The organism is Polyangium fumosum (assembly GCF_005144585.1).
Classification (GTDB): domain Bacteria; phylum Myxococcota_A; class Polyangia; order Polyangiales; family Polyangiaceae; genus Polyangium; species Polyangium fumosum.
Genome location: NZ_SSMQ01000088.1, coordinates 1 through 48,711, shown reverse-complemented (window position 1 = coordinate 48,711; position 48,711 = coordinate 1). Strand labels below are relative to the sequence as shown.

Below are 48,711 nucleotides of genomic sequence, written 5' to 3'. Positions count from 1 at the left end.
CCCTGGCTGTTCGATGAACTGCGCATTGCGCAGTTCATCGAGCTTGGGTCCAGCCCCTGGCTGGTCCGGGTGCAGGGGCGGACAGCCCCTGCTGGGGCCTGGGGCAACGCCCCAGCTCCGCGCCCGCACTGTGCATTCACGGGTCGGCCTCGTGCCTTCGTGACGGCAACGTCTGCCGCGGCGGAGGGACTGTGTGCATTTACACGTCGGCGCGCTGCATTCCTGCGGTCGGTGTTTGCATCCATGGGGTCGACGTGTGCCGCCACACGTCGAGGGTCTGCCTTGGGGGGGAGCGGGCGTGCCTTCGCGGGGGGAGGGGGTGCCTTCGCGGGTGGAGGGCGTGCCTTGGCGGGGGTTGGGGATGCATTCGTGGGGGAGGGGGTTGCCGCGCGGGGGCGGTGGCGTGCAATCGAGTGCTTCGTACATTGTGCGTCTGAGCTTGGGGAAAGCCCCTGGCTGGTCCGGGTCCCGGGGCGGACAGCCCCGGGTGGGGCTTGGGGCAAGGCCCCAGCGAAGCGATGGCGTGAACGCCTCCGCGCGCGTGCCAGCACACTCCTTCTGCCTTGACAGGCGTGGTTGGCTCTTCGCTGGTCCTTCGGTTATCCGATAGGCATGAAGTCGAAACCTTTCTTCCGCGCGGTGCTCCTCGCCGCGGCGGGGGCTTTGTCCTCGTGTTTCCCGGGCGACGATCCCTCCCTGGGGCGATTCTGCGCGTCGCCGAGCGAAGGGGGCGAGTATTGCGTGAGCACGGAACGCAGTCCGAGCAGCGCGTGGGCGGAAGCGAAGGTCCATGGAACATTGCCTATCCAGATGTGGGCCGAATGGCCGGAGGACGTGACGCTCGACGAGCTCGTCCGCAGCAGGGGCAAGCTCGACGCGTGGTTCGCGGATATCGACGAGGTGCTCTTCTCCTTGCGCGTCAACGCGCAGAGCGCGGAGTCCTACCGAGCGAGCATGGACGGCCGGATGGGAGAGCTCCTCCGGCAAGCAAAGCGTAAGCAGCGGCAAATCCTGTCGGAGGAGCCCGTCGACGCGATCGGGAACTTCAAGGCGGCGCTCGTGGAGAAAGCGAACGCCGAGAAAGACCCGCTCGTTGCCGCGATCGCGAGCGACAAGCAAGCCATGGGCGCGGCGCGGTCCATCATCGACGGCGCGAAGGAGGACGCTTCGCTGCTCGGCGCCGCATACAAAAACCTCGTCGCGGAATATTCGAGCTATCGCGCGACCGAGGCGGCCGAGACAGAGGCGTACGAGAAGCTCGCGGACGAGGCGTCAACGACGACGCTCGATACGATCGACGGCGTCGAGCAGGCGATCCTGAGCGCCGCGAAGGCTGCGAGCGCGAAGCCGAACGACCTCGTGCTTCATGCGTTCGAGCTGTCCGCGGAGATCCTGCAATTCGATCTTACCTCGGAGGAGGCGATCGCGCCGCACACGGAATTCATGGCCGCGCATGGCGCGGCCATGCCGGACATGACGTCGGGCGCGCAGCGGTCGATCCACGCGATGCTCGGATACGTGGAGCAGCGGGTCAAGCGCAGCGACAAGACGGCGACGTCGCTCGTGACGGGGCTCGTTTTGCGACGGCACGCGCTCGCCTTGCTCGGCGCTGGCCCGGTCGCGGGTGAGGACGCGATGGCGTCGCGCAGCGTGAAGGCCTCCGCCGCATTTCAGGCCGACACCGGCGCGCTTCTCGCGCAGCTCGACGAGGCCGGCGCGACGGGGAGCGCGCTCGCGTCGCCTGACGCGGCGAAGCGACGTCGAACGTTGAAGAGGCTGCTCCAGTTGAAGCCGCTTTGCGCGGAGGGATCGTCCTCGTTCCGAGAGGCGGCGTGCAAGCCGCTGCGGCAGCGGTTCGCGGCGATGGCGGCGGAGCTCGAGACGCTCGAGAGCACGGAGGGGTTATGAAGAGGTTTCTTTGCTTGGCGCTCCTGCTTCTTGCATGCGTCCTTCCGATGACGGCGCTCGCAGGGACGCCGTATACCGTGCATTGGGAGATGCTCCAGGAGAGCAACTCCTGCGAGGACGCCAGGCTCGGCATGAAAGGAGGCGCCTATTTTCACGGGAATGGGATGCCGCTGGCCACATTCGAGGTCCCCGCGGCCTACTTCGTGAGCCCCGACGGTTCGCGGGGGAATGTGGCGGAAGCCCCCTTCGATTCCGTGCTGCTGCGCATGGGCACGAACGAGTTCTCGTTCGGGGTCACGGCCTCCACCGGCAACAATACCTGCGTCCATTCGCAGAATTTCGTGACGCTCGTCGCGCCGACGCTCGGAATCCAGAAGCCGCTGTTCGACGTCCGCCGCGATGGGATAGCCTTCAGCGGCAGCACGCAGGTCGGCCTCGCGCTTGCAGAGATCAACCCTCCGCTCGCGCAGGCCATCACGAACCTGGAAGTGGCCATCGCGCACGAGCGAGAGGCGCTCCTGGCGAACGCGTCGGCGATCGCGGAGCTCGACGAGCGGCTGAGCTTCCTGCGGGAGCTCGAGCTGGAGCTTCACGATCTGGTGCAGAGGCCGCTCGATGAAATCGCGCAGGTGGATCTCGACGCGATCCTCGATCGATACACGGGCGTCGTCGACGAGGCGACGCGGGCGGCGCTGGTAGAGCTTTTCGACGATCTCCAGCAAAGCGTCGTCGACCTGCAAAACGAGCTCGCGAGCCTGGCCGCGGAGTTCGGCGCGCAGGCGGACGCGGTGGCGGACTTCCTGACGGCGGACGCGCGCGCGGGCGGGTTCCATCCGGAGGATCCGTTCAACTACGGGCTCGGCCCGAGCGGGACGCCCTCGGTCGACATCCCGGATCTTTCGGGTGTGCCGGGCGCGTTCGAGCCGGGGAAGGATCCTTATGCAGCGTATGCGGATGCGGTGATCGCGGCGCTCGAGGAGGACGTCTCGGGTGGCGAGGTCATCGATCGCGGCTCGTTCGTCGCGACGGTGCGCGCGTGGCGGGCGAACCAGGCGGCGATTGAAAAGGCGCTTTTGTCGGGCTCGGGCGTGACGCAGGCCGAGATGAGCGCGTTCTTGAATGCGCAGAACAAGGTGACGAGCCACCTGAAGCAATACATGGACGCCGCGGATTGGTTTTTGAATTCGCAGGTGCCGCCGGACGTGCGCGCGCAGGTGGACGGGGTCTTGAAGAACCTGTACGGCGCATACGCGGACGAGTTGAAGGACGCGCTCAATGCGATGGGGTTCGGCGATGGGGGCACCGTCGATCTGGAGAAGACGCACCTCTTCCAGATGATCCGGGCGTTTTCCGCGGGGGTGTCGGAGCTCGGCGACGTCACGATGCCCTACGTCGACGTGATGGTGACGATGACGCACGCGGCGACGCGGATCGGGATCGGGTTCGTGCCGTACGTGGGGGCGGCGCTCGATTTGTGCGAGGCGGTGACGGGGAAGGAGTTTTGTTTGCCCGTCGGGAGGGATCTGTCGCTCGGCGAGCGGATCTTCTCGGCGGTCGGGACGGGCGTGGGGGCGGGCGTCGCGTTCCACAAGGGAATGAAGAATGCGCCCATCGGCGCGGCCGCGAAGGCGACGGCGCAGGGCGTCGTGGAGTTCGGGCCGGAGCTCGTCGCGGCGCTCAGCAAGAGTCGGATCAGCGAGTGGAGAGGGATCAAACGCGGGGGCTACGAGCTCAGCAAGAAACTCGAGCACGTGTTCGAGCGAGACGTGGCGCTCTACTTGATCAAGAAGGAGGGACACAAGATGCTCGCGCTCGGGGACGGCGAAGTGCGCAGATTGCTGGGCATCGCCGAGAGCTCCCAGACGCGGCTCGTCTCCAGGGCTTGCGATTTCCTCTCGGTCACGCCGACGAACGGGCTCATCCTCAGCGACGCGAAGTTTGTCGGCCCGATGAGCGTCGTCAACGTGCCGAAGGCGCTCAGTCAGTTCGACAACGTCATGGCCAAGCTGGGCGAGAGAAACGTTGCCGGCTTCGTGGAGCGGGTGCAGATTGTCGTGCCGAAGGGGGCAAAGCTCAAGGCGGGGTTCAAGAGGGTTGGAGATGGGACGATGAAGAATGCTGACGGAGACCTCGTGAAGGTGACCGGAGCGAAGAACATCAACCTCGTCGTCCACCTGGTGGAGATATGAGAAGAAAATGGAACCGCAAGACAGACAGCGAGGGCCCGAGGCCTTGGCCAACGTTCTTCGCGTGGTGCCCAGAGGCCGGGCGCTTCGAGGCTTTCACCTCGGCCTTGGCGGCCCTGGTGGGCGCATCGGGACATTGCACGGTGTACGACTTCGACAAGGCGGGTGACGACGACTCGGAGTATTCCCTGACCCCAGCGAAAGCAACGGCCGTGGTTCGCCACAACTACGAGGGGAGATACGGGTGGCAGAGAGCAGACATCGACGACCTCGCGGCGCCCTCCGGCCGCGAGCTTCGGTTTTGTGTCAACGTGCACATGGATTGGAAGGCTGACAAATACTTCCTGGGCGGATGCGGAGGTAGCACGCTCGACATCGGTTTCTGGTACAAGGGGTTCGAGGAGGGCTTCCTCCTGCCGGCGGAGCTGCCGCGGCTGAAACGCGGAGGTCCTTCGTCCCTGGCCATGGAGGCCGGGGTCGCTTGGAAAATCGCGCTGATCGACAGCTACGACCTCCTCGTTCGGTTTTGCACGGCGAGCCCCGCCATCACGACGGGCGGCTGCGGCGAAGGGCCGGACTGGGGCGCTCCCATGACCATGGCAGGGACCTACCACGCGGATGGATATCCCGGCCGTGATCTCGCGCTGACGTGGATGCACCTCCACGACAAGGAGCGGATCGATCTCGCGGTGAGCTCTCCGATCGACGTGCTCCGGGCGCGCGTCGAAGCGTCGCCGCGCGGGAGCAGCGTTTGGATCATCGATGAAGAGCGATTGGCGCGCGAACAAGTGCTCGCAGCGCTCGACCTGCCTCCCAAGGTCTTGCTCGAGGCCCTCGAGGCAGCCCAGGAAAAGCTACATCCCACATGGGAAGCCATGCAATGGGAGCTCTCTCGCCTGATCGACGAAATCGGACGCTCCTCCGCCGACGAGCGGGACATGATCCCCGTGACCGAGGAGCACATCCGTTTCATCGAGGAGCACACGCCGGCGTACGTCAGGCGCCTCGACAATGGCGCGCTCGTGTTGATGGCCCACCCCGACCGCACGCTCTGGCCTCTCTGGTCGGATGCGCTCTCGCTGCTCGGGATTCGGCCGTAGGGAACTCTGCCTACCGTCTCGATGGGCCGAAGCGTCGCCGCTTTTGCCCTGGCCTGTTCGATGAGCTGCGCATCGCGCAGGTCATCGACTGCGGGTCCAGCCCCTGGCTGGTCCGGGGTGAAGGGGGCGGAGAGCCCCCTTCTGGGGCCTGGGGCAACGCCCCAGCGCTCACCTCGAAGGCCGTCGTTGGAGGGCTCGTGGCTCCTCCTTGCCCTGTCCCTTCGGGGCCTCGTCCTTCTCCAGGGTGACCTTGAACGAGCCGCCCGAGGCTGAGTGGATGATGACCACGCCCTCGGGCTGCATGAAGCCGGGTGCGGCGCGTGAACCCTCCTTGCGGAGGAGGGCCAGCGCCTTCTCGGTGACGGCGCGGATGTCCATCCCTTGCGCCAGCACCGGGACGACGTTGCAGCATGCCGGACGCTCCGCGTTGTCTCCCCAGCGTTGGGTGTCGAAGAGGCTGAAGCGCTTCTCCTGCAAGCCGTAGCGCCGCTGGATGCCTGCTCCCCACCACTCGCCGTAATGCAGGCCTGGCCCGAGGCCGGTGATGAGCTCTTCGCGATGTTCCTCGACCCAGCGCGCGAAGCCGTAGTTGTCGTCCTGCGGCGTGATCCACTTGGACCTGGACCCTGCGAGGAGGAGCGTTGGGTTTGGCGCACCGGCGTTTGGGGAGACGGGCTCGCCGACGTAGATGCACGCATTCGTCCCGTCGATCTTCTCCGTGGCGACGCACAGCCGGTTGAGGCGCGGGATCTTGGGGAACGGCTCGAACGTCGGCTTGACAATCTCGGTCATGAAGAAGTCTCCACGGTCCTTGTCCCTGGTCGCGGGCCAGTATAAAGCCTTCCTCCACGAAGCCCGTCACGGCCTGCTCGATGAGCTGCGCATCGCGCAGGTCATCGACCACGGGTCCAGCCCCTGGCTGGTCCGGGGTGGAGGGGGCGGACAGCCCCCTCCTGGGGCCTGGGGCGACGCCCCAGTGCGTCGTCGCCGCCACGCGCTTGACGCCGCTTCCCCTGCCGCGCGTGCGTGGGTATAACGGCGCCGCGCGCGTTTTGTGGGGACAACCGAGAGGAGCACGTCCGTGGGCGACGATCGGAACGACGAGGGAGCCTTCGCCCCGGGCATGCACCACGACGACGCGCTGCCTGACCTCGATCCTGAGCCGCGATCCATCGCGCCTCCGAGTAGCATCCCGCTCTCGCCGGGCACCGTTGTCGCTGACAAGTTCGCGCTCCAGCGGGTGATCGCCTCGGGTGGTATGGGCACGGTGTTCGAGGCGTGGGACACGCTCATCGAGCGCAAGGTTGCGCTCAAGCTCATGCACCCGCACTACACCACCGATCCCTCGATGGTGGCCCGCTTCCGCCGCGAGGCGCAGGCTGCGGCGCGCGTGCAGCACCCGAACATCGTGAACGTGCTCGAGGTTGGCCGCCGCCGTGACGGCGCGTTTTACCTCGTGCAGGAGCTGCTCGTCGGACAGACCTTGCGTGAGCACCTCGACGCGCGCGGGCCACTCGAGCCTGACGAGGCGCTTGCGATCCTCGTGCCTGTGATGAGCGGCATCGCCGCTGCGCACGCGTCCGGCATCATCCACCGGGATCTCAAGCCCGAGAACGTCATCCTCGCGCGCTCGCCTTCGGGCGAGATCATCCCGAAGATCATCGACTTTGGCCTCGCCAAGCTCCATGAGCCGGGCAAGCAGAGCCTCACGCGCCTCGGCATGCTCCTCGGCACGCCGCAGTACATGGCCCCTGAGCAGGTCCTCGCCGAGAAGATCGACACGCGCGCCGACGTGTGGGCGATGGGCGTCGTCACGTTCGAGATGCTCTCGGGCGTGCAGCCCTTCGGGGCGGATGGCCTCGCCAGGCTGCTCGCGAAGATCGTCTCGTCGGATCCGCCGCCCTCGCTCGACTTCGTCGCGCCCAAGGCGGCTTGGCCCTTCGCGCCTGCCGTCGCACGTGCGCTTGCGCGTGACCTCAAGGAGCGCTTCGCTACGATCCTCGATTTCCGCGACGCGCTCTGCGAGGCCCATGGCGGCACGCGCTTGCTCGTCGGGCATGCGGCGCCGAATCCGGGCCAGTTCGTGGGGCCGGGGCTCGCTGACGTCGTCCCGATCGAGGACCCGGTGCTCGACGCGCCGGTGCACGACCTGCCGGACGGCTTCGGCGCTCCTCTGCCCGAGGACGGCGGTGGGTACGTCCGGGTCAACCGCCCTCCGCCTCCGCTGCCGCCGCGCCCCGGCGCGCTTTTGCAGCGGCCGCGCGTGCCTGTCTTGACCCCGCTGCCGGCTTCGCGGACCGAGTGGGGCGGCTCCGAGAGCCACGGCCACACGGACGAGGAGGACCCCGTCAAGCTCGCCGAGGAGGCGCTCGACGTGAATGCCCTCGACGATGCGATCCGCTGGGCGCAGATCGCGCTTGAAATCCCCGGCGAGAGCGAGGACGTCCGCGGCAAGGCCTGGCTCGTGCTCACCATCGCGCAGCGCTGGCTCGGCCAGTACGGCGAGGCCGCGCGGGCGGCCCAGGAGGCGATGGCTCGCATGCCGCGCGGCTCGAACGGCTGGCATGCCGCGTTTGGACACCTCGTCATCGCGTACGGCTACCTCGGCCGCAAGGATCGGCTGCTCGCGCGCGTGGACGAGCTCGTCCAGCTCGAGGAGGAGGAGGGCGTCACGACCGAGGCGCACCTCGTGAGCGCGTGCCGGCTCGCGATCTTCGTCATTCGCGCGGGCGTCCCGCAGCTCGGCCGCAAGCTCGCGCGGGATGCCCACAGCCGCGTCGCGCGGGCGGGCGTCGTGGGCCCCTTCCTCCGGGCTTGGCTTGCTGCGGCCCGCGCCGAGATCGCCATCTTCGAGGGGGATCCGGCCGCGTACTTGCGCCGCGTCGAGGCTGCCGTGGATGGCTTCACCGAGGCGAGTGACATCCGCAACGCCTGCGTGCAGCGGACGAACGTCGGGCTCGCGTACATGCACCTCGGCGCCTACGATCGCGCTTGCTTCGGCCTGCGGCGGGCCGTCGCGGTGGCCGAGCCCATGCAGCTCGATTTCTTGCCGTTCGCCCAGGGCGCGCTCGGGTATTGCCTCGCGCACCTCGGACGGGACGCCGAGGGGCTGCCGATCATCGAGGCGGCCCTTCAGACGTCGCGCCAGCGAAACGATCGGCGCCGCGAGGCGGGGCTGCTCGTCTACGCGGCGCGGATCCGGGCGATGCAGGGCGATCACGGCGGCGCGGTGACGCTCGCGCGCACGGCGGCGGAGGAGGCCGAGGATCTGCCGCCCAAGCGGGCTTATGCGCTCGCGGTGCTGGCGGACGCGCTCCTCGCCGAGGGCCACGCGCTCGCCGCCCTGGCGCCCGCGAGCGAGGCGGCGAGCCACCTCGACCGGATCGGCGGCATCGAGGAAGGGGACGCTTTGACGCGCCTCGTGCAGGCGCTCGCCATGCACGCGACCGGCCAGGAGCCTGAGGCCAGGCGCCGCCTCGGCGAGGCGCGGCGGCGCCTCTTGGAGAAGGCCGACAAGATTGGCGATCGGCGCTTCCGGCGCAGCTTCCTCGAACAGGTGCCGGATCATCGGCGCCTGCTCGAAACCGCGTCGCAATGGCTTGGTCCGGCGTGAGGGGCACTTTGGCGTAGCGACCGCCACGGAGACACCCCCCTTGCCAGCTTGTCAGAGCGCGCTTCGGGCGGGTCGACATTTTGACCGGGAATAAAGCGTCTCCCCCTGCGAAACACGGGGAAATGGCGATGGTCTGCGCTGGCCCGGAGCTTGCGATGGACGTCTGGCATGAGCCGAGAAGCCCTTGCCAGAGAGGTCGAGAAGGATTCGCGTGGTGGTCGAACCGTGCTCGTGATCGGCGGCAGCGGGGGGATGTCGGACAGGTACCGTGACGTCGCCGAGAAGCACGGGTTTGCCCTTCGTCACTACGAGACGCGCGTGCCGAAAGGGGTGCGTCGCGACGTGGGGAAGGTCGCGCTCGTCATCATCATGGTGACGATGGTCTCGCATGCGCTCCGGGATCAGGTGCACAACCTCGGGATCAGCGACGCGCCGGTGGTGTACCTGCGGAGCGCGTCCGTCTCGGCGTTACGAGGCGCGCTCGAACAGTGGGAGGCGTGATAGGCTCCGCCCTCGAGCATGAGCACGAAACGGAACCCGTACGAAGAATTGCCCCGCACGAAGGCGAATTTCGCCCCGCTTTCGCCTGTCACGTTCCTGGAGCGCGCGGCGGCGGTGTACCCGGATCGCGTCGCCGTCGTGCACGGCCGCATCCGTTTGACCTGGTCCGAGGCGTACGAGCGCGCGCGGCGGCTCGCGTCGGCGCTCACGCGGCGCGGGATCGGCGTGGGGGACACGGTGGCCGTGCTCCTGCCGAACATCCCGGCCATGCTCGACGCCCATTTCGGCGTCCCGATGACGGGCGCGGTGCTGAACACCTTGAACACGCGCCTCGACGCGGCGACGATCGCGTTCATGTTCGATCACGCGGAGGCGAAGGTCCTCCTCGTCGATCGTGAGTTCTCGGGGACGGCGCGGCAGGCGCTCGCGCTCGCGCAATCGAAGCCGCTCCTCGTCGACGTGGACGATCCGATGTACGAGGGGCCGGGCGAGCGTCTCGGCGCGCTCGAATACGAGGCTTTCCTCGCGGAGGGGGATCCCGCGTTCACGGCACGCGTGCCGGAGGACGAGTGGGAGGCGATCTCGCTCAACTACACCTCGGGGACGACGGGGGATCCCAAGGGCGTCGTGTATCACCACCGCGGCGCGTACCTGAATGCCATCGGCAACATGGTCACGTGGAGCATGCCGAAGCACGCGACGTACCTCTGGACGCTCCCCATGTTCCACTGCAATGGCTGGTGTTTCACCTGGACCATGGCGGCGAACGCCGGGACGAACGTGTGCCTGCGCAAGGTCGACGCGCGCCACGTCTTCGAGGCGATCCGCGAGCACGGGGTGACGCATTATTGCGGCGCGCCGATCGTGCACGCCATGCTGGTGAACGCCGATCCCGCGCTCCGGGAGGGGATCCGGCACCGCGTGCACGCCATGGTGGCCGCGGCGGCGCCGCCGGCGGCGATGATCGAGGGCATGGAGCGGATGGGCTTCGATCTCACGCACGTCTATGGTTTGACCGAGACCTACGGGCCCGCGGCCGTCTGCGAGAAGCACGAGGCCTGGGCGGAGCTCGACATCAGCCATCGCACGGAACGCATGGGCCGCCAGGGCGTGCGGTACCTCGTCGAGGAGGGGCTCACCGTGATGGATTCCGAAACGATGGAGCCCGTGCCCGCCAATGCGGACGTGATGGGCGAGGTCGTGTTCCGCGGGAACATCGTCATGAAGGGGTACCTGAAGAACCCGCGCGCCACCGAGGAGGCGTTCCGGGGCGGCTGGTTCCATTCGGGGGATCTCGCCGTCCTCCAGCCGGACGGGTACGTGAAGATCAAGGATCGATCGAAGGACATCATCATCTCGGGCGGGGAAAACATCTCCTCGCTGGAGGTGGAGGACACGCTGTATCGCCACCCCGCCGTGCTCGCCGCGGCCGTCGTGGCCGCGCCGGATCCGAAATGGGGGGAGACCCCGCTCGCGTTTGTTGAGACGAAGGAAGGCGCCGCGATCACCGAGGCGGATCTCATCACGTTTTGCCGGACCCACCTCGCCCATTTCAAGGCGCCGCGCAAAATTGTCTTCGGCCCGCTCCCCAAGACCTCGACGGGCAAGATCCAGAAATTCTTGCTGCGCGAGCGCGCGCGTTCGACGGACGCGATCGAGTGAAAGATGGCACGACCATGCGTGCGACGCCCAACCTGCTCAAACCCTGTAGCAGCGCTCCCAATCCCTGAGGTGTTCCGCTACCGTCCACCCTGCCGCGCTCCACCTAGCAGCCGATACCCGCGCCTGTTTGCAAATCCTAACTTGACAATCTGGTCGACGAGATCCCGTCTTCCGACGTTGCGATCGACAGAGAGCCCCATTTGGCGCGCCACGGAATGGAGCATCGATACAGAGAACTCTCGCTCGTCGAGGAGCCGCTGTTGAATTTCATCCGTGCTCAGATCCTGCAGGTTGGCCACAACGGTTTGGATGTCCTCGCGCTTCCGTGGAAGGGAAGGTGCCTTCGTCTGGGGGAGTCCTAGCGAAGCTGCGACATCTGGCCGAGCCTTCATTGAATCAAGAAATTGCTCCAGGGCATCCGCGGCATTGCCGACGCGCCGGCGTTCCTCCTCGCTCGGAAGCGCACGGAGCCTGTTGCGGATGTTTTGAAGGGCCTCGATCATTGCGTCCAGTGCAGCTAACGCCTGTTCGCGATCTGCATCGGAAAATTGCGCTCCAGAGAAAGAACGAGCTATTGCGATGGTTTGCTCGATCCAGTGCTCCGGCTTCTTGACGGTCATGGGAACCTCGCGAGAAACTCATCGCCGATCTTGCGGTATTGATCAGCTACACGTTTGGCGTTGGCATCATCGATTAAGAACACCGGCAAAGCGCGCTCTGATGCCTCTCCGTACCCGATTCCCTCGGTTGTGTACTCCTCGAATACGTTCGGACCATAGTCGCCCTTGATCTCGGCCATCTTTCGGACGTGGGCTTTTGTGATCTTGGTTCCTCCGAGTCGAACTCTCACGAAGATAATGCCGCCGAGATCGGGTCCCTTGAGCTCGCCGCCTGAGATGGCGGAGGCATAAGTGAGTAGGTTGTTGAGTTTCTTGATGCGGTCGTAAAGAATCTCAAGTCCAATCGTCGAGAGGTGGTCCGGTAACGCGGTTACAATGTAGGCCTCGCTTACGGCGAGGGCGTTCTGCGTGACGAGATAAAGATTGGGCGGACAGTCAATAAGTATATAATCGTATTCATCAGCGACTTCTTGAAGCGCATTGCTCAGGATGGCTCGCTTGGTGATGTGTTGCGTCGCTGCGTCCTCCAAGCGAGTGAAACCGGTACTGCTGGCCTGGAGGTCTAGATCAATACTAAGTAGCTCAACGTCGGACGGCACGAGGTCAAGGCCGGGCACCACAGGTTTTCCCGCCTTCTCGATTGGCTTAGACCATACGATGTCTCGAATATTGAATGGCTTGTCGTCTAGATGGGCTCGGTACAATGAAGCGATGGTGCCGGTGTTGTCCCGAAAGTCTTGCCATCGTTCGGGTGTCGCACAGAGGAATGTCAGATTTGTCTGTGGATCGACATCCACAAGTAGAACCTTCTTCCCGTGGTTTAGCGCCAGCCAAGTACCAATATGATATGTGGTCGTCGTTTTGCCGACGCCACCTTTGTAGTTGATTATTGAGAAAATTCGCGCCATGCTTTTCACCTTCTACTCTCTGAACGCTACCGCGACGTCCTTCCGTTCGCAACCCACTCGCGCGGGCGAACTATACCGGATCGGGGCTCCTTCCGATCTTCTGTACCACGCTTGCGAGGGCTGGCCTAGCACGCATCGCCCCTGGCATCAGCCAACCCCATCCGGCGCTCGTGACCTCAAGGCCTTGGAGTGTGTTCGTGTGCCAAGCACAGGGGCGGGCCGATGTGCGCAGGCGTCGCAGGAGGCCCAAGTGTACCGGTCCGACGCGGAGGGAGGGTCCTGTGGCGGGAAACCGAGCCTCATGCGCCCGATTGCTCTTTCGCTACTGCAAGAATGCCCCGGAGCGTTGCTTCCGATACGTTGCGTCCGGTAACGACATTCACAACCTTCGGCCGCGCCACACCGGTCCGCGCGAGATCGATCTTCCCGGCGAGCAGCGCGGCCGCGCCCACGGCGGCCGATCCCTCGACGACGAGGCGCTCCTCGCGCAGGAAATGGCGCATCGCCTCGGCGACCTCGGCCTCCGTGACGAGGACCATGTCGTCGAGGAAGCGCTGGCAGAGGTCGAACGTGATCGAGCCGGCCTCGATATTGCCCGACAAACCGTCCGCGAGGCTCGGCAGCTCCGCGGCCTCGGTGATGCGGCCCGCGGCGAGGCTTTTGTGCATGGCGGGCGAGGCCTCGCTTTGTACGCCGATGACACGGGTGCGAGGCGCGATCGATTTCACGTAGAGCGCGATGCCCGCGGCGAGCCCGCCGCCGCCGACCGGGACGAGGACGAGATCCACGTCGGGGAGATCGGCGAGGATCTCGATCCCGACCGTGCCCGCGCCGGCGATGACGTCGGCGTCGTTGTAAGGCGAGACGAACGTGAGCCCCCGCTCGGCCTCGATGCGCCGGCCGTCGGCCTCCGCGACGTCGTAGTTGCCCACGGAGACGATGAGCTCGACGGGATACCGCCAGAGCGATTCGAGCTTGGCCGGAGAAACCGTGCGGGGCACGACGAGCGTCGCGCGCGCGGCGAGCGCGGCGGCGGCGTGCGCGACGCCGAGGCCGTGATTGCCTGCGGATGCGGCCACGAACCCGCGCCGAAAGACCTCCTGCTCCTCGTCGCGCAGTCGCAGGAGCTTGTTCGCCGCGCCGCGCACCTTGAACGATCCGGTGGGCTGGGAGAGCTCGAGCTTGTGGAAGACGTCGGCCGGGATCGTGGCCGAGAGCGGCAGGCTCGGATCGAGCGGCGTGGTTCGAATGAGGCCGCTCAGGGCGAGCCTCTTCGCCGCGGCGAGCACGTGCCGCGGCGAGACGGAGGGGAGGGGAGCGCTCATGGTAAAAATGGTTTGTCAGGGGGTGGTGACGCCGAAGGGGCCGGGGGCGGGGCCCATCTCGAAGCGGAGGGTGCCGCCCTGGGCGAGGTCGCCGTGGAGGATTTCGGGTTGGTCGAGGGCCTTTCCGTTCCAGGTGACGGCCTGCACGTAGATGTTCTCGGCCGAGACGGCGGGGGCCTCGATGACGATCGTGCCGGCCTTCACGGCGATCTCCATGCGGGGGAAGAAGGGCGCGCCGAGGATGTACCGATCGGTGCCGGGGATCGGGTAGAAGCCGGCGGCGGTGAAGAGGTACCAAGAGGAGAGGGTGCCGCCGTCGTCGTTGCCGGCGAGGCCGCCGGGTTGATCGGTGTAATGGGCGCGCGCCACCCAGCGGACGTATTTCTGCGTGAGGTCCGCGCGGCCGACCTGCGCGAAGCCGTAGGCCGCGTGGATGTCCGGCTCGTTTCCGTGCCAGTAGGCATTGCGCGGCGCCGCCGACGCGAAGTTGTCCTCGATGGGGCGCTCTTCGAGGTCGGCGACGGATTCTTCGAAGAAGCGCTGGAGCTTCTCCACGAACGGCGCTTGCCCGCCGAGCAGCTCGGCGATCCCGGGGATGTCGTGCTGCGCCCACAGGCTGTGCCAGCCGTTCGCCTCGGCGTAATGGTCCGAGATGGAGTACGGGTTGTACGGGCTCTCGACGAAGGTCCCGCCCTCGTCCTTGGCGCGGAGGAAGCCCGTCACGGGGTCGAAGAGGTTTCTGTGGTTGTTCGCGCGCTCGGCGAACATGGCCGCGTCGTCCGCCTTGCCGAGCGCCTTCGCGAGGAGGCCGAGCGCGAGGTCGTCGTGCGCGTATTCGAGCGTGTGCGAGACCGAGCGGCCGACGCTCGACGGCACGTAGCCGTACTCCATGTACGGCACGACGTCCCCGCGCCCGCCACGCCCGCCGGGCGGCTCGACCGAATCCACCGCGGCCCGCCGCGCGATGGTATAGGCGCCCTCGGCGTCGAAATCCGTGACGCCCTTGAGGTAGCTGTCGGCGAGCACCACGTCGGCGCTGGCCCCGATCATCGTGCCCGCCTCCCCGGTGGCGATGGGCCACTTCGGGAAGAAGCCGGAGATCTCGGCCATCGCGTGCAGCGATCGGACGGTGTCGCGCGCGGCCTCGGGCGCGACGAGCGAATACAAGGGGGTCACCGTGCGGTAGGTGTCCCACAGCGATTGGTCGGTCAGGAAGGAAAAACCTTCCGCGGTGCGCTCCTCGCCGCCGTAGAGGTACTTTCCGTCGACGTCGCTCGACGCGGTGGGCATGAGGAACGCGCGGTAGAGCGACGAATAAAAAATACGCCGCTCGGTCTCGGTGCCGCCCCAGAGCTTCATCCGGCCGAGGAGGTCTCCCCAGGCCGCGGCCGTCTTCGCCCGCGTGCCGTCGAAATCCCAGTCCGGGATCTCGGCTTCGAGGTTTTTCGTGGCGTTCTCCAGCGAGACGAACGAGAGCCCGACCTTCAATTCGACGGCCCCGTCCGCGCCGAGGTCGAACGAGAGCGCGAAGCCGACCTTCGTGCCGCTGCCCGACGTCCCCTCCGCGGGCGCGTCGCCGTTCGACCAGACCTCGGCCGCTTTCCACGGCGCGCGCGTCCGGGCGTCGAAGAAGACGTCATACCCCCCGAACCCGCCCGACATCCCGCCCACGTGGTGCAGTTTGCCCCGGATACGTCGCGCCTCGGGCTCGAGCGTGAACTCGGCCTGCGTGACCTCGCCCCCGCTCAGGTGATGGTCGAGATCAAAGACGACGTGCCCTTCCTTCGTGCCCGCGGGATAGCCGTGGCGGTGGTGCGCCGCGTGCCGCGTCGCCGTGAGCTCGCTGCGGATCGTGCCCCGATCGAGGGTGACCGCGTAATACCCGGGCGAGGCCGTCTCCGTCGCCTTGTCGAAGTGGGATTCGTAGCCGGGCGCCAAGAAGCGCGACGCCTCGAAGGCGTCGATCGGCATCACCCCGAGGACGCCGTAATCGGTCGCGCCCGTGCCGTGCAGGTGTAGGTGCGAAAACGCCCGGACCTGGTCGTCGCCGGCCCAGTAACCGGAATAATGCAAAAAATTGATGGTATCGTAGGGGCCTCGGGTATCGGGGCCGACCTTCGCGAGCCCGAACGGCGCCGCCGCGCCCGGGAAGGCGCTCCCATTCGCGAAGCCGAACCCGCCGCTGCCGACGCGCGGATCGGCGTAGATCAGCGGATCCTCGACGCGCGTGGGCTGCGCCGTGGGGACCTCCTGTGGATCGAGGGTGCACGCCGTTCCGCCGAGGACGTGCGTCACGCCGAGCAAGAGGAGGGGCGCGAGGGGGCGATCGAGGCGAGGGCGCATACGCGATGCGAACACGAAGGAGCCGGGGGCGTCAACCCGAGCCTTGCGACGACGCGCGAGATCCCTTAGCGTGGATTCCGCGCTCGGCATGAAGGACCTCATCGGCGGCCGATATCGGATCGAACGCAGGCTCGGCGCTGGCGGAATGGGCGCCGTCTACGAGGCCACCGATTCGCAAGGCGGCGCGCGGGTCGCGGTGAAGGTCGTGACCGCGGAGGTCGCGCGGAACGAGCTCTTGCTCTCGCGCTTCGAACGCGAGGTGCGCGCGGCGCGGGCCCTCGACACGCCCCACGTGGTGCGCGCGATCGACGCCGGGCGCGACGGCGACGAGGGCCTGCCCTTCCTCGTGATGGAGGTGCTCGAAGGCGAGGACGTGCGGGCCGTCTTCAAGCGCCTCGGGCCGGTCCACCCCGATCTCGCGGTGCGGATCGTGGCCCAGGCCTGTCGCGGGCTCGAGGTCGCGCACGCGCAGGGCATCGTGCACCGCGACGTGAAGCCGGCGAACCTGTTCCTCACCCGCGGCCCGCAGCCCGGCGAGCGCACGGTCAAGATCCTGGATTTCGGCATCGCGAAGCTCGCCCCCGATCCGGAGAGCATGGCGCAGGCCGGTGAACTGACGAGCTTGACGCAGACCGGCAGCATGCTCGGCTCGCCGCTTTACATGGCGCCGGAGCAGGCGCGCGGGCACAAGCACATCGACGGCCGCGCGGATCTGTGGTCGCTCGGCGTGGTGCTCTACCAGGCCCTCACGGGCGTGACGCCGCACCGGGACAGCGGCGCGCTCGGCGATCTGATCATCGCGATCTGCACGGAGCCGGCCGAGCGCGTGGAGCGGCTCGCGCCGTGGGTGCCGCCCGCGGTGGCGGCGGTCGTGCATCGCGCCCTCGATCTAGATCCGAGCGCGCGTTTCCAGAGCGCCGCCGAGATGCACGCGGCGCTCGTCGCGCTGCTGCCGCCGGGCGAGGCGAACGCCGGGATCCACGAGCGAATGCTGGTGCCGCTGCCCGAGCCCGAGCGCGCGCGCCTCTCGGCCCTGCCGCGCCCGCCGAGCGGGCCGCAGACGTTCTCCGAGACGCCTTCCCGTGGGGGAGCTCCGCCCGGACCCACCGAGCTTCGCTCCCAAGCGCCCGGGGCCCCGGCTGCAAGCGGCCCGTACGCGATGGTGGATCCCCCGACGACGCGCTGGTCGGGCGCGGCGCTCGGCATCTCGGCCGAGACGCCCGCGGCCATGCAGATCGGCGCGCCTTCGTCGGCGTTCGCGGCGGTCACGCAAGCGACGCCGCCGAAGCGCCGCTCGGGCGCGCTGCCCTTCGTCGTCATGGCGGCGCTCGCGCTCGTCGTGGGCGGGAGCGTCGCGTTCGTGGGGCTGCGGGCGCCGGAGGGGGCCGGACAGACCCCCGCCGGACAAACCAATCCGGGACAAACGGCGCCCGGGATGACGCCCACGAATACGCCGGTCGTGGAGCCTCCGGCGACGACGGCGCCGGCGCGCGCGTCGGCCGAGGCCGAGGTGCCGGCCGCGCCGAGCGCCGCGCCGGTCGCCGCGAGCGCGAGTGGCTCCGCCCGAGGCCTCGCGCCCTGGCCCCGCGCCTCGTCGCGCGGATCCGCCGCGCCGAAGCCCACGGGCAAGAGCGACATTTACCTGGGTCGGTGACGTGTGTCCCTGATGAGGTCTTCTCGTGTCCTCGGCCCCGTTCTCGCCGCCGCGCTCGTGTTCCTTGGCGCGCCGCGCGCCTCGGCCGACGGGCTCGCGGACGAGGCCGAGCTCCATTTCCAGCTCGGCGCCGCCGATTACCAGAAGGGCGAGTACACGAGCGCGCTCGAGCATTTTTTGCTGTCGAACCGGCTCGTCCCGAACCGGCGCGTGGTATTCAACATCGCGCGTTCGTTCGAGCAGCTCCGGCAATGGCCCGACGCGCACCGTTATTACGTCGACGCCCTCGCCGGGGAGACGGAGCCTGCGGCGATCGAGGCCTCGAAATCGGCCATCACGCGCCTCGCGCCGAACGTGGCGGTCCTCGACGTCGTGACGGATCCGCCCGGCGCCACGATTTACATCGATCGAAAGGACCTCGGCTCGCGGGGCCGCGCGCCGCGCCCGCTCGCGGTGAACGAGGGCAAATACCGCGTGATCGCGGAGTTTCCGGGCTACGAGCCCAGGGCGAGCGAGGAGGTCGTGGCCAAGCGCGGGAGCGAGACCCGCGTCTCGCTCTCGCTCACGCGGATCGTCGGCAAGGTGAAGGTGACGGTGACGGGCGCGGCGCGCGCGGCGGTGCGGGTCGACCAGGAGTCGGGGGAGCCCGCGTGCATCGCCCCCTGCGAGCTCGCGCTGTCGCCCGGCAAACACGAGCTTTACGCGACGACCGAGGGCGCGTCCGCGCCGGCGCGTACCGTGAATGTGGTGGCGCGCGAGACGACCGAAGTGAACGTGACGCTGCGGCCGCCGGTGGGGACCGTCGTCGTGGGGACGACGGAGCCGGGCGCGCTCGTGAGCATCGACGGGCGCGCGGCGGGCTTTTCTCCTGCGGTGCTCAGCGACGTGCCCGCGGGCGCGCGGAAGGTGCGCGTGAGTTTGCCCGGGCACGCGCCCGTGGTGCGCGACATCGTGGTGCGGCAGGGCGAGCAGGTGGATCTCGGCACGCTCGACCTCGTCCCGCTGCGCGAGGTGACGGCGGCGTCGCGGTTCGCCGAGCGGATCGAGGACGCGCCGAGCTCGGTCACGGTGATCGATCGGCGCGAGCTTGCGGCGTTCGGGTACCCGACGATCGCGGAGGCGCTGCGCGGCGTGCGCGGCATCGCGATGGCGAACGATCGGGCGTACGCGTCGGCCTCGATCCGCGCGATTGGCCAGCCAAACGATTATGGTAGCCGCGTGCTCGTGCTCTCGGACGGGCAGGCGCTCAATGACAACCTCCTGAACAGCTCGTACATCGGCTCCGACGGGCGGGGCGATTTGCACGACGTGGACCGCATCGAGATCGTGCGCGGCCCGGGATCGCTGCTGTACGGCGCCGGCGCGTTCTCGGGCATCGTGAACCTCGTGACGCGCTCGCGCGAGGAGCCCACGGGCGTGCACGTGGGGGTCGGGAGCTACGACGGCGCGGTCCTGCGCGGGCGCGGCGGGTTTCACCTGCGGAAGGGGCAAGACAAGGGGATCTGGGCGAGCGGGTGGGGCGCGCAATCGGACGGTTTTGATCTGGAGGTGCCGATCACCGGCCAAACGGAGCCGCTCCGGGTGCGCGGGGTCGAGGCCTTCCAGGCGGGCGGCACGGCCGGGCGCGCCTACTGGGGCCCGGCCACGTTGCAATGGCTCGTGCACCACCGGACACAGGCGACGCCGGTGGGCGCGTACGCGACGCAAGCCGGCAATCCCCGGACGGCGTTCGCGGATACCCGCATGATGGTGGAGGCGCGCTTCGAGCCGCGCCTGACGCAATCGTTGCAATTGCTCGTGCGCGCGCACGCGAACCGCTACACGTACGACGGGGTGTATGCGTTCGACGGGGAGCTCGACAACATCGAGTCCTTCGCGGGGACGTGGATGGGCGGCGAGGCGCGGCTCGTGTATTCGCCGGGGCCGCGGCTCCGCGTCACGGTGGGCGGCGAGGGGCAATGGCACCCGGAGGCGACGCTCCAGGGCCGCGAAGACGTCAATCGCGTCACCACGGAGCGTTACCTCGACGAACGGCGGCCGTACCAGTTCGCCGCGGGATATGCGCTCGCGGAGGGCGCGCCGCTTCCGTGGCTCCGGCTCTCCGGCGGCCTGCGCATCGACGTGTACAGCACGTTCGGCGCGGTCTTCGTGCCGCGGGCGGCGATCATCACGCGGCCCGTGCAAGGCGGCACGCTCAAGCTGATGGGCGGCCGCGCGTTCCGGGCGCCGAGCATTTACGAGCAGCTCTACAACGACAACGGCCAATCCCAGGAGAAACCCCTCCAAGCGCTCGACGCCGAGAAGATCTGGTCGGGCGAGGTCGAATACACGCAACGGTTCCTCGACGATTGGGCGGCGCTCGTGGCCGTGCACGGCAGCCACATCGACGGGCTCATCTTCACGAAGCCGATCCCGGGCAGGCCCACGGTGGCCTACGCGAACAGCGAGACGGGCATGCTCGTGCTCGGCGCAGACGCCGAGATCCGGCGCGAATGGCGCAAAGGATGGATGCTCGCCGCGACGTACGGGTATCAACGCGCGACGTACCTCGACGACACGCTCGCCGATCCGCGGGTGCGAAACGTGCCGGAGCACCTGGCGGGTTTTCGCGGGGTGATCCCGGTGTTGCCCTCGATCGCGTCGCTCGGAGTCCGCATGACGCTGGAGGCGCCGCGTTTGCTCGTGGACGGGAGTTCGACGGGGACCCAGGTCGTGGCGGATTTGACGGTGTCGGGCGAGGTGAAGTCGTACGGGCTCCGGTACGTCGTGGGGCTTTACAACCTCGCCGACCGCCGCGTGCTCGCGCCGGTGACGGACACATTCCGGAGCCGGACGATGCCCCAGAATGGGCGGACGTTCCTGGTCGACCTCGTCGGGACGTATTGATCAAGTCCGCGCGTCGAGCAGGACCTTGCCGAACGAGACGTTCGACGCGACGTAGCGGTGCGCCTCGGCCGCCTCCGCGAGCGGAAACACGCGATCGACGACGGGCCGCACGATGCCCCGCGAGAGCCACGGTCCCAGTGTGCGATCGAGCAGCTTCGCCGCCTCGATTTTCTCCTCGATCGGCCGCGACCGGAGCACCGTGCCGATGACCTCCAGCCGCTTTTGCAAGATCACGCCGAGCGGGACCTGCGCGCTCGCCCCCGCCGTCAGGCCCACGAGCACGATGCGGGCCCTTTTCGCAGCCGCGGCGATCGTCTCCGGGACGTAGGCGCCGCCCACGAGGTCGAGCACGACATCCACGCCGGCCCCGCCCGTCCGCGCGAGGACCTCGGCCGCGAACACGCCACCCGGCGCGACGATCCCCTCGTCGAGGCCAAGCTCGCGGCATCGATCGAGTTTGTCCGCGGTGCGGCTCGTGCCGATCACGAAGCAGCCGAGCGCGTGGGCGATCTGCACGCCCGCCGTGCCGACGCCGCTGCCCGCCGCATGCACGAGGACCCGCTCGCCGGCCACGAGGCGGCCACGCACGACGAGCGCGTCGAGCGCGGTGAGAAACGCCTCGGGCACGGCCGCGGCGTCCGCGTCGGAGAGGTTCGCGGGCGCAGGGACGACCTCGCGCTCGTGCGCGACGAGGCGGTCGGCATACGCGCCGCCCGCGACGATGCCATAGACGCGCTCGCCGCCCGCATACCGCGTGACGCCGGGGCCGACGGCGTCGACGGTGCCGACATATTCGAGGCCGGGGATGTCGGCAGGGACGCCGGGCGGGGCAGGGTAGAAGCCGGCGCGCTGGAGGAGGTCGGCGCGGTTGACGCCGGCGAGGTGGACGCGGACGCGGACGTGGCCGAAGGGCGGCTCGGGATCGGGCAGGTCGCGGAGCTCGAGGACCTCGGGTCCCCCGGGAGAGCGAATGACGACGGCACGCATGCCGGGCGTGTAAGCGGCCCGGGGCGGGGACGCAAGCCGCGTGGTGGCTCGATCAGGGAGGATCCTTGACCGTGACGGTGACGAAGTTGTCGTTCGACACGGCCCAGACCTCGATGCGGCCCGGGGCTTCGCCGGTCGCAGGATCAAAATTGAGCGGGCCGGACGTGCCGGCGAGGTTGATGCTCCCGCCCGCGGAGAGCGTGCTTTTTCCCTTGGGCCAGGCGGTCGAGGTGATGTCGACGAGATCGCCCATGGCCAGGCGCCCCATGCCCTCGGCCACCTGCCGGCCGTCGTAGTCCGTCCCATCGCGCGAGGCCCAGATGACCCCGTACGCGCCGACGTACGTGGCGTCGTACGCCTGCGCGGTGAACGAGAAGTTGGCCGGATCCGTCTGGAACTGCGACTTCATGTTCGCGCGGAAGGTCTCGTAAATCTGCCCCGACGGGCTCGCGGGCGCAGTGCCCTGCGAGCCCGCGATCATCTGCTTCACCTCGGCAGCCAGGTTCGGATCGAGCAACTTCGTCGCATCCTTGGCGCCGTCGGTGAAGAAGAACTTCCGCCCCGCGACCGGCTTGCCCACCATCGCCTTCAAGATCTCGACGGTTTGTCCCGCTTGAACCGTGATCACGAGGACGCCAGCGGGGTTGTACGTGTCGACGTCGGCGGCGAGCGTGGCGAGCGCCCCGGCGTCGGCGAGCTTCGCCTCCTCGATGGGGAAGAGCTGGGATTTGTCGAGCCCATACGCCTCCCGGAAGACGGTGGCGAGGCCCTGGCCGTAGGCGTCGCTGACGTAGACGACGGCGACGTTGCCGCCGGCGACGACCGGATCGAGCTCGATGACGTCGTCCGCCATGACGACGCCCTGGCGCGTGTCGCTGGGGCACGTGCGCCAGAAGAGGCCCGGCTCGCCCGCCGCGAGGCGATCGTCGGCATCCGTGAGCGCCGGGCTCGTCGCCGAGGGCGAGATGATCACCGTGGGATACCCCTTCTCCTTGAGGCGCGCGATGAGGCGGAGCGAGTCCGACGAGGAGAGGGGCCCAACGATGTACGGGACGCCGAGCGTGCCCGCGAGGTAGTCGAGCGCAGCCTGGTTCAGCTCGTCGCGCGCCGCGCCCGTCGCGGTGTTGTTCTCGCCGCCGTTGTCGCAGACGACGACAGCCATGCGCTGGCCACGGTTGAGTTTGTCGCTCGCATTGATCTCCCGCACAGCGACGCGCACAGACTGCGTGAGGACCTCGTCCTTCGTCTCGCCAATCGAGAAGATGCTACCGATGACGAGCGGCGCATCCGGGCCAGCGAGGGGCCGGTCCGGCAGGTCCGCCGGCTCGAAGATCGTGCTGCACTGCGGGTGCTTCGGGAACGCCGAGACGCAGACGCCGTCGACACACGCGCCGCCGCCCCCAATCCTGCGGCAATCATGGCCCGTGGAGCACGCAGGAGGATCGGTGCAGTACCCCTCGACGCAGGTGCTATTCGGCCCGATCGCGAGGACACACTCATCATTGCTCGTGCAGTCATCCTGCGTGACGTTGCCGAGCGAGCACGCGCCCGAGGCAACAAGGGTCCCGCCGGTCACAAGCAAACCAAGAAGGATTCCGGTTCCCCGGAGAAGTCGTGCAAGCATGGCAGACCCCAAGCGTACGACCCTTGAAGGTCGCCGAGAAGCCCGACGAAGAGGCCAGGTCTCCTCACGGGCCGCCCGCGCCGGGGGCGCCGCCCCGGACCCCGCGGGGGGCTGTCCGCCCCCTCGACCCCGGACCAGCGAGGCGCTGGACCCAGGGTTGAAAACCTGCGCGGTGCGCAGTTTTTCAAACAGGCCGACGAAGAAGCCGGGTTGCCAGCAGAACCAACAGCGCGGCTGTCTTGGTTGGCAACGCCGCTGCTGGTCTTGACCGGGCCTGTTCGATGAACTGCGCATCGCGCAGTTCATCGAGCTTGGGTCCAGCCCCTGGCTGGTCCGGGTGCAGGGGCGGACAGCCCCTGCTGGGGCCTGGGGCAACGCCCCAGCTCCGCGCCTAATGCAGGACGGCGTCTTCGCCCTCGTGGAGCTCGATGGCGGCGGCGCCGGGCAGGCGGCGCAGGGCGATGATCTCGCCGGGGGCGCAGCCGAGGGCCACGTCGGGGGAGCTTGATGTCAGGATCCACTGCACGCGTGGCAGGGCGCGGCGGAGGCGTGGGATGAGGGTGCGCAGGCGATGGGCGGGCTGCTCGATCTCGACGTCGTCGATGAGCACGACGCCTTCGGATTCGCGGGGATCGCGGTCGGGGAAGGCGGCGGCGAGCGAGCGCACGGCGTGCGTGCCGAAGGCGACGAGGTGGCGCAGGCTCCGGGGGAGGTCGTCGAACTCGAGCAGACGGTCGTCGGCGTCGCGGAAGAGGGGCTCGAGGCGCACGGGATCGACGCCGACGAAGGTGCAGCCGTCTTCTTCGAGCAGGGCGCCGAGGACCCCGACGAGGGCGGTCTCCAGCCGGGCTGCGGTGACCGGTGCGCTTTCCGTCTTGCGGGACAGGGCGGCTGTGATGCAGGCGAAGGAGAGGACTTGCTTCGTCTCGCGGGCGATGTCGGTGCGGCTCGCGTCGTCGAAGCTCGTGGAGGCGCGCACGTCGTAGCGGAGCAGGGTGCGCTCGGGCGTCGTCAGGAGCACGGGCGTGCGGGAGAACCAGCGGGCGCCCGAGAGGGAGACCAGGACGAAGCCTCGCTCGGCGGCGCGGCGATCGAAGAGGGCTTGCTCGCGACGGCGGAGCAGGGCTTCGTCGTCGCGCTCGTCGAGGCGCGCGTTTGGGCTTGCGACGCAGAGCGTGTGGGGCCGGGCGGGGTCGTCGTCGCCGAGCAGCCACTCGGCCACGACGAAGGGGGGCACGTCGGGGCGTGGGTCGTGCGGGAGGTCGGCGCGCAGGGCGCTGGAGGGTGATCCGGCGCTGCGCGTGTGGACGATTTGCGCGACGGCGTGGCCTGGGCGGGTCGTGGCGATGGCGGAGAGCACCGCGGTCTTGCCTACGCCTTCGCCGCCGAAGATCACGCAGAGGCGCCGGGGAGAGCCATCCGGGTCGCAGAGGGGCAGCGTGATGTCGCCGAAGGGGCCGAGGCCGACGAGGCGGATGCGAGCAAGGAGCACGGTGGCGTCGGTTGTACCACAAGGGCGCGGCCGAGGCGCGGCGCGCGCAGGCTTCCATGCGGGACATCCGTGCGTGTGCGCGACGGATCGCGGCGTGGGTCAGAAGTGGCCGAATGCGGAGGCGCCGACGCCGGACGGGCCGATCCACGGGACGAACCCCGTGGAGGGCGCGGGCGCGCCTTTTTTCGGGGCTGTCACGATGCCGAAGATGGCTGCGCCGATCCCGGCCGCGCCGACGACGCTGCCGGCCACGGTGAGCCCGAGCGAGCGGTTCCACTTCGCCTGCAGGGCTTGTGCTTGCGCGGGCGTGTAGGTGTCGTTGCAGGCGTTGTTTGGACAATCGCGGCTGACGGTCTCCTGCGCGTCGCTGAAGCTGAGCCCGAAGCCCACGGCCACGCCGGCCCCGACGAGCCCGACGCCGCCTGCGATCCACGTCCACACCGGGATCTGCCGGCCGCCTTCGCCTTCGGAGAGGGCCTCGTCCGGCGTGCCGAACGGATTCACCACGTCTTCGCCGCCCGCGGCGGGGCGCAACGTGATGTCGACGGTGCGGGTTTGTCCGATCGTCATCTGCACTTTTTCGGCGCGCTGGCCGAAGCCGGCGGCCGAGACGATGACGGTGTGCTCGCCCGGGTTGACCTTGTAGGGCAACGAGACGGCTGCTTGCGGGATGGTCTCGGCGTCGACCTTCACGGTGATCTCGGCGCCGGAGGGCGGGCCGCTCACGTTGATCACGAGCGAGGGGATCTTCGGCTCGAGGCTCTGCGCGAGGGCTTCGGCCTCGGTCATGGCCGTGGCGAAGGCGGCGTTGCCGGCGGTGTTGTCGAAGCGCGTCACTTCGAGGGCGACCTCGCGCGCTTCGACGAGGTGGCCCATGGCCTCGTGCACCCGCGCGAGATCGAGCCCGGTCGAGGGCACGCCCATGATCGCGTGCGCGCCCTGGCAATCCTTGAGCGCTTCGGCGAGCTTGTTCGCGCCGAGCTTGGCGCGACAATCGACGAGGAGCTGCCGCGCCGTCTGCTTGGCGGCGGCCGAAGGCTGCTTTCCCTGGGCCTCTGCTGCCCCGGAGAGCGAGAGGCCGAGCGCGACGATCGTCGCGGTGGCACCGAGTCGAGCTTGCGTTTGGCGCATGGCAGCGTGGTTCAGAAGCCGATCGTGTCTTTGCTGCCGCCCTTGGGCGGCTTGGTCGCGGCCTTCGCGGTCGTCGCGGGCGGAGGTGGAGTCGTCGCGGCAGGGGGCTGCGTCGTCTTGCGGGTCGTGGGTTTGTCCTCGGCCGTCGTCGTGGGTGAGCTGGGCGCGGCGGGCTCGGCGAGCGCGCTCGCGCTCGGCGGAGGCGCCGGGGCCACGACGGGCGTGGGGGACGGGGATGGGGCGGGGGAGGGCGCGAGCGTCGCGACCGTGGTCGAGGGTTCGCCGGGCGCGGCGGACACGGACGCGGCCTCGTTGCTGCGGCGAGCGGCGAGGAAGATGCCGAGCCCGGCGAGGACGAGCACGGCCACGCTTGCCGCGATGATCGCGGACTTCTTGCCGCTGGCCGCGCGCGCGGCCGTGGTCGACGTCCCGATGAGCGTCTGCGGCGCGCTCGCGGGCCCCTGCGGCGCGTTGTGCGGCGGCGTGTACGGCGAGGAGGCGTAACCGCTCGGGGAGTTCGGGGCCGGCGTCGTGGCCATGCGCCCGCCCGAGAACGGCGCGGGCGTCGGATCGGCGTGCGAGGGGAACGGCGCGCGGGCGAAGCTGCCGGTCACCGCGTAGGGCGACGGCGCGCCGAGGATGGCTTGTTCGAGCGCCTCGGCCATCTCCTTCGCGGAGCCGAAGCGCTCGGCGGGATCCCGGCGCAGCATCCGCTGGAACCAGGCGTCGACGGCCGGCGGCACGTCGGGCCGGAGCGCGCTCGGGAGGTGGAAGACGCCCGTGTGCACGGCGACCCCGAGCGAGCCGACGGTCTCGCCGTGGAAAGGCACGCGGCCCGTGATCGCGTGGTACGCGACGACCGCGATCGACCAGAGATCCGAGCGGTGATCGACGCGCCGCGCGCTGAGGAGCTGCTCGGGGCTCATGTAGAGCGGCGTGCCCATCATCGAGCCCGTGGTCGTGGCGCCGAGCGCGCCGTCCGGGCCCATCTTGGCGATGCCGAAGTCGAGCAGCTTGACGAAGGTCTCGCCGTCGATGTTGCAGAGGAAGATGTTGTCCGGCTTGATGTCGCGGTGGACGATGTTGAGGGCGTGCGCGCGGGCGAGCGCCTTCGAGGCCTGCGACACGACGAGCGCCACGTCCCGGAGCGGCAGGGGACCTTCGCGGCGGATGCGGCGCTTCAGGTCCTCGCCTTCGAGCAGCTCCATCACGATGTACGGCGTGCCGTCGGCGGTGAAGCCGTGATCGAAGACCTGCGCGACGTGCGGGCTCTTGATCTGCGCCGCGGCCATCGCCTCCGTGCGGAACCGCTGCACGAGCGATTGGTTCTCGACGTAGGCCGGCGACATGAACTTCACGGCGACCTGGGTCCCGAGCGCGAGGTGGTCGGCGGCCCACACGCTGCCCATGCCACCTTTTCCGAGGAGGCCCTGGAGCCGAAGCGTCGGCGTGATTTGCTGGCCAGCCTGCATCCGCCCGAGCCTTTCCGCACGATCCGCCCCCGGCCCAACCGGAGGGCGGCTCGCTCGGAAGGTACACGATTTCGGATCGGGATCGTAGCTTCCTGCCAGATTCCAACGGTCCTGCGAGGCCTTGCTTCTAGCGGCCTCTTTCGCTCACGGGGCGAAGCGGACCGGGTTCGCCCTCGGCCAGGGTTTCCTGTTCGCGCTCCTGCGTGAGGCCACGGCTCGACGAGAGTTTGGTCTCGCCGTGAGGGTTCTCGGCGCGGACGACCGAGTCCGCATGGGCACGCTCGGGCCGTGCCTCGCTGAGCGGCTTCAAGCTGCCGGGGCGGCCGGTGGCGAGGGTGGTTCCTTTGCCTCGCTCGGGCTCGGCGGGCCGGCGGAGGTGGACGGGCGGCGAGGGGAGGGGCTCGCGCGGGGCGAGGAGATCGCCGAGCGCAGGCCCGAGGTGGCGAAGCAAGCGGAGGCGCGTGGTCTCGGGAAGCGCGTCGCCGAGGACGCCGAGGACGAGCCGGGTGTGCTCGATGGCGAAGCCGAGGAGCGTGCCCTCGCGATCGGCGACGCGGCGGTAGAGCGCGTCCTCGGAGAGGCTCCCGAAGTGCGGGCCGTCGAGGATCCAGGCGTCGAGCGGCGCAGGGAGCGCATGCGCGAGCGCGCGGGCCTCATCGGGCACGAGCGTCTCGGCGAACGCCCGAAGGACCGCCTCGGAGACCGTGCGCGCGCTCGACGTTTCTCCGAGCCCACCACGCCACGCGACCTCGTCCAGGAAGGTTGATTCATCCATGCCCGCGCCTCCCGCGCCCCGAGGGGCATGCGAGGCCCGCGCCACGCGCCGCGTGCATCGAAGAGGAGCCCGCGCTTGCGTCGCGAAGCGATCGGTGCGTCTTTGCGATTCATGGCGGAACTCCTCCCCAAGCCCGCGTCAGGCGGCCCGCGGTGCATCTTCGTCGCAGATCCCCGCTCCGGCCTGCGCGCCATCGTGGCCCTCGACGACACGACGCTCGGGCCCGCCGTGGGCGGCGTACGGACGATGCGGTACCCCTCGGCCGACGCCGCGCTCGCCGACGTGCGCGCGCTCGCGCGGGCCATGACGCGGAAGTGCTCGCTCGCCGGGCTCGACGCGGGCGGCGGGAAAGCGGTCGTCTTGCTCGGCGACGGGGTCGATCGGAAGGCCGCATTCGCGCGGCTCGGGCAAGTGGTCGAGGAGCTCGGCGGCATGTTCCGCACGGCCGGTGATCTCGGGACGACGGCCGCCGATCTCGCCGTGATGGCCGAGCACACGCAGTACGTGCACACGGACGAGCGAGGCCTCGCAGCCGCCGTGGCGCGTGGGCTTCTCCGATGCATCGAGGCATGCGCAGCCGTGCGAGGCGTGCCCGTGGAAGGGCTCTCGGTGGCCGTGCAAGGCGCAGGTGCGATCGGCGCGCGCGCAGCCGCAGCGCTCGCCGACGCAGGCGCGCGGATCGTCCTCGCCGACGTGGACACGCGCCGCGCCGAGGAGGTCGCTCGCGGGATCCCCGGCGCACGCGTGACATCGGCAGAACGCATCCTCGTCGAGGACGTCGACATCGTCGCGCCCTGCGCCGTGGGCGGCGTCATCACGGCCGAGGTCGTCCCGTCGATGCGCGCATGGGCCGTGTGCGGCGCGGCGAACAACGCGCTCGCATCACCCGAGATCGCGAACCAGCTCGCGGCGCGCGGCATCCTCCACGTGCCGGATCCAATCGCCTCGGCAGGCGCAGTCATCGACGGGATCGGCCTCTCCGTGATGGACCTGCCCGACCGCACACCTCTCATCGATCGGCTTGGCGACACGGCGCGGCTCGTGCTCGACGAGGCAAAGGCGACCGGGCGGACCCCGATGGACGTGGCCGAGGCGCGGGCGCTCGCGCGGATCGCGGCGGCGCGGCGTTAGCTCAGAACCACTGCACCACGAACTCCGCGAGGGCGATCGTCGCCCCGACGGCCAGGCTCACGCGCGACAGTCGCGGTACCACGCCGGGTCGTGCCCAGAAGGGCGGCGGGGCTGGGATCGCCTTGAAGTCCTCGCTCCAGAGCACGCGGCTCACCTGCGGCGCGCTGCGGTAGTTTGCCTCGACGGCTTGCGACGGCATCTCGCGTGAGGCGCGCACCGTCACGAGCATCGCGGGCGAGCCGGGCACGCGCTGGGCTGCTTCGAGGGACGCGCGTGCTCGGTCCGAGAAGGCGAGCGACGCGACGGTGGCCTCGGGCGTGTCCTCCTCGATCTGCACGCCTTCTTCCGTGATCGCGCGGACCCGCGCGCGGACCAGACCTTCCTCGCGTGCGCCTGACATGATCTCTGCGAGGGGCACGGTTGCCGGCTGCGCTTCCGCGGATTGCGCGGGCATCCGCCGCGACACGAGCCGCGCGGCGACGAGCTGCAGGGCGAGCCAGAGCAGCGCGACGAACGCGCTTTCTCCGGCGTTCACGTAGGCGATCGTGCGCGCGCCGAGCCCGTTCACGCCGGCGAACGTGTAGAGCCCGAGCCCGTTGATCAGCGCGATGGCGGCCGTGCCGGCGGCGTTCAGCCCGAGCCCGAGCAGAATGCCCACGGCGTTGATCCCGATTGCGATGGGCCCGACGGCCACGCTTGCGCCGATGGCCACCACGCCGACCGCGACGTTGCCGATCGCGATGAAGCCGACCGCGACGTTGCCGAACGCGACGAGCCGAGGGCGTGCGTCCTGCAAAGGGCCCAGCCGCGGATCCCGGACCATCGGCAGAAAGGCTAAGCGACGAGGCGCGGGGCGGTCAACGCGGGCCTCCGGGGTCGCCCCGAGGAATCTGCAAAGCTCGAAATTTTCCGGGAACGGCGGTCGTCCGCCCAGGGGCCCCTGCGCATGGGCCGCGCACCCCCCCTGCGGATCCCCTGCCGCATGCGGAGCTCGTGCCGCACGCCTGCGTACCGTCCGACGCACCTCTGGCGGACGTCGGGGCTGCTCGAATCCGCCCTCGCCTGCGCGCGGGCCCCCCTGTTTGACCACCTTCTCGACCGAATCCTGGATCGCCCGCGTCACGAGCCGCGAAAAACCATTTGCGCGCGCCGCGTCATTTCGCGAAAAAATCGCCGTCGGGGTCGTTTGTCCGTGCTCGGTACGCCGTTTGCCCTTGGCGCCCAGCATGCCCGCCCGCGTGATCCTCCATCGATTCCTCACCTTGCCGTTTCTCGCGACGATCGCCCTCGCGTCGTCTGGTTGTGGCCTCTTTGATCTGCTCGAGCCCGAGACCACCCTCGCGGACCTCGACCCTTCTCGCGCGCGTGTCGAGGTGGAGCTCGGCGAGTCGCCGCGGGTCTCGCTCGCGCTCGTGGCCAAAGAGGGGACGTGCGAGGCGATCACGGACGACATCAAGGCCAAGGTGGATGATCGCAAGATGGACCTCTTCATCCGCGGCGGCGAGACGCCCACGAAAGACGGCTGGGTCTGCGGCGCGCCCACCTTCCGCAAGGCCCTCGCCGAGGAGAACCTCGGCAAGGACAAGACGCACTTCGAGGTCTCGGACGAGACGGCCCGCATCGCGCTCGACTTCGAGGACCTGCTCGCCACACGCACGATCACCACGAGCCACCCGGACAACAAGATCGACCCGGGCGTCGACCTCGCGCTCGCGTGGTCCGCGCCGGGCGACGAGCTCGACGAGGAGAACCTCGACGTCGTCTTCACCTACGACGACGAGACGCTCGAGCTGCCGGCCCCGCCGCAGGTGAGCCTCGTGGACAGGGAGATCGTCGTGCGGATCCCCCAGGGCTCGCCGGCGGGGACGGCGACGCTCCGCGTGGACGCGGAGGTCCGCGTGGACGCCACGTCCTGCGAGGGCACACCGAGCTGCGAGGCCACCGTGAAGGTCTCGCCCGAGGTCGCAGTCGAGGTGACGAGCGGGACGGTGCCCTGAAGCGAGCGCAGAGCGCTCCCCATGCGCGCCGCGGGGCAGTAGACTCGCGCCCCGATGGGTGATGTGTCGTTGACGGAGACGCCGGTCCTCGTGACCGGCGCGAGCGGGTTCATCGGAGGACGCCTGGCCGAGCGCCTCGCGGCCGAGGACAAGGCGAGCGTGATCGGCGCTGGGCGCTCCTTCCCGGACGAGGCAAAGCTTCGCGCCGCAGGCGTCACGATCCACCGGGCCGACGTGCGCGACGCCGGCGCGATGGCGCGGCTCTGCGAGGGCAAACGCGTCGTCTTTCACCTCGCGGCGTGGCTCGAGCGTGGCAAGGGCGGCGAGGCCGACGCGTACGCGGTCAACGTGGACGCGACGCGCGCGCTCGTGACGGCCGCGGCGCGCGCGGGCTGCGAGCGGTTCGTCCTCGTGAGCACCATCTCGGTGTACGGGCTCCCGGCGACGGATCACGTCGACGAGTCGGTCCCGATCGACGTCACGCAGGTCGATCTCTACGGCCGCACGAAGGCGCTCGGCGAGGAGGCGGCGCGCGAGGCCGCGGCGAAGGCGAACCTCGCGATCTCGATCGTGCGGCCGGCGATGGTGTACGGGCCGCGATCGGGCGGATGGACCGTGGGCATGCTCCGGCTCGTGCAGAAGGGCGTGCCCGTGATCTTCGGCGACGGCCAGGGCCACGCGTATCCCGTCTACGTGGACGACGTCGTCGACATGATACGCCTCGCCGCGACGCGGCCCGAGGCCGAGGGCGAGGCGTTCAACGCGAGCGACGCGGCCGTCACGTGGGAGCGCTTCTTCGGCTTCTACGGCGCGATGAGCGGCAAGCGCCCCCGCCGCGTGCCCATGCCCCTCGCATACCTCATCGCCCGCGCGAACGAACTCTTCAAGCTCGGCATCCCACTCACGGCAGATCGCCTCGAGCGCTACGTACGAAAACTCCAGTACCCAACGGCGAAGGCCGAGCGGCTGCTCGGCTGGCAGGTGCGCGTGCCGATCGACGAGGGCATGCAGCGGAGCGAGGCGTGGCTCCGCGAAACGGGGAAACTAGCGTAGCGCCGGGGTTTCACCCCGGACCCCGACCAGGGGCTGTCCGCCCCTGGACCCGGACCAGCCAGGGGCTGGACCCCAAATCGATGAACTGCGCGGTGCGCAGTTCATCGAACAGGCCCGGTCAAGACTAGTAGCGGCGTTGCCAGCCGAGACAGCCGCGCTGTGGGTTCGGCTGGCGACCCGGGTTGTTCGTCGGCCTGTTTGAAAAACTGCGCGGAGCGCAGGTTTTCAACCCTGGGTCCAGCGCCTCGCTGGTCCGGGGTCGAGGGGGCGGACAGCCCCCCGCGGGGTCCGGGGCAGCGCCCCGGTGCGGCGCCCCGGCGCGGCGTATCGCCACTCAACCAGCCATGAGGGCGCGCAGGCGCGGGAACACTGCCTGGATGTCGTCCATCGACACCGCGCCCACGCTCAGCCGGAACCAGCCGTTTTCCTCTCGCAGCCCGAACGCCTGGAACGGCACGACTGCCAGGCCTGCTTCTTCCAGCAGCACCTTGCGGATCTCGTCGTTCGTCTGGATTGTCCGGCCTCGGATCGTCTTGCCGATCCAGTCGAAGCGCGCCGACAGGTAGATCGCCCCTTGTGGCGCGATCGCGTCGACGGGTAGGCCCTCGCGTTGCATCGTCGAGAACCCGGCGAAGAGCGCGTCGAGCCGCTCCTTCACCTTCGCCTTCGCGCCCGAGAGGAACGCGTTCATCGCGTCCGGCGCGTCGAGCAGCGCCGCCGTCGCGACTTGCTCGGCCTTCGGCGCCCAGGCGCCCACGTGCCCGAGGATGTCCGCCATGCGCCGCCGCACCGCGGGCGGCATGAACCCCCAGCCGACGCGCATGCCCGTCGCGCAGAACGACTTTGACAGCGCGTCGAGCAAGAGCGTGTACGGCGCGACCTCGGGCACGAGCGACACGGGCGTCTCGTGGTGCGCCTCGCCGTGGGTGAGCATCCAGTAGACCTGGTCGTACACGAGGAACACCGGGCGCAGGCCCTCGGCCTCCCGGCGGCGGTTCTCGCCCAGCACGAGCTCGGCGATGCGCCCGAGCTCGTCCTTCGAGATGACGGTGCCGGTCGGGTTCAGCGGCGAGTTCACGAGCAGCAGCCTGGCCGAGCCGATGTGCGGCCGAAAATCGTCGGCGGTCGGGAAGAAGTTCGACGCGGCCGAGACGGGGATCTCCACGGCCTTCGCGCCGGAGAGGTAGGCGTAGTGGTTGTTGTTCCAGGACGGGACCGGGTAGACGGCGACGTCGCCGGGATCGATGAGCGTGCGGTACGCGCCGTAGAGCAGGGGCCGGGCGCCGCCGGCGACGAGCACGGACTCGATCGGGTACTTGAGGCCGAGCTCGCGCTCGTAGAAGCGCACGAGCGCCTCGCGCAGGACGAGCACGCCGTCGGAGGGCGGGTAGTTCGTGTGGCCCTCGGCGAGCGCGGCGCGCGTGCCCTCGCAGAGCTCGGCGGGGATGGGGAAGTAGGCCGGATCGAAGTCGCCGACGGTGAGGTTGCAGATCTGGGCGCCCTTGGCCTTCATGGCCCGGATCTCGCCGGCAATCTTCAGGATCTCGGAGCCGATGACGCCACGCGCGAGCGCGGAGAGGCCGGCGTCACCGACCTCGAGCGGAGGAAATTCGAGGGCCGTTACCATGGGGGCGCGCGGAGCATACCCGCAGAACCGTGATCGGGGAATGGATGTTCGGAGCGGCGTCCAGGCGCAATCTGTCCGGGGCAGGGAAGCGGGGGCGGGCGCGCGAGCGGGCAGGAGCAAGAGCCTCTTCCACGCGCGCCATCTCCGCTGTACGCTCCGGGCAGCCATGCAAACGCACCTGGAGAAGATCGAGGGCCTCGAGAACTGGCAAGCGTGGGCCGGCGCAGGCGTGGGCCATTTCATCCGGGTCCGGCACGGGGAGCACCGCGAGGTGATGCTCTCGCGCTGGGACGTGCACACGATGCTCGAAAGCGCGACGGAAACCGTGTTTTCGACGCCGGGCTCCGGCGGGCGGACGACCTACACGCGTGGCTTCTCCGTGGCGCGTGGTGGAGCCGGTATCACGCCCGTGGAGCTCGTCGTGCGGAAGCCGGGGAGCGCCGGGGAATGGATGCAGGAGCTGATCACGCTCGGCGAGAGCGGGACGGAGAAGCTCTTCCAGGTCGGGACGTGGGTCGTGCGCGTGGGGCCCCCCGATTATTATGCGCACATCGTGGCCTCGACGGACGAGGCGGCCGCTTCGGCCTACCGCGCGGGCGGTGACGATTACAAGGCCATGTACCTCGGCTCCTCGGGGTGCAAGGACAAGACGGCGGCGCTCCTCGGCTTCTTGCAGGGCGATCCTCTGGTCGGTACGCCGCCCGAAATGGCGCGGCTCTGCGTGGCGATGTGCGTGTCGGAGGCGGCGCGCAACCATCGGACGTGGGGGATCAACCTCATGCTCCTCGACCTCTTGCGCCAGAACGCGGTGCCCGGCGGCTTCGGGGCCGTGATCCAGAATGAAATGCACCCGATGTCGAAGGGCGGGACGTACCAGCCGGGCAAGGTCGGGATGAAGGGCGGCCGCAAGTCCCGGGAGACGTGGGCCCACGAGACCGGGATCACGATGCTCTGGTTATCGACGTTCGCGGGCGTCCGCGCCGACATGGTGGACGGCAGCGAGCGCCGGTGGAGAGATCCGGTGAAGGGCGAGGCGTTCAGCGGAGTCGTGCGCGGACGACTCACGGACGCACTCGTCACGCGCTTCCGGAAGGTAGGCTGGGCCTGGGGGTGAAGACGCTGGGGCGTTGCCCCAGGCCCCAGGAGGGGGCTATCCGCCCCCTCCACCCCGGACCAGCCAGGGGCTGGACCCAAGCTCGATGAACTGCGCGATGCGCAGTTCATCGAACAGGCCCGGTCAAGACCAGAAGCGGCGTTGCCGATCGAGACAGCCGCGCTGCGGGTTCGGCTGGCCCTCCGGCTTCTTCGTCGGCCTGTTTGAAAAACTGCGCGGAGCGCAGTTTTTCAACCCTGGGTCCAGCGCCTCGCTGGTCCGGGGTCGAGGGGGCGGACAGCCCCCCGCGGGGTCCGGGGCAGAGCCCCGGGCGCGGCGGCTCCCCGTCACAGCGAATTCGCGAGGGCGCGCGCGACGGCGAGCATGAGCGTGCTGCGGTTTGCCGAGGCGCGCCCGCCGCTTACGAGCAGCGCGTCCACCTGGTGGTTCGAGATGAACTCCACCTCGATCAGGACCGAGCGGCACATCTTGCCGCTGTAACCGATGCCGGGGTCCCGCAGGATGCCCAGGCTCTTGTGCTTGGTGTCCGTGTCGGGCTTGATTTTTCGGTCCTTCGCGCCCCCGTCGATGCTCTTCATGGCATTGAAGAGCGCGGTCTGGACGGTCTGCGCGAGGGCTGTGTCCTCGCCCAGGTTTGCGTTGCCGTTGGAGCCGGCCTTGTAGAACGTCTCCGTGCCTCGCGCCGCCGCCACTCCGCCGTTGAAATGAATGCTGAGGAAGATGTCGGCCTTGTTCGTCTTCGCGACGTTGACCCGCGTGCTCAGCCCCGGATTGGTGTCTCCCGTGCGCGTCAAGACGACCTGCACGTCGGCATAGCCTCGACCTCGGAAGATCGATTTGCACGCCTCGCCGTCGAGGTGCTGCTTGAGGGTTTGCGCATACTGGAGCGTCAGGGTCTTCTCCAGGACGCCTGAGACCGCCGTCGCGTTGTTCGGGCTGCTCCCGCCTACCATGGCGGTCCCGCCGTGACCGGGATCGATGACGATGACCCGCCTGTCCTTGCACGTGCTGCATGTTTGCGCGGCCGGCTGGTTCGCGTCGGGGACGTTGGACGGCGAGGCCGGCGAATTTGCGTTCGAGACCGAGTCGGGCGTGGCGGGGGGTCTTGCTTGTGTCATCGACTTTCCCTTAGGCGAGCTCGTTCTCGAGGACCGCTTCGAACCAGACGAGGGTGCGACGTTCGAGTTTTTCGGCGACGATGGCGGGGCCGTCCTCTTCACGCCGCGCGAGTGTTTTGCTGATCCATGGGAACAGCGGATCGTCGTCGCACCGATGACCAAAGGCGACCATGAGCACGGCCATCAGCGCTATCGAGCGGGGCTGGGTGAAGCCGTACGTGTCGCGGGCGCGCCCCACGGCGTCGCTGACGAGGAGCTGCATCGTCTCCGGGCCGCTGTACGCGAGTTTCTCCGGCCACACCTGCCCGAGCAGGCGCAGGATGTCTTGCTCGATCGCGTCCTGATGGAGCGGCAGATCGTTTGCCTGGGCGAGGCGAAGCAGCCTCCGGAGCGCGCCGCGCATGTAGCGGCTGTCCGAGCCGCCGACCTCGCGGAGGTACTCACAGACCTTCTCGTGCAACGCGTCGGCCTTGAGCATCTCCTCGGCGAAATCGTCACGCACGAGGATCTCGGCCATCCACGGGTATTGCGGGTCCGTCGGGAAGCTGCTGCCGAAGAGGAGCATGCAGTCGATGTAGAAATGCACCGGGCCGCGCCGGGTGAACCCGTACCGGGATGCCATCTCGATCGCGGCCTGGATCGCGTGGCGCAACTGCTCCGGGGTGAGCGTCTTGCAGAGGTTCGGGGAGAACACCTTGCAATGCTCGATCATCTCGTCCTCGAAGGACTTCATCGCCGACTTCTGGAAGGCGTCCAGGGAGGCTTGGCGGATGATCATCGTGGCTCCTCGGCTCCTCGTGTCGTGACGTTACGCCTCAGGCGATGATGACTCCATCACGCGCGGTGATGTGCAGGTGGTTGCCGTGGAGCTTCGAATTCCCGTCGTTCTGCCGGTTCGGCGTCGCCGCCTGGTTGTCCCTCGTGTTGCTATCCATCTCCCACGGATCGAAGCATTGCTTGACCCCCGGGTTCTGCTGGAGCGACCTCCGGAAGCCCTGCACGTGGAGCGGTTGGTTCTTGTCGCGCTCCGCCTCGTACGCCGCCTTGTTCGCGTCGGTCGGCTTCGCCTGGAAGGCTTGCAGGAGCCGCACCTCCGTGGCGTTGGCGCCCGCGGTGCGGAACATCCGCGTGCCGCCCACGTTGTTCACGTCCACGCCGAGCCCGGCGCGATGCGCGATCGAGCCCAGACAAGGGCGCCAGTTCGAGCTCATCGAGATGGCCGTCACGCTCGAATCCACGGCGGCCTTCAGGATCGCCGCGAACCCCGCGGGGTGCACGCGCGGCAGGCCATCCGTCGTGAGGCTGAAGCTCGTGATGTTGTCCCTCGGGTTGTCGGCGTCCGCGAACGTGAGCGTCGTCGTGAATGCGGCCTGGGTGCCCGACGCCGGGATCGTCAACGTCAACGTGTTGCCGGTGAGGCCCCCGTACAGGATCCGCAGGGCCGCGATGATCTCCGCGCGTGTCCCGGCCGGCACCGCGGCGTCGACATCCGCGGCGGTGAACTTGTGCGTCACCTTCATCCAGATGTCGCCCGTGAGCGGGGCATTGTACTTCTCGAGGGCTTTCTCGGTGGCCACGAGCACGGGCGTGTCGGGGTCGTTGTGTTTGCCCTTTTTCTCCTTGACCGTCACCCGGACGTTCCGATCCTTGGGCGTCACCGCGTATACGGCGTTCTTGCGTCGCCCCGGAGCGGCGTCGCTGTTCAGGAACAGGCTCACCTTCTGGCCGGAGTTGACGGTGACGGTGATCGCGCCGTCCCCGCCGCTGACACGCGCGACCGAATTCCGGTATGCGGCCTGCACCTCGTCGTCGACGGCGACCGCATAGGGAATGCTGAGCGTGCTCGATGTGGCCGAGGTGTTGAAGATGTAGGTCACGGTCCGCTTCGCGGCGACCCGATCCTCGGTCGCGGCCGGGTTGTTCTGCCGCGTGGTCGATACCTTGGGGTCTCCTTGCGCCATGTCAGCACCCCTCGTCCAGCGGAGCGTCCGGGCCCGAGGGGAGATCGCCTCCCCACGTGACCTTCACCTGCTGCTCCTTCAGCGTCCCGACGCGGATCGTATATCCCTCGTCGTCCGTGCGACCCGTGTAGACGGTCCCGTCCTCGAGCTCGATACGATAGGGCATTTCCGGGATCGGCTCCTCCGACCGCTCGTCGATCGCCCGGAAGCACTCCGTGTAATGATCGAGCTCCGGGTCCTCGGGCTTCTCCGGCTTGGCGCCGCGGCCCTCGCCGGGGGCGCCGCCGTTGTTGATCGCCACCACCGTGCCCTCGATCGTCACGCCGCTCCCGTCGAATTTGAGAAAGCCCCCGGGCCCGCGCAGGGTGAAGGATTGCCCTCCCTCCCCGACGTAGTTCTCGCCCCCCACGACGTGCACCTCGTTGGCCGCCTTGAGCGCGTACCTTCCCCCGACCTTCTCCTCCCGGAAATCCGCGGTCGTCAGCGATTGTTTGCCGTCGATCCGCTCGCTCCGGTTGCCCTTCACCTCGTCGCTCACGTCGACGTCGATCCGCTCGCGTTTCTTTTGCTTCGTGATCGCGTCCGCGTCCTTGCCCACCCAGCGCTTGCGCGACCCGTCCGTGTGCTCCCGCTCGTCCCGCTTCACGAGCTTCTGCCGGTCGTGGCCCACCGTCGCGAATTCGTTCTCCTTGACGAGCCGCGTGCGGTTCTTCTCCGCTTGTTGCCAGACGAGCTCCTGCTTCGCGAGATCCTCGAACATGATCTCGTTGAACCCCTTCGAGCCCTGCGAGGAGTCGCTCTTCCACGTGCTGCGCGTCTTGTGCTCCGGCAGCCTGTACGGCACCTGCTGCACGGCGTTGTAGACACGCCCCATCACGAACGGCAGATCGGGATCCCCCTCGGCGAACCCCACGAGCACCTCTTGCCCGATGCGCGGCAAGACGATCATCCCGTATCCCATGCCGCCCCAGCCCTGGTTCACCCGGAGCCAGCAGGAGCTGTCCTCGTCCTTTTTCCCCTCGCGATCCCAGGGGAATTGCACGCGGACCCGGCCAAACTCGTCCGTATGGATCTCCTGCCCCGAGGGGCCCACCACGATCGCGCACTGGAGCCCGTGCACGATCGGCTTCTGCGTCCGGCGCGGCGGGCGGTACGGCACCTCGGCGAAGACCGCCTGACCGAGCAGGCTCCACTCGCCCTCCGCCGTCCCCTCGAACGTCGTCTCCAGCACGAGCAGCTTCCGATCGGACGAGAGCTCCGCGTGCGGGTGCCGGGTCATCGAAAAGACGACCCCCGGCGCGAGATCGTACGTATTGGCCTCGAACGAGATCGCCCGCACCCCCACGCGTTCGCCGTGGAGCGCCTTCTCCGAAAGCTCGCTGCCGTACTTCTCGTCGTGCCGCGCAATCCCCTTGTCGTCGGCCACCGGCGTCCCGCCGCCCTTGCCCGTCTCGACGAGGAACGCACCCTGATCGAAGTGGTATTGCTCGGAGCCGGTCGCCGCGGGCGCGCGGCCAAAGAGCTCGAAATCGGGGTTCCGGAACTCGTAATCCCGGATCGTGTAGCTGCCCGGGCGAACGTCGTGCGAGAGGCGCACGGCCGTCACGTACTCTTGCTCCGCGGCCTGCGCCGGATGATCGACGTACCGAAGGCCGTCGCCCGGACGCGCGGGGTTCGCCTGGAGCTGGTCGGCGAACGTGAGCGTGCCGCCCTGATCGTCGGGGAACGTGAACGCGATGCCCGCCTCTTCGAGGAGCCGGCTCAGGAAGGCGTAATCGCTCTCCCCGTACTGGACCTTGTATTCGAGCTTCGGATACTTCGCCCGCTCGACCCTCCAGGCCTTCTCGATGCCCCACTCGCCGAGCAACACGTCGACGATGTCGGGGATGGAGAGCTGCTGGAAGATGCGGTTGTTCCGGCGGTAGCGCAGCCGGAAGAGCTCGGGGACGATCTCGACGTGGTACGTCGAGAGCCCCCGCTGCCCCGCCTGCGGCTGGAGCGCGTGGACCTGCTCCGCGAAGGCGACGATCCCCTTCCACGTGCGCGCGCCGAGGCCCGAGACGTGCAGGTAACCCGGCGCGGACCGGAACGTCGCCGGTTTGTCCAGGATGGCGCCGAGGTCGAAGGCCGGATCCGGGGACCGGCCCCAGATCGAGACCGAGAACAGCGACGAGGTCGCCTCTTTCACGACGAAACGCCGCACGGAGAGCTCGCCCGCGGCGAGCGACAACTCAAGGGTGGCCATGGCCTTCGCTCCTCATGTGCCCAGGCGTCTTCATGGCGTCTCCCTCTCGCGCTGCCGCCGTTCCTCTTTCGCGCGCGCCTTCTCCTCGCACTCCTCGACGAAGGGTCGGTCCGTGAGGAGCGTCTCGGCCTGCGCGCTCGATCCGATGATCACCGATGGGCAGCCCGAGACGATCTTGCCCCCGTGGGTCGTCGGATCGCCCTTCCGCGCCGCGTCCTTATCGCCGATGATCACCGTCGGCTCGCCCTGCACGATCGCCGCGCCGCACGCCTCGAGGTCGCCCACGCGCGACTGCGGCATGTAGCCGACGATCACCGTCTCCTCGCCGGTCACGATGGCGTTGATGGCGTGCCCCGGGATGGGACAGGCATGTCGGTCGCTGATTCTTGCTGCCGGAGGCATGGTCCTTCTCCTCCTATTGCCCGATCAGCGTCACGCTGACGTCGTCCACCTCGGCCTCGACCGCGGCTTCCGGCTCGTCGGGGCTCGAGCCCTTGCCGCTGCCCGGCGACCCGCCGCTGTTGATCCGCACGACCTTGCCGCGAATGGTCACGCCGCTTTGATCGATGCGGACAAACCCGCCCGGGCCCTTGATCGTCAGGTCCTGGCCCGCCTCGATCACGACGGCCGTGCCGCCCTGCAGGTGGATTTCATCGCTCACGCCGATCGCGTAGCTCTTGCCGACGAGCTCGTGCCGGTCGCCCTTCACCGTCAGGGATTGTTTGCCCTCGATGCGCTGGTTGCGCTTGCCGAACACGCGCAGGTGCGAGTCGCCCTCGACACGCTCGCGCTTGTTCTGCTTGATGACGATGTCCTGGTCGCGACCGACGAAGACCTTGAGGAAGCCGAGCGTCTTGTCCTGCTCGTCGTTCTTGACGAGCTTCTGCCGATCCTGGCCGATCGTGATCGTCTCGTCATTCTTCACGAGCCTTCGCCGGTTCTTCTGGGCCTGCTCGTAGACGAGCTCGCCGCCCTTCGAATCCTCGAACATGATCTCGTTGAAGCCTTCGGAGCCGGTCGACGTATCGCTCTTCCACGTGCTGCGCGTCTTGTGATCCGGCAGCTTGTACGGCACGGCCTGCTTCGCGTTGTAGACGCGGCCCACGATGATCGGCTGGTCCGGGTCGCCTTCGAGGAACCCGACCATCACCTCCTGCCCGATGCGCGGCAGCACGATCATGCCATACCCGGTCCCGGCCCAACCCTGGCTCACGCGGATCCAGCAGGAGCTGTTGTCGTCGTAGTGGCCCTCGCGATCCCAGGGGAACTGGACGCGGACCCGGCCAAACTCGTCGGTGTGGATCTCCTGGCCCTTCGGCCCGACGACACGCGCGCTCTGCACGCCCTCGACCCGCGGCTTCGTCGTCCGTTGCGCCGGCCGGTAGGGCGCCTCCGTGAAGACCGCTTGCCCCGACATGCTCCACTCGCCCTCGGGCGTGCCTTCCACGGAAAACTCCGTCACGAGGAGCTTCGTCGACTCCGAGAGATCGCCGTGCGGGTGCCTGTCGATCGAGATGATCTGGCCGGGCCAGAGATCGATCGTGTTCGTGTCGAACGAGACCACGCGCCTGTCGGCCCGCGCGCCGCCGAGCATCCGCCCCGCGCGCCCCTTGCCGAAGTTTTGCTCGTGCCGCGCGACGCCTTTGTCATCCGCGACGGGCGTGTCGCCGCCCTTGCCGCCCTCGACCAGGAATCCGCCGGGCTCGTAATGGTACTGCTCGTATTTCGCCTCGGGCCCGGAGGCCTTGGGCGCCTCGCCGAAGAGCTCGAACGAGGGGTTGCGGAAGTCGTGGTCGCGGATCGTGTGCGCGCCGGGGCGCAGCCCGTAGGACAGGCGGACGGAGGAGACGAACTCCTTCTCGGCTTCCTGGTTCGGGTTGTCCACGTAGGGGAGGGCGCCGCCCGGGCGCGGGGCGTTGGATTCGAGCTTGTCCGAGAGCGTGAGGTTCGAGCCCTTCGCGTCGTCGTCCGGGAAGGTGTAGGCGATTCCGGCCTCTTCGAGCATGCGGCTGAAGAACGCGAAATCACTCTCGCCGTACTGGACGCGATATTCGAGCTTCGGGTACTTGCCCCGATCGATCTGCCAGATCCGCTCGACGCCCCAGTCGCCGAGCAGCTCGTCGATGATGTCGGGGGCCGAGAGGTGCTGGAAGATGCGGTAGTTGCGGCGCTGCGTGAGCGTCCACAGGCCCGGGACGATGCGCAGCGAGTAGGTCGAGAGCTCGTGCGCCCCCGACCCCGGCTGCACGGCCTGCACTTGCTCGATCGAGCTCACGATGCCGGTCCAGAGCCGCGCCCCGCCGAGCCGCGCGAAGAGATACCCGCTCACCACCCGGAGGGAGGCGGGTTGCCCGATGATCGCTTCGAGATCGATGCTCGGGCTCTCGGAGCGCGCCCAGACGGAGACCGTGAACAGGCCCGAGACGGACTCGTGGACCGAGAAGCGCCGGACCGAGAGGGAGCTTTCCCCGCAAGCAAATGACAGCTCCAAGATAGCCATGCGCGCGACACCTCGGCGGCGAGGTTACCAAGGCTCAGATTTGCCTGTAAAGCAGGATCGTGCGCGTTTGCGCCCAACAAAGCGAGCCCGCGCGGCGAGGCGGCTGTCAGGTTTGTGTACATGTTGCTGCTCAAACCAACCCGAGGGTCGACTTCGTCGTCGTGTCCTCGCGGGGCCGACAGGGAGCAGGTTGTGGGCACGCGAGGGGGTTCGAACGTTGGAAGGGGCGTCGGAGAACGTGACGCGAGGGTGTTCGAAGGCTCGAACGGGCGCGCGTCACGGTGACGCGGGGGTGCTCGAACGTTTGGAGACCCGCGGGAGACGGTGACGCGAGGGTGTTCGAAGGCTCGAACGGGCGCGCGTCACGGTGACGCGTGGGGGATCGAACGTTTGGAGACCCGGAGGAGACGGTGACGCGCGGGTGTTCGAAGGCTCGAATGGGCGCGCGTCACGGTGACGCGAGGGGGTTTTGACGTTCGGAGACGCGCAGACCGCCGCGGACGCGGGAGCCGCCTTCTATGGAGAGGCCGTGGTCTCGCGGGTTCGCGTGGTCAGCGTCGCATCCGGCGACGGCCGCGCGCGAGGGCGAGGAGGAGTCCGGCCATGGGAAGGGCGACGGATTCCATTCCCGTGGAGGTGGAATCTCCTGCCGCCGAGCACGTGCAACCGCCCTCTTGGGTGGGGCCCGGCGTCGAAGGCGAGCCACCGCTGCCGCCCGCGCCGCCCGCGCCGCCGCTTGCCAAACCCGCTCCCGCAACCGCTTCGGTTTCCGCCGCCGCTTCCGCTTTGCGTCGAGGCTTCTTGATCCGCGGATGCTTGCGCCGTCACTTGTCGGGACGCTTCGGCTCCGGCATGGGCGTTCCTGTGAAGGGGTTGATGCGTGGTCCCGGCGGCCGCTCCTCGGGGGGAAGCTCGGGCGAGCCGGGCCAGGTGATGCCCACCTTTTGCAGGAGCCGTTGAACGCCGAGCAGTTGCTTCGGATCGGGCGGCTTGGGGATCAGCGTTGCGATCTCGTCGGTCGTGAATTCCGTGGGGCCCTGCAACCGCCGATCGACCACCGCGTCGATGATCGCGTGGATGGGTGCGTCTTTCGTTCGGGCGCGCTCCGCTGCTTTCGCGGCAAGTTCCCCCAGTAAGCAGAAGGGGAGGCGACCGTTTTGGAGCATGCCCCAGGGGACGAGTCGCTCGGCGCCCGGGCATTTCGGGTCGTCGAAGAGCGTGCCCGCGACGCGATCGCCGTGGAGCCAAAAGCCGACCCCGGCCAACCTCTCCGTATACATTTTCTTGTTCGGTAACTTCCCCTTGTACACATCGCTGCGCGCGGAGAGCATGCCGGCGGCCAACTGAAAGGCTGGCTCCAGCTCAGCGGGGAGCCCCGGCACAGCCGGGCGCACATCCTCTGGGCCACCCGTCACTGTGTCAGGCGTCAGGCCGAGCCTAGCAATCGGGCCAAACCCCTTCTCGTACGCGAGACCAACGACGCCCGCCTCGGTCCAGGCCACGACATCTTCGTCGCCACATCCGCTGTCGGTCCGCAAGGCTCCTCGATGCACGTCTCCCGTCCAGCTCGAGTAGTCGCAGACGGGATACGCCAGACCGCTCCCCAGTGCTGCGACGAGGCTTTCCACGTAGGCGCGCAGCGCGGCGCGCACGATGGCGCCGCGGTCGAAGGCGAGGCGTCCGCGGGGATGGTTGCGTAGGACCATGTGCCTCGCCTAGACCACGTTTGTCCGGGCGTCAACGTGGGCGCGTCACGGCGTGTACGCTTTCGCGGCGTTGACCCGTTGTACCTCCTCGACCGGCGGGTTGTTGTTTGAAAGCCACTCGTTGAGCGCCCTCGAGATGACCGCCGCGTTCTTGTTCGAGTTCGTGCCCCAGTCGCAACTGCGCTGGTCCTTCCTGGGCACGACGTGGTTCACCTCTGCCCTCAAGCCTGGGTCAAAGGGCGGAGTTTTGCTCTTTGGATCGTGGAGCACGAGCGGTTCCTCGCACTCTGCGGACACTTCCTCGCAGTTCGCGTTGTACACCGTGCAAGTCCACTTGAAGCCCGCGAGATCGGAGTGGATCTCGCCGCCATGCGCTTTGCGGTTGACCTGGAGAATATACTCGTGCTGCAAGAGCGACGTGCCATCGGCGGCAAGCACGCCGCTGTCACAGTTGTTGAACTTATGCCCCGGTCCGACCGTGGGCGGCTCGGGCAAGTCGCGATACGGCCCGCTCACCTCCGTCGGCACGCCGTCGACGTCGACGAGCGGCGTCTGCCTTGGCGCGGGCTCATAGCTGATGACGATGTGGATCGCGGGGTCCGGCCCGACCTGGCGAAAGTAGTTCTCCGTGCCGGGGATACGCTCGCACGCCGGGTAGTTCTTGTCGTAGGGCGCCGCTCCGAAGACCTCTGGGACCCGCACGCCATCGTCGCACGCTTTCTGAGGGGTCTCGTAGAAGCAGTTGAACGTGGGGGTCGGGCCCTCGGACATGTAACAAGCGCTCCTGAACGCGGCGATATACTTCTCGCGCAGCGCGATGTCCGTGCTCGGATTGCCCAGGAGCTGGATGCGATAACGCATGCACGCATCTCCCATGGACGTCGAGCATTGGGCCTTCGTATCCGTCGGGGTATCGGGTTGCGTCGGGCACGATGGGAGAGACCCCGGCTCCTTTGAACCGCACGCCCCCGTCACCCCCGCCCCACCCAAGCCCCACACCAGCACGCCCAGCATGGCCGAGCGGACTCTCGTCATTGCTTGCATGGTGTACGGAGTTGCACATTCATCGGCTCGGCGGCAACGGAAAACCAGCCAGGGGGCTCGCGATGCGCCCGGGAACCGAGCGTCCCATGACGGTGACCGGATCGGCGGGAGCCGCGGGAGTCGCGGGAGTCGCGGGAGCGATACACAATCAGATGTCTCTTGCCGCTGCCGCTGCCGCCCGCGCCGCCGCTTCCGCCTGCGCCGCCGCTTCCGCAGCTCGGATCGGTGGCGCCCGACGTACAGGCGCTGAGCTGGCACGAATCGCCCTCCGTGCACGCATCGCCGTCTTCACACGCCGTCCCGTCCGGCATGGCGGCATCGGCAGGACATTTCACCGCCGCGCCGTCACAAGCGCGCCATAGGCCTCCGGGGCGCCCGACTGCACGGCGTGAATGTAGGCCGCGCGGAGATCCTTCGGCATCTCGGTCGACGTGGCATGCGCCGGTGACGCCGAAGAAGGCTCGGACGGGGAATCAGGGAGGGAATCGGCGCCACACGAAGCGGCCACCGTCACGAGGGCTCCGGCGGCCATGGGCCGGAACCAAGAATGCCGTAGCACGGCGAATTGCGACATGCGCGCACCCCTACGGCCGCGCGAAGAAAAGGTCAAGCGGCGTCCGCGTGACGTTTTCGCGCGGCGTCACCGGAGCGGGTGCGCGACGAGATCCTCGGCCAGCTTGCGGAGCGCCACCTCCCGTGGGTGCCCCTCGCGCCAGACGAGCCGGAACCAGTCGATCGGCAGCTTCACCTTCGGCAAGATTGGCACGAGCCGGCCCCGGCGAAGATCCCCCTCGACGAAATACTGTGGCAGCACGGCGACCCCCGCGCCCGCGAGGGCGCGCAGCCGCACGGCGCCTATCGTGCCGAGGTATTCTACGCGTCGAAAGGCCCAATCCTCGCTCCCCGGGCGGGCGTCGAGGAAATAGCGGAAGAGCGGCAGGTCGCGGTGCGTATCGAGGAGCGTGTGCGCGGCGCAATCTTCTCGACACGCGAGGGGGCGAGCCGCGAGCAGCTCTCGTTGCCCCACGAAGACGTACCTCTCCTCGTGCAGGCGCGCGTAGGAAAACCCTGCGTCCGAGAGCCGCGCGCTCGAAATGAAGGCGTCGATCCCGTCGCGCTGCACTTGCCGGACGAGCTCCGGCGTATCGCCGAACGAGAGGTGGAGCCTGCGCTCGGGGCGCGCCGCGTCGAGCGCGTCGAGCGCCGGGACGAGCCAGCTCAGGCCGAGCTCGAAGCGCGTGCCGATCGTGAGCTCGTAAGGCATGGGCGCGCCGTCTTCGTGGAGCACGACCTCGCCGCACCGGCGCGCCTGATCGAGGCAACGTTGCGCCTCCGGCACGAGGCGTTCGCCCGCGGCGGTGAGCGCGACGCGGCGGGTCGTGCGGTCGAACAAGGACGCGCCGAGCGTGTCTTCGAGGCGCTGGATCCGATCGCTGAACGCCGCGGGCGATAACGCGACCACGCGCGCCGCGACGCGGAAGCTCAGGTGGCGCGCCGCGGCCAGGAAACAACGGAGTGATTCGAGGTCGGGGAGAGAGGCGCTGGGGCGGAGGGAAGGAGTGTCGATCATCGTTCGGTCGTTCCGAACGATACCGTATCGAACAATCCGATTCACAGGACATTCGATGCACCGCATCTTAGGAAGAACCAACGGTGGACCCGTGCGGCGCACGGGATTCCGTTTGGATCCGTTCTGCTTGACATGAGGTATGCAATGAACATCGAAAAGCTCTTCAATGTCCTGGTCCTGGGTGGCGCGGCGCTTGGTCTCACGGCTTGCCACCAAGCGAGCGAGGGGGGAGACGGCGGCGACGGGGGCGCGGCGGGCGCGAGCAGCGTGAACGGCGGGAATGGCGGGAACGGCGGGAATGGCGCGGGCGGAAGCGGAGGGAATGGCGCGACGACGGGGAGCGGCGGCGCGGGCGGGGAGGGCGCGACGACGGGGAGCGGCGGCGCGGGCGGGGAGGGCGCGACGACGGGGAGCGGCGGCGCGGGCGGCGCGAGCAACCTCGAATGCTCGGAGCCCCCCGGCGACCCGTCCGATCCTTGTGGCTGCCCGTGCTGCTGGGCCGCGAATTGCCTGAATACGGAGCCGTGCTGCGACGGATTCTGCGCGGTGGGCAATGCCGGGGCAGGCTGCTGCGGTGGCTGATGTCGGGGCCCGGGCCGCGCGCGAAGCTGCGGCGCAGATCTGGCGGAACCGCGCGCGCGCCGAGCTCGAAGCGGCCGCGCGGTTCACGCGGCTCGCGGGCGAACTCGCGGCGTGCGACGCCGTGGCGCCCGTGGTGACGATGGCCCGCGAGGCAGCCGAGGACGAGCGGCGCCACGCGGAGCGATGTGGGGGGCTCGTGCGCGAGCTCGGGGGCAAGCCCTTCGAGCTCGGGGCCGTGCCCGCTCCACGCGGGGTCACGCCCGGCGGACTCGGGCCGCGGGAGCGGCTGCTTTATGAGGTGGTCGCGATGTCGTGCGTGACGGAGACGTTGAGCGCGGCGCTTCTCGGCGAGCTCGTCGCGCGTGCGACCGATCCGCTGGTGCGTGAAACCATGCAATCGATCCTGCGCGACGAGATCGACCACGCGCGGCTCGGGTGGGCGCACCTCGCGGCCGAGCACGAGCGCGGCGCCATGGACGTCGTGGGCCCCTCGCTCCCGGCGATGCTCGCGGGCACGATCTCCGAGGAGCTTTTCTCGTCCTGGGCAGAGCACCCGGCCCAGGAGGCGCTCTCCGGCCTCGGCGCGCTGGATCGCGCCGAGCGAAGGCGGATCTTCTCCGAGACGATGTCCCTCGTGGTGTTCCCAGGGCTACGGCGCTTCGGGGTCGATACGAGCCGAGGGGAGAGGTGGCTCGCGGAGAGGCTGCCGTAGTCTCATCTCGAAGCCGCTTCGCTGGGGCTTTGCCCCAGGCCCCAGCAGGGGCTATCCGCCCCTGCACCCGGACCAGCCAGGGGCTGGACCCAGGCTCGATGAACTGCGCTCCGCGCAGTTCATCGAACAGGCCCGGTCAAGACCGGCAGCGACCCTGCCAACCG

Annotated in this window: 38 protein-coding genes; 14 read left to right on the top strand and 24 right to left on the bottom strand. The window is 68.7% G+C overall.

Annotated features, from left to right (window positions below; genetic code table 11):
- Positions 1 to 612: 612 nt before the first annotated feature.
- The 3 genes from E8A74_RS45790 (at position 613) to E8A74_RS45780 (ending at position 5,194) form a co-directional block, all read left to right on the top strand.
- A complete protein-coding gene (locus E8A74_RS45790; RefSeq protein WP_136935486.1) occupies positions 613 to 1,908 on the top strand; it encodes a hypothetical protein in 1,296 nt (431 codons plus the stop codon).
- Positions 1,905 to 4,097: a hypothetical protein gene (locus E8A74_RS54380; protein WP_211365612.1), complete on the top strand. Its 2,193-nt coding sequence runs from the start codon at positions 1,905 to 1,907 to the stop codon at positions 4,095 to 4,097. The genes E8A74_RS45790 and E8A74_RS54380 overlap by 4 nt, the downstream gene beginning before the upstream one ends.
- A gap of 116 nt (positions 4,098 to 4,213) precedes the next feature.
- Positions 4,214 to 5,194, top strand: a complete 981-nt coding sequence (locus E8A74_RS45780; RefSeq protein ID WP_136935485.1) for a hypothetical protein — start codon at positions 4,214 to 4,216, stop codon at positions 5,192 to 5,194.
- Positions 5,195 to 5,362: 168 nt separating this feature from the next.
- On the opposite strand, the gene E8A74_RS45775 is transcribed toward E8A74_RS45780, so the two are convergent.
- A complete protein-coding gene (locus E8A74_RS45775) occupies positions 5,363 to 5,986 on the bottom strand; it encodes an RNA ligase family protein (RefSeq protein WP_136935484.1) in 624 nt (207 codons plus the stop codon).
- 289 nt (positions 5,987 to 6,275) lie between these two features.
- On the opposite strand from E8A74_RS45775, the gene E8A74_RS45770 reads away from it, so the two are divergent.
- The 3 genes from E8A74_RS45770 (at position 6,276) to E8A74_RS45760 (ending at position 10,970) form a co-directional block, all read left to right on the top strand.
- Positions 6,276 to 8,807, top strand: a complete 2,532-nt coding sequence (locus tag E8A74_RS45770) for a serine/threonine-protein kinase (RefSeq protein ID WP_136935483.1) — start codon at positions 6,276 to 6,278, stop codon at positions 8,805 to 8,807.
- Between the two features lie 168 nt (positions 8,808 to 8,975).
- Positions 8,976 to 9,308 (top strand): DUF2325 domain-containing protein, encoded by a 333-nt coding sequence (locus E8A74_RS45765; protein WP_136935482.1) that lies wholly within the window; start codon positions 8,976 to 8,978, stop codon positions 9,306 to 9,308.
- 18 nt (positions 9,309 to 9,326) lie between these two features.
- Complete coding sequence (locus E8A74_RS45760; protein ID WP_136935481.1) at positions 9,327 to 10,970, top strand: acyl-CoA synthetase; 1,644 nt, start codon at positions 9,327 to 9,329, stop codon at positions 10,968 to 10,970.
- Between the two features lie 77 nt (positions 10,971 to 11,047).
- Here E8A74_RS45760 and E8A74_RS45755 read toward each other — a convergent pair whose 3' ends face one another.
- The 4 genes from E8A74_RS45755 to E8A74_RS45740 all read right to left on the bottom strand — a co-directional run bounded on the left by E8A74_RS45755 (position 11,048) and on the right by E8A74_RS45740 (position 16,166).
- Complete coding sequence (locus E8A74_RS45755; RefSeq protein WP_136935480.1) at positions 11,048 to 11,590, bottom strand: hypothetical protein; 543 nt, start codon at positions 11,588 to 11,590, stop codon at positions 11,048 to 11,050.
- Positions 11,587 to 12,498, bottom strand: coding sequence for a ParA family protein (locus E8A74_RS45750; protein ID WP_136935479.1), 912 nt, complete (start codon positions 12,496 to 12,498; stop codon positions 11,587 to 11,589). Before E8A74_RS45750 ends, E8A74_RS45755 begins: the two co-directional genes overlap by 4 nt.
- 299 nt (positions 12,499 to 12,797) lie before the next feature.
- Positions 12,798 to 13,823 carry a threonine ammonia-lyase gene (locus E8A74_RS45745; protein ID WP_136935478.1) on the bottom strand — a complete coding sequence of 342 codons (1,026 nt, stop codon included), beginning with the start codon at positions 13,821 to 13,823 and terminating at the stop codon, positions 12,798 to 12,800.
- A gap of 15 nt (positions 13,824 to 13,838) precedes the next feature.
- Positions 13,839 to 16,166: a GH92 family glycosyl hydrolase gene (locus tag E8A74_RS45740; protein WP_170229877.1), complete on the bottom strand. Its 2,328-nt coding sequence runs from the start codon at positions 16,164 to 16,166 to the stop codon at positions 13,839 to 13,841.
- A gap of 70 nt (positions 16,167 to 16,236) precedes the next feature.
- Between E8A74_RS45740 and E8A74_RS55755 the strand changes: the two genes are divergently transcribed.
- On the top strand, positions 16,237 to 17,820 hold the full coding sequence (locus E8A74_RS55755) for a serine/threonine-protein kinase (protein WP_136935476.1): 1,584 nt from the start codon (positions 16,237 to 16,239) through the stop codon (positions 17,818 to 17,820).
- Between the two features lie 12 nt (positions 17,821 to 17,832).
- Entirely contained in the window at positions 17,833 to 20,706 is a 2,874-nt protein-coding gene (locus E8A74_RS45730; protein WP_136935475.1) for a TonB-dependent receptor domain-containing protein, read from the top strand.
- On the opposite strand, the gene E8A74_RS45725 is transcribed toward E8A74_RS45730, so the two are convergent.
- The 6 genes from E8A74_RS45725 to E8A74_RS45700 all read right to left on the bottom strand — a co-directional run bounded on the left by E8A74_RS45725 (position 20,707) and on the right by E8A74_RS45700 (position 28,187).
- The gene (locus E8A74_RS45725; RefSeq protein WP_136935474.1) at positions 20,707 to 21,693 is read right to left on the bottom strand and encodes an NAD(P)H-quinone oxidoreductase; all 987 of its coding nucleotides are present in this window, start codon (positions 21,691 to 21,693) and stop codon (positions 20,707 to 20,709) included. It abuts the gene before it with no gap.
- A gap of 52 nt (positions 21,694 to 21,745) precedes the next feature.
- Positions 21,746 to 23,317, bottom strand: coding sequence for a type 1 periplasmic-binding domain-containing protein (locus tag E8A74_RS45720; protein WP_170229876.1), 1,572 nt, complete (start codon positions 23,315 to 23,317; stop codon positions 21,746 to 21,748).
- 391 nt (positions 23,318 to 23,708) lie between these two features.
- On the bottom strand, positions 23,709 to 24,809 hold the full coding sequence (locus E8A74_RS45715; protein ID WP_136935472.1) for a hypothetical protein: 1,101 nt from the start codon (positions 24,807 to 24,809) through the stop codon (positions 23,709 to 23,711).
- Between the two features lie 99 nt (positions 24,810 to 24,908).
- Complete coding sequence (locus tag E8A74_RS45710; RefSeq protein ID WP_136935471.1) at positions 24,909 to 25,940, bottom strand: PEGA domain-containing protein; 1,032 nt, start codon at positions 25,938 to 25,940, stop codon at positions 24,909 to 24,911.
- 11 nt (positions 25,941 to 25,951) lie between these two features.
- Positions 25,952 to 27,412, bottom strand: a complete 1,461-nt coding sequence (locus tag E8A74_RS45705; RefSeq protein WP_136935470.1) for a serine/threonine-protein kinase — start codon at positions 27,410 to 27,412, stop codon at positions 25,952 to 25,954.
- A gap of 127 nt (positions 27,413 to 27,539) precedes the next feature.
- On the bottom strand, positions 27,540 to 28,187 hold the full coding sequence (locus tag E8A74_RS45700) for a DUF2267 domain-containing protein (RefSeq protein ID WP_136935469.1): 648 nt from the start codon (positions 28,185 to 28,187) through the stop codon (positions 27,540 to 27,542).
- A 111-nt stretch (positions 28,188 to 28,298) separates the two neighbouring features.
- Between E8A74_RS45700 and E8A74_RS45695 the strand changes: the two genes are divergently transcribed.
- Positions 28,299 to 29,318, top strand: a complete 1,020-nt coding sequence (locus E8A74_RS45695; RefSeq protein WP_170229875.1) for a Glu/Leu/Phe/Val dehydrogenase dimerization domain-containing protein — start codon at positions 28,299 to 28,301, stop codon at positions 29,316 to 29,318.
- 1 nt (position 29,319) lies between these two features.
- Here E8A74_RS45695 and E8A74_RS45690 read toward each other — a convergent pair whose 3' ends face one another.
- Positions 29,320 to 30,114, bottom strand: coding sequence for a hypothetical protein (locus tag E8A74_RS45690; RefSeq protein WP_136935467.1), 795 nt, complete (start codon positions 30,112 to 30,114; stop codon positions 29,320 to 29,322).
- A gap of 430 nt (positions 30,115 to 30,544) precedes the next feature.
- Here E8A74_RS45690 and E8A74_RS45685 point away from each other — a divergent pair, with 430 nt between their 5' ends.
- The gene (locus E8A74_RS45685) at positions 30,545 to 31,315 is read left to right on the top strand and encodes a hypothetical protein (protein ID WP_136935466.1); all 771 of its coding nucleotides are present in this window, start codon (positions 30,545 to 30,547) and stop codon (positions 31,313 to 31,315) included.
- Positions 31,316 to 31,369: 54 nt separating this feature from the next.
- Entirely contained in the window at positions 31,370 to 32,368 is a 999-nt protein-coding gene (locus tag E8A74_RS45680) for an NAD-dependent epimerase/dehydratase family protein (protein WP_136935465.1), read from the top strand.
- Between the two features lie 334 nt (positions 32,369 to 32,702).
- On the opposite strand, the gene E8A74_RS45675 is transcribed toward E8A74_RS45680, so the two are convergent.
- Positions 32,703 to 33,995 (bottom strand): pyridoxal phosphate-dependent aminotransferase, encoded by a 1,293-nt coding sequence (locus E8A74_RS45675; RefSeq protein WP_136935464.1) that lies wholly within the window; start codon positions 33,993 to 33,995, stop codon positions 32,703 to 32,705.
- Positions 33,996 to 34,161: 166 nt separating this feature from the next.
- Between E8A74_RS45675 and E8A74_RS45670 the strand changes: the two genes are divergently transcribed.
- Entirely contained in the window at positions 34,162 to 35,109 is a 948-nt protein-coding gene (locus tag E8A74_RS45670) for a hypothetical protein (protein ID WP_136935463.1), read from the top strand.
- Positions 35,110 to 35,435: 326 nt separating this feature from the next.
- Here the strand turns inward: E8A74_RS45670 and E8A74_RS45665 are convergent, their stop codons facing one another.
- The 11 genes from E8A74_RS45665 to E8A74_RS45620 all read right to left on the bottom strand — a co-directional run bounded on the left by E8A74_RS45665 (position 35,436) and on the right by E8A74_RS45620 (position 47,253).
- A complete protein-coding gene (locus E8A74_RS45665; RefSeq protein WP_136935462.1) occupies positions 35,436 to 36,227 on the bottom strand; it encodes an N-acetylmuramoyl-L-alanine amidase family protein in 792 nt (263 codons plus the stop codon).
- A gap of 10 nt (positions 36,228 to 36,237) precedes the next feature.
- A complete protein-coding gene (locus tag E8A74_RS45660) occupies positions 36,238 to 37,005 on the bottom strand; it encodes a hypothetical protein (RefSeq protein WP_136935461.1) in 768 nt (255 codons plus the stop codon).
- Positions 37,006 to 37,042: 37 nt separating this feature from the next.
- Positions 37,043 to 38,188: a hypothetical protein gene (locus E8A74_RS45655; protein ID WP_136935460.1), complete on the bottom strand. Its 1,146-nt coding sequence runs from the start codon at positions 38,186 to 38,188 to the stop codon at positions 37,043 to 37,045.
- A 1-nt stretch (position 38,189) separates the two neighbouring features.
- On the bottom strand, positions 38,190 to 40,433 hold the full coding sequence (locus tag E8A74_RS45650; RefSeq protein WP_136935459.1) for a type VI secretion system Vgr family protein: 2,244 nt from the start codon (positions 40,431 to 40,433) through the stop codon (positions 38,190 to 38,192).
- A 30-nt stretch (positions 40,434 to 40,463) separates the two neighbouring features.
- Positions 40,464 to 40,835 carry a PAAR domain-containing protein gene (locus E8A74_RS45645; RefSeq protein ID WP_136935458.1) on the bottom strand — a complete coding sequence of 124 codons (372 nt, stop codon included), beginning with the start codon at positions 40,833 to 40,835 and terminating at the stop codon, positions 40,464 to 40,466.
- Between the two features lie 13 nt (positions 40,836 to 40,848).
- Positions 40,849 to 42,933, bottom strand: a complete 2,085-nt coding sequence (locus E8A74_RS45640; RefSeq protein WP_136935457.1) for a type VI secretion system Vgr family protein — start codon at positions 42,931 to 42,933, stop codon at positions 40,849 to 40,851.
- 551 nt (positions 42,934 to 43,484) lie between these two features.
- Positions 43,485 to 43,676 (bottom strand): MYXO-CTERM sorting domain-containing protein, encoded by a 192-nt coding sequence (locus tag E8A74_RS56205; protein WP_420814237.1) that lies wholly within the window; start codon positions 43,674 to 43,676, stop codon positions 43,485 to 43,487.
- An 81-nt stretch (positions 43,677 to 43,757) separates the two neighbouring features.
- Positions 43,758 to 44,585, bottom strand: a complete 828-nt coding sequence (locus E8A74_RS45635) for a hypothetical protein (protein ID WP_136935456.1) — start codon at positions 44,583 to 44,585, stop codon at positions 43,758 to 43,760.
- A 99-nt stretch (positions 44,586 to 44,684) separates the two neighbouring features.
- Positions 44,685 to 45,500, bottom strand: a complete 816-nt coding sequence (locus tag E8A74_RS45630; protein WP_136935455.1) for a hypothetical protein — start codon at positions 45,498 to 45,500, stop codon at positions 44,685 to 44,687.
- Between the two features lie 514 nt (positions 45,501 to 46,014).
- The gene (locus tag E8A74_RS45625; protein WP_136935454.1) at positions 46,015 to 46,257 is read right to left on the bottom strand and encodes a hypothetical protein; all 243 of its coding nucleotides are present in this window, start codon (positions 46,255 to 46,257) and stop codon (positions 46,015 to 46,017) included.
- A gap of 66 nt (positions 46,258 to 46,323) precedes the next feature.
- On the bottom strand, positions 46,324 to 47,253 hold the full coding sequence (locus E8A74_RS45620; RefSeq protein ID WP_170229874.1) for a LysR family transcriptional regulator: 930 nt from the start codon (positions 47,251 to 47,253) through the stop codon (positions 46,324 to 46,326).
- A 144-nt stretch (positions 47,254 to 47,397) separates the two neighbouring features.
- Here E8A74_RS45620 and E8A74_RS53465 point away from each other — a divergent pair, with 144 nt between their 5' ends.
- Entirely contained in the window at positions 47,398 to 47,835 is a 438-nt protein-coding gene (locus tag E8A74_RS53465) for a hypothetical protein (protein WP_170229873.1), read from the top strand.
- Positions 47,828 to 48,547: a ferritin-like domain-containing protein gene (locus tag E8A74_RS45610; protein WP_136935452.1), complete on the top strand. Its 720-nt coding sequence runs from the start codon at positions 47,828 to 47,830 to the stop codon at positions 48,545 to 48,547. Before E8A74_RS53465 ends, E8A74_RS45610 begins: the two co-directional genes overlap by 8 nt.
- The last annotated feature ends 164 nt before the right edge of the window (positions 48,548 to 48,711 follow it).

Bases quoted from the DNA above. Each gene is read 5' to 3' on its own strand.
- E8A74_RS45790 (WP_136935486.1), top strand. From the start codon at position 613: ATGAAGTCGAAACCTTTCTTCCGCGCGGTGCTCCTCGCCGCGGCGGGG.
- E8A74_RS54380 (WP_211365612.1), top strand. From the start codon at position 1,905: ATGAAGAGGTTTCTTTGCTTGGCGCTCCTGCTTCTTGCATGCGTCCTT.
- E8A74_RS45775 (WP_136935484.1), bottom strand. From the start codon at position 5,986: ATGACCGAGATTGTCAAGCCGACGTTCGAGCCGTTCCCCAAGATCCCG.
- E8A74_RS45765 (WP_136935482.1), top strand. From the start codon at position 8,976: ATGAGCCGAGAAGCCCTTGCCAGAGAGGTCGAGAAGGATTCGCGTGGT.
- E8A74_RS45760 (WP_136935481.1), top strand. From the start codon at position 9,327: ATGAGCACGAAACGGAACCCGTACGAAGAATTGCCCCGCACGAAGGCG.
- E8A74_RS45755 (WP_136935480.1), bottom strand. From the start codon at position 11,590: ATGACCGTCAAGAAGCCGGAGCACTGGATCGAGCAAACCATCGCAATA.
- E8A74_RS45750 (WP_136935479.1), bottom strand. From the start codon at position 12,498: ATGGCGCGAATTTTCTCAATAATCAACTACAAAGGTGGCGTCGGCAAA.
- E8A74_RS45745 (WP_136935478.1), bottom strand. From the start codon at position 13,823: ATGAGCGCTCCCCTCCCCTCCGTCTCGCCGCGGCACGTGCTCGCCGCG.
- E8A74_RS45740 (WP_170229877.1), bottom strand. From the start codon at position 16,166: ATGCGCCCTCGCCTCGATCGCCCCCTCGCGCCCCTCCTCTTGCTCGGC.
- E8A74_RS45730 (WP_136935475.1), top strand. From the start codon at position 17,833: ATGAGGTCTTCTCGTGTCCTCGGCCCCGTTCTCGCCGCCGCGCTCGTG.
- E8A74_RS45725 (WP_136935474.1), bottom strand. From the start codon at position 21,693: ATGCGTGCCGTCGTCATTCGCTCTCCCGGGGGACCCGAGGTCCTCGAG.
- E8A74_RS45720 (WP_170229876.1), bottom strand. From the start codon at position 23,317: ATGCTTGCACGACTTCTCCGGGGAACCGGAATCCTTCTTGGTTTGCTT.
- E8A74_RS45710 (WP_136935471.1), bottom strand. From the start codon at position 25,940: ATGCGCCAAACGCAAGCTCGACTCGGTGCCACCGCGACGATCGTCGCG.
- E8A74_RS45705 (WP_136935470.1), bottom strand. From the start codon at position 27,412: ATGCAGGCTGGCCAGCAAATCACGCCGACGCTTCGGCTCCAGGGCCTC.
- E8A74_RS45700 (WP_136935469.1), bottom strand. From the start codon at position 28,187: ATGGATGAATCAACCTTCCTGGACGAGGTCGCGTGGCGTGGTGGGCTC.
- E8A74_RS45695 (WP_170229875.1), top strand. From the start codon at position 28,299: ATGGCGGAACTCCTCCCCAAGCCCGCGTCAGGCGGCCCGCGGTGCATC.
- E8A74_RS45685 (WP_136935466.1), top strand. From the start codon at position 30,545: ATGCCCGCCCGCGTGATCCTCCATCGATTCCTCACCTTGCCGTTTCTC.
- E8A74_RS45680 (WP_136935465.1), top strand. From the start codon at position 31,370: ATGGGTGATGTGTCGTTGACGGAGACGCCGGTCCTCGTGACCGGCGCG.
- E8A74_RS45675 (WP_136935464.1), bottom strand. From the start codon at position 33,995: ATGGTAACGGCCCTCGAATTTCCTCCGCTCGAGGTCGGTGACGCCGGC.
- E8A74_RS45670 (WP_136935463.1), top strand. From the start codon at position 34,162: ATGCAAACGCACCTGGAGAAGATCGAGGGCCTCGAGAACTGGCAAGCG.
- E8A74_RS45665 (WP_136935462.1), bottom strand. From the start codon at position 36,227: ATGACACAAGCAAGACCCCCCGCCACGCCCGACTCGGTCTCGAACGCA.
- E8A74_RS45660 (WP_136935461.1), bottom strand. From the start codon at position 37,005: ATGATCATCCGCCAAGCCTCCCTGGACGCCTTCCAGAAGTCGGCGATG.
- E8A74_RS45655 (WP_136935460.1), bottom strand. From the start codon at position 38,188: ATGGCGCAAGGAGACCCCAAGGTATCGACCACGCGGCAGAACAACCCG.
- E8A74_RS45650 (WP_136935459.1), bottom strand. From the start codon at position 40,433: ATGGCCACCCTTGAGTTGTCGCTCGCCGCGGGCGAGCTCTCCGTGCGG.
- E8A74_RS45645 (WP_136935458.1), bottom strand. From the start codon at position 40,835: ATGCCTCCGGCAGCAAGAATCAGCGACCGACATGCCTGTCCCATCCCG.
- E8A74_RS45640 (WP_136935457.1), bottom strand. From the start codon at position 42,933: ATGGCTATCTTGGAGCTGTCATTTGCTTGCGGGGAAAGCTCCCTCTCG.
- E8A74_RS45630 (WP_136935455.1), bottom strand. From the start codon at position 45,500: ATGCGTTATCGCATCCAGCTCCTGGGCAATCCGAGCACGGACATCGCG.
- E8A74_RS45625 (WP_136935454.1), bottom strand. From the start codon at position 46,257: ATGTCGCAATTCGCCGTGCTACGGCATTCTTGGTTCCGGCCCATGGCC.
- E8A74_RS45620 (WP_170229874.1), bottom strand. From the start codon at position 47,253: ATGATCGACACTCCTTCCCTCCGCCCCAGCGCCTCTCTCCCCGACCTC.
- E8A74_RS53465 (WP_170229873.1), top strand. From the start codon at position 47,398: ATGAACATCGAAAAGCTCTTCAATGTCCTGGTCCTGGGTGGCGCGGCG.